This is a genomic window from Dendrosporobacter sp. 1207_IL3150, from assembly GCF_036763085.1.
Taxonomy (GTDB): Bacteria; Bacillota; Negativicutes; order DSM-1736; family Dendrosporobacteraceae; genus JBAIYU01.
Window position 1 is genome coordinate 57,672 of sequence record NZ_JBAIYU010000007.1, and the last position, 57,671, is coordinate 115,342.

The following is a 57,671-nucleotide window of genomic DNA, read 5'->3' on the forward strand; positions in this document are numbered from 1 at the left end:
AAGGGTGTAAGTGCGGCGGTAAATGCGGCCCTAATTGCAGCTGCAGACGTTAATCATATAGGCCTCTGAGAAAAAGCGGCTTGAGCTCAGCTTTCGCGAGGCAAAAGCCGCTTTTTCACTCCTTATCACTTAGGCAGTCAACTTCAATTAGTGTATGTATAAACGACGGCAACTGCCGTCGTTTGTTTTCTTCAAAAATCATCGCAATAGTTGAGCTTTTGTTATTATTCCTTCACCAAAACGTGCCTTAAGACTGTCTACCGCACTATATAAAGCACTATGCTTTGATTGCTCTTCAAATAACGAAATCTGTCCACCGGTTTCCAAATTACTAAGCGTGATTCCCAATAGTCGTATTCCATCCGCAGAAGTACATTCGCCTAGCAACTCGACCGCTGTTTTATAAATTATATCATCAAAATTCGTAGATTGAGCCAACGTTCGACTACGGGTCACAGTTTGAAAAGAGCGGTATCTAACCTTTAGGGTAATAGTCCGACCAGTATAACCTATACACCTTAAACGCCACCCAACTCTTTCAGCAAGACTATTGAGTTCTGCTTTAATCTTATCTTGCGAAAATAAGTCGGTCTCAAAGGTCATCTCTTTACCTACCGACTGGGGTGCTTTTGGAGGAACGACCGGCCTGTCATCACGCCCATGAGCTAAGGAATGAAGTTTATAGGCTAAATTGCCGCAATGTTTAATAAGCAGCCCAATATCCGCCTTCGCCACATCACCGATAGTATTTATTCCTATCTTATGCAGGGTTTGGGCGGTCGCAGCACCAACACCCCACAATCTGGTTATTGGCATTTTGTCAAGAACTTGGCGTTCTTTGCCATACTCAATAACCATAAGTCCGTCAGGCTTTTGAAAATCAGACGCAAGTTTTGCTAGAAATTTGTTTGGTGCCAATCCAACCGAAGCTGTTAATCTAATCTCATCTTTGATTCGCTGCTTTATTTGATATGCCAAATCTTTTAAATCAGGGTAGAGACGCTCCATACCACTAACCTCTAAAAAAGCCTCATCTAGCGAAAGCGGCTCTACTATAGGCGAAAAATCAGCCAAAACTTCCATTATTTCTTTCGATACCCGGCTGTAGCGATTGTGATCACAAGACAAAAAAACCCCCTGCGGGCATCGCCGCCGAGCCTCAGCCATTGACATAGCCGAACGAACCCCATATTTACGGGCCTCATACGACGCTGTTGAAACAACCCCGCGACCGCTTATACCGCCGACAATTACCGGTTTTCCCGCTAAATCCGCATTATCCCTTTGTTCTATTGCGGCATAAAACGCATCCATATCAACATGAATAACCCAGCGCTGCATTTTTATCACTCTTCTCTTAGAGTACTGTTACCAATAATCATAGAACTTGTGCTTAAAATTGTAAAGCGCTGCTAGAAGTTAAGGCTTCCCGCCCAATAGCGAAGTATGAATAACTACTGGATCGAGCGGTTTAAACCGCGTATCCTCCAGAGATTGAAGATCATCGCGCAATTTCGCAAGCTGTTCTTTTAATATACTTTTCGTATAGTTGTATTCTTCTAATCTCCCAACAGCATCATTCAACTCTTCAATCTTCTCTTCATATTCTTTGTGAAGTCGAACAATTTCTAATCCAGTCTTAACAACCATCTTCTTTGCTCCTCACTATGAAAATACATTCATAATAATTATGCCCCATTTTTTAAACTTTCATCGACTACTAGCGCTTATTCATTAAATTAGCATAGGATATATCATCCCAAGGAAAACAAAAAGGCTATTAGTCATATTGACCAATAGCCATTAATCTTTAAATATGGCGGAGTGGCAGGGATTTGAACCCTGGCGAGCCTCACGACCCCTAACGATTTAGCAAACCGTCCTCTTCAGCCACTTGAGTACCACTCCGTATTTATCGAACCTTTGTGCAGTTTCGCCATTAAGATTAATGGCGGAGGGGGTGGGATTCGAACCCACGGTCCCTTGCGGGATCACTGGTTTTCAAGACCAGCTCCATAAACCACTCGGACACCCCTCCGTGTCCGGCACATTTAGTATTATATCAAACCGAAAACAGTATTGTCAACATCATAACACAAGGTAAATAAAGCCAAACGTAAAAAGTTTTACTTTCTTTAACTATTTTATTATGAAAACTTTAATTACGCAAATTTATTTTGCAAATTTAATATGTTAATTATAATTTAAACTTTTATGGTATTGACTATTATAAAACCGGGGAGTATATTTTTAATGTAAACTGATTAAATGAATGGGGTAGGTGAGAAAAATGGACGTAGACATACCTAGTTTACGCTGTTTCGCAAAAATAATCGAATATAAGGGAATATTCCATTTTTCTGCTTTAAATGCCTCATTTAGCGGGAAGTATGGTTGTTCCTAGACAGGGGGATAGTCATGCTAAAAGTTTATAAAAGTGATTGCTTCACTGGCAATTTACGTGAACTTTCCATAAATGCTCTCGAAAAAGGAGCTTGGTTTAATCTTATTAATCCGACTAACGATGAAATAAATGCTGTAGCTGAGGCTGCAAACGTCCCTATGGATATTTTAAAGTCAGCGCTGGACGAAGAAGAACGTTCACGTACTGAAATCGAAGACAATTGTCTTTTAGTAATTACTAACGTTCCTATTATGAGAGACAAAGCAAGCTACGATACATTGCCATTAGGCATTATCTTAACTAAAGACTATGCAATAACAGTATGTCTGGAAAATAACGAAGTGTTATCTGAGTTTAATCTTTATAATTCAAAGCTTTTCAGTACATTTAAGAAAACTCGCTTCTTATTCCAGATACTTTATAAATCGGCAACTTTATATTTAAGATATTTGCGGCAAATCAGCCGATTAACGGACGAAATTGAAAAGCAATTACGCCGATCTATGAAAAATGAAGAGCTGTTTCAGTTGCTTGAACTTCAAAAAGGCTTAACTTATTTTAATGTATCACTACGTTCAAACGGAGTAGTTCTGGAAAAACTGCTGCGCCTTCGTTCAAATAACAACTTACAACATATTATAAAAATGTTTGAGGAAGATGAGGATCTTCTGGAAGATGTAATAATCGAAAACCAACAGGCCCGCGAAATGGTTGAAATGTATAGTCGTATTCTAACTGGCATGGTAGCTACATTCGCTTCCATTATCTCAAATAACTTGAACATGGTAATGAAGTTCTTAGCTTCAATGACAATTATTTTAGCAATCCCAACAATGATATCAAGCTTTTTTGGTATGAATGTTGATGTACCCTTCGGTTTGAACAACGGTTTTATTTATGTTTCTATTATCGCTTCAGTTTTTACAGGAATCAGCGCCTTTGCTTTATGGAAAAAAGGCTTGTTTTAAATACAAAAAGAACTGGATTTGATTTTATGCTCAATCCAGTTCTTTTTTTTACTTATTAGCCAAACTCTTATGTATACCTTGCAATAACCTCTAGGATGTTTCTATCATAATCAAAAACCGGGATGCGGTTTAACTCAAAAAGTGTAGATCTTCGGGAACATGTTCCTTGGTTGGTAGTAAACCCAGCTAAATACCCACTACCCTTTGCCTCTTTGATTGTCTCCAAACTGTAGCTCCCGCGCGGATAAGCAATGGTTTGAACCGAACTTCCTAGAATGCTCTCCAAAGTAGCGCGTGAAGAATTAAGTTCCTCACTTATCTCATCACTCGTCAGCTTTCCTAGCTGGCGATGACTCACTGTATGTGAACCAAAGGACATTCCGCCACTAGCCATTTCCCGGATATGTTCGGGACTCAGCCTGCCTTTATCCCAAAGCATGCTAGTAATAATAAAAAATGACGCCACCATTCCATATCGCTTAAGTATGGGATAAGCATATTCGTAGTTATCCAAATAACCATCATCAAAGGTGATAAGAATTGGCTTTTCGGGGAGATCAGTATTTTTATTCAAAAGAAAGCTTTGAAATTGTTCTAGGGTAATTGCTTTATATCCCTTTCCTCTTAAAAGCTGAAGATCATTGGCAAATCGTTCTGGAGAAACCGATAGGTGTCCTGAAGTATATCCTACTCGGTGATATAACAAAATGGGAATTTCTCGGTCAGCCGCACTACCTCCGGAAAGCCCCCATATTTGACTAATTCCAATCACGGTAACAGAACACGCACAAAGTTTGATAAATTGGCGTCTATTTATCATTCGTTTCACCCTTCCCCTAAGCCCATGCCATGACTGCATTACGTTATATATAATAACATGCTGTCTGATAGAATAATGTAGAAATAGTGCAATTATCTATGAAGAAAAGTATAACACCGCACCAAGCACTAAATTAGGACCCGTATATTGTGCTATAATAACGTCATAACTTGAACACCCAAGGGGTTCAGGGAATATTTAAGGATTGTAGGGATTAATATGAGTGTAATAGTCGCTTCCCAGCTAAAAGCTGGAGTTATATTTGGTGATAATGATACCCAGGAATATGTATATATGCCGGGTGGGGAAATAGGTGTCGATAACCCAATATGCGTGTTAGAAACAGCTGCAGACCGCCAGGATATTGAAATAGATCTGGCCGTTAGTATGGTTCTTCGTCTCCATCTTCGTCCAATTAGACACCCGCGTTTAGGAACTAAATCTTGCTAAGTTAAAACACGCCTTTATCATAGTTATAGAAAGCAAGTTGTACTCCTATTAGAAAAAAGTGAACGACTCCCATGCGGAGTCGTTCACTTTTTTATTCATCTAAAATACAAGCATAAACATACTTTGACCCATGAACACCTATAGTTAAATCCATTTCAATATCGGAAGTTCGGCTTGGTCCACTAATAAAGGTAGTTGTTGTGGGAAGATTTGTTCCGTATCGCTTCTTTAACAGCTTCATTACCGAATAAAAACCATCGACTAATTGAGCTGTAGTAAATATAGCGATTAATGTGATTGGCAGCACCGTTATCGTAGTCGGCTGATCCGCGGATGCCGGCAATACTAATGTTCCTGTTTCAGCCATAGCAATATCGCCCCAAACTATCCCAGCCTCCATAGCCTCAGCCTTATTAATCCATTCATCATAATTTTTAGCTAATGGCCATTTAGCTAAATTAGCTTGGGCAGTATCAAAAACATCTTCCAGTTGTAATTTATCTAATTCTGGATGAGCCCAGCGCATTGCTTGTTTAATATTTCTTTCCTTTATAATTTCATCCATTTTTCCCGCAAGCTCATCGCGATTTTTTAAACTAAATGCTTGTCCACCCAAAGTTGTCCATTCTTTGATAAACCTATCCCGCAAGACGCGGCGTTCCTCAACGGTTGTTTCATTCCTGGTGAAAAGCCCTTCCATAGGGTTTTCTACACGCTTAGCTTTTTTCCCCGGTGGTGTTTTTATATTACTGCGAATATTAGAAAAGAATGCTTGTCGATCACCGGTCAATGTCCCTAACCCCATCAGTTATTTCTCCTTTCCTTCCTTGCTTAGCTCTGGCCAAATCTCATGGAAAAATTCATCGGCAAGCGCTGGCATATCCCGATACTTCAACCAATCGGAAATAGGCGGCGGGCCAAAGGCGATTTTTCCAGCTTTCACTAATGGGAACTGGAATCGCCGTGCCATCCGAATGGAGAAGCGATACCGGCTCATACTTGCAAAAGCTGCACTCCAACCTTTGTAAGTTAGGTCTTCCATTAACTCGCCTTTTTTCTCTAGCTCTACTTTATCATTACGCAAGGCATAGAGCATGTCATGAAGTGGAATTTTAACCGGACAGGCTGTATGGCACGCCCCGCAAAGCGTTGTAGCATAGGCTAATTCGCCGTATTTGTCGAGACCTTGCAAGAGTGGAGATAGTACAGCTCCGATAGGACCTGGATACACCCAGCCATACGCATGTCCACCAATATTACGATATACTGGGCAGGCGTTTAAGCAGGAACCACAGCGGATGCAGTTAAGAACTTTTTCATATTTAGAGCCAAGCAGCTTGGAACGGCCATTATCAACAATAACCAAGTGAAATTCCTGAGGCCCGTCTAGCTCCATTTCTGCACGAATACCCGCCGAAAGAGTATTATAAACAGTAATCTTCTGACCGGTTGCGCTTCTCGCTAACAGCGAAAGCATAACCGCAAGTTCCTCTACACTTGGCAGAATACGTTCCATGCCCATTACTGTCACTAGCGTCGATGACAATGCTGAGACAATTCTAGCATTACCCTCATTCGTACATATTGTAATTGCACCAGAATCAGCAACCGCAAAGTTACAACCCGTAATTCCGAGATCAATATTCATAAAGGTTTTCCGTAAATATTTTCTGGCAAAGGCACAAAGTTCGGCAGTCTCAGCAGGGATTTTAGGCTCATCACCTCGGACTTCATTGAAGAGATCTGCTACCTGGAAGCGATTCTTATGCATTGCTGGCACAATTATATGAGAGGGCGTCTCATTAGCTAACTGTATTATCCATTCCCCTAAATCTGACTCGATAACTTTACATCCCATTTTTTCGAGCGCAGGATTGAGGTGTATTTCTTCTGTAACCATTGATTTAGATTTTACAATATTTTTGGCATTCTTTTTCTGGGCGAGGTTCTTTATATACTCAACAGCTTCATCGCCAGTACGAGCCAAGCACACATGCCCGCCTTTTTTCAAGACGTTATCAACTAATTGTTCAAGGTATTGATCTAAGTGCTGAACTACATGAAGACGGATAGCTTCGGCGCGATTGCGAAACTCCTGCCAGCGTTTTTCGCCAACTGCCTGAATAGCATCCGCCCGTTTCCCTCTCAGACGTCCTGTACCCAATTTTACAGCCTTAATCATTACCTTATCACTAAGTGCCTTATGATACCTTTTAGTAAAACTAGGTTCTATATGCATTCACTGTCACACTCCTTGATCCAGGATTTGTGCCAAATGCATTACTTTTATCGGCACACCCCGGCGAGTCAAACGCCCGCTTATATTCATAAGGCAAGTTAAATCACACCCAGCCAATACTTCTGCTCCGGTTTCGATAATATTATCAACCTTTTCATCGACTATTGCCCCCGAGATATCTGCCATCTTCATCGAAAAAGTACCACCAAATCCGCAGCAGTCATATGCATATGGAAGCTCCACAAAGTCAATTCCCTTTACATTCTTCAGAAGAAGCTTAGGCTGTTCTTCAATACCTAACAGCCGAGCCATATGACAGCTTGAATGGTATGTTACTTTTTTATTGAAGGTAGCACCAACATCAGTAACTCCAAGAACATCAACAATAAACTGCGAAAACTCATACGTCTTTTTGATAAACTCATTAGCACGCTTTTCCCAAACTGGATCACCCTTAAATAAGGTAGGGTAACCGTGATGTATCATTGAAGCACATGAACCGGACGGCATAACTACCCGTTCACTTCGTTCAAATACCTCAATAATTTTTTTAGCTACGACTGCTGCCTCTTTATGATATCCGCTTGAATACGCAGGCTGACCACAGCAAGTTTGCCCTTCAGGAAAATCGAGATCAACTCCGTGCCGCCGCAGCACTCTTACTACACTTTTGCCAACATCAGCATACATCATATCGGCAATACAGGTAATGAATAATGAAGCCTTCAAAATAACCCCCCCATAGTCTGAAATCTTTTGAAACCTTGATGTTCTAGCGAACACAAAACAATAATTGCAACTATTCTAATAAATAAAATCTCACTGTTATGTTTGGCATTAACATTAAATTTATTCATTTACAACTAATTTTTGCTGATTGTTTTAGCACGCTTGTCATTATGTTCCCACAACAAAAAAGACTGCCACTCTAATCCTCATTAGAATGGCAGCTTTTTGAGTTTAAACTTCGTTAAAGGCAGTTTATCGGATTTGCTATACTTTTATAACTTCACCTGTACTGAATACATATAAATATCTTTCTTTAACAGGCATTTTGTAAATAGCTTCAATCGCTTCTGCATAGAGACTTATTTGAATAGCATATTTATCAGCAAGCTCAGAGCCAGAATTTACTTTATCGGTTTTATAATCAACCAGAATAAGTCCATCTCCATCATCAAACAGTACATCAATAACACCCTGAATAAATATTCCTTCCTCAGCGCCCGATAAATCAGGATAGAACCGCTCGGCTGGCAGCAGTAAGCTAAACGGCAGCTCCCTCCGGACTCTAGAAGCGCCACACATACGCTGACCCAATTCTGACGTGAAGAATTGTTGTATCCCTTTGATATCTACAACAGCGGCTTGCTCTGACGTAAGAACTTCTCTTAGTATCATTGCCTGCACTTGCTTGACCAGACCATCACTTGCTAAATCACCCTTTAAGTCAATGTGCTGCATCACTGTGTGCATAATTGTACCATATTCCGCAGCAGTAAGCTTTCCAGCTGCTTGAATAAAGTGCGGCCTGGCAATAATTGAAGGGCGCTTAAAAAGTGGCTCACCATCAGAGCTGTCCATAATTTCAAACCTTCGCTTTATTTCGCTGACCGATAGCTTAGCAGGTTTACCAACGGCAAAAGAATGACTATATTGCCATTCTAAAACCTTGTCCAGCCACGTAGTGCCATCGCCTGCTTCAATAGGCTGCAATGATCTTATTTCTGCCAAGAAAGGTAGCGCCCCAGCACTTTCACTATTGTTAATCGTTAATTGACCGCGCTGATAGATTCTGACTTCCCATCGAGACGTATCTTGAGGCAAAAGTTCACTTAGAGGCTGGCATCCTTCACCATACTCGCGTAGTGCTTCACCATCTGCATGCCTTGCCACCGCCGGGCAAAGCCAGTCTAGGTAACTTTTAGCCCAAGCTATTAGCGAATCCGGCAGTACCATTTTGGTATGACTTACTGTTTGGCACCATGCTGCCGCTTTTTCTTTAAGTTTTTTTGCCGAGCCGATTAATATAAGTTTCTCCCTAGCCCTAGTCAATGCCACATACAGAATACGCAGTTCTTCAGCCTTAGTCTCCATATTCAGCTTATAGGCAATTCCATGACGAGCCAAAGTCGGATACCTAAACCGTTGCTCAGGGTTGGTGACATATGGTCCTACTCCTAATTTTTTATGCATTAAGATTAAGGACTTACTGTCAGACAAATTAATATTTTTCCCTAAATCAGCCACAAATACTACAGGGAACTCCAAACCCTTACTTTTATGAATACTCATGACCCTCACAACATCTTCACTCTCGCCGAGAGCTCTTGCTACGGCCAAGTCGGTACCCTTATCTTTCATGCGCTCAATAAAACGCAAGAAACGGAATAAACCGCGAAAGTTAGTTGCCTCATATTGGCGGGCACGATCATATAATGCTCTCAAATTGGCTTGTCGTAGAATACCGCCTGACATACCGCCGACGTAATCATAGTAGCCCGTGTCGCGATATATCTGCCAAATAAGGTCAGGTACTCCCTTGCGGCGGGAAAAACTGCGCCACTGCCTAAGCTGAGCAACAAAATCAGCAATCTTTCTCCGAAAATCAGATTGCTCCGTCTCACTATACTCACAGTTTGCCGTGACAGCGGTCCATAGATCTCCGTTCGGCTCAATAACTCTTAGGTTTGCGAGTTCTTCAGCCGATAGTCCAACAATAGGTGAACGCAGTACCCCGGCTAAATGAATATCCTGGCGAGGATTATCAATTATACTTAGCACCGATAGCATAACCTGTACTTCAATTTCCCGGAAATAACCTGAGTCAATTTCAGCATATGCTGGGATATTAGCCTGGCGAAGCACCTCAAGGAGTATACTAGCTTTATTTTTTACAGACCGCATTAATATTACAATATCGCGCCACGCTAGATTACGATAGCCTTTTTGGGACTTATCAAAAATGACGTACCCGCCGCTCATTAACTCATTAATTTTTTCAGCAATCAGCCTGGCTTCAAGCTCGAAACCGCTGCACTCGTCATTGTCGTCAGGCACTTCTTGTTCATTCTCATCACTATCACATTCAATATCAGCCGTGTCCTCGCTGTCACTTTCGATTAAACATAGTTCAACAGCTTCATTGAAAGTTTTTGAATGGGTAGCCGGATAGTCTGGCCCAGGGTTTAGCCTTTCTGCTTCACCATATTCCATTTCTGCTGCTCGTAAGGTCATCAGTTGACTAAACAGATAATTCACCGATGCTAATACACTCGCACGACTACGGAAATTTCTTGCCAAATCGACTCTTACATGCCCTTCAGTACGCATTGGATACTCACGATATTTAGCTAAAAACAGCTCAGGCTCAGCTAACCGAAAGCGATATATGCTTTGTTTAACATCACCTACTAAAAACAAATTTGGCTGTTCGCTATTGGCAACTAAAGAAAGCATAGTTTCCTGCACACCATTTGTATCCTGATATTCGTCGACCATAATCTCGGCATACTTGCGTTGTAGCGCCTTAGCTGTATCTGAAGGTTCAAGACTACCACTTTTGCCCTTATCAGCAAGCAAAATTTGCAGACAAAAATGTTCTAGATCATTGAAGTCAACTAACCCTTTCGCTAGTTTAGCTTTGGTAAAGGCTTCAGAAAAATCGTTTATAATATTGCCCAGGGTTGCAATTAATGGTGCCGTTACCCTCAGGTCTTCAAGCAATTCAGTTTCTGGCCGATCAAAAAATAATTTCATAGAATCGCTGATTTTATCTTTAACTGTTTTTCTGCCCTTTTGAAAGATCTTTTTAACAGACTCATCCAAACCTTTTACGCTCGGCAGTTTAGCAAATTTAGCTTCTCCTAATGCTTCACCCAGCCGCCTCCAAGAGCTTGCCGCCGAAATTATATCTTCAACTATTACGCGATCTGAGCCAAGGACCTCAATGTATTCTGAAGGATTACCCGGTAATGCAGCCAGTCTTATTAAACTGTCAATCAATTGTATGGATTGTTCCAACTCTATGGTGATTTTCTCACGAATCAAACCTGACCAAGGAGTTTGGTCAATATTTAATGTATCAGGCAGGCTAAAAGCATTCTGCAAATCATTAAGCCATTTTTCAGGCCAAGGATGACTGCGGGAAAAATTATATAAGCCTAGTACGAGAGAATATAACGCTTGGTCATCATGGTCTTCACCATAATGCTCAATAAACTTAAGAAACGCCTCATCTCCGCTGGCATATTTCTCTTCGAACATGCCTTCCAATACATCATTTTTTATTAAATTAGCTTCGGCCTCATTGGCAATGCGGAAATTGGGGTCCAAATCAAGCAGATGAAAATTATGCCTGATGATATTCTGACAAAAAGCATGGATAGTGCATATAGAGGCACTATTCAAGAGGACTAATTGCCTTTCTAAATGCTTGGACTTAGGACGTTCCTTTAAGGCGCTAGATAACGCAGCCGCAATTCGTTCCCTCATCTCAGCTGCCGCCGCATTTGTAAAGGTTACTACGAGCAGCCTATCTACATCTACTGGCTGACTCTCATCCATAAGACGGCGAATAATACGCTCAACCAGCACAGAGGTCTTACCAGAACCAGCCGCAGCTGCCACTAAAATATTTTTTCCCCGCGTCTCGATAGCTTGAAGCTGTTCGCTAGACCAACTCATCCTTATCCTCCTTCCAAGCAAGCTCTTTAAGGATGGCATCATCTGTTACTGTCGTCAGCTTACGGTAATCATTATCCTCCAGCAGTCTATCGAACTGACATACCGGCAGGAATCGGCAGTAACCGCAAGCCTCCCATTTATTGAGTTCACATGGGCTGATGCTTATATCTCCAGCAAGTATATTCTGAGCTGTTTCGGTTAAAAGCATTTGGACATGTTTAAGCAAAAGCTCAAATTCTTCAGTACTCTTAACATACGACAGACAATTGCTATAAAAGGTATTATCTTTTTTAAGAGAAATTTTTAAGAATTCTGATCTACCTTCCATTTGTGAGTCAAGCAGTCTAATAACTTCTTGATCCGCCAGTACCCATCCCGGCATTTTCAGCTGACTATTGATTGCCTTTGATACTTCATCCATGCTTAACGGTACTGATGATGATATAACCGGATTTTTTAAAAAGTAATAGAGTACTCCGGCTGATAAACACTCGTTTGAACCAACTAAATGCTGCGCCGAATTTTTTGCTACAAGTAAATAAGTAAGAAGCTGCAATTTAAGTCCGTAATAAATATCAATGAGTTTAAGCCAAGCTCCACCTGATTTATAATCCAGCACTAAGATATAGCTTTTCCCGTTATGTTCAGCACAATCTATACGGTCAATTTGGCCTGCAAGTTCTAAAGTATAACCCTCATCTAATTCATAAACAAGCGGCGGTAAAGCATTTGTCCCTCTGCCAAAGCCCATTTCCAGTGCTAAAGGCTTGAATTTTGATGCTCGGTCAAATTCTACAAGTCTACGCACCGAACGTTCTACCGTTCGTTTCAGCCTGCCTAATAGATGCTTATGCTGCTCTGAGCTAAGCAGTATTTCGTTTTGGAGCTGTGGTGCTAAATCATCTACAACTTGATGACATAACTGGCTATACTCGGCTTCGCTGACATCGCCCCAAGCCCGTCCCGCCTTATTCATTGTTTCACCGAAATTCTTAAGCGCAGCATGCAAGAACTGGCCTAAATCAGGCGCTTGCAGCCTAAATATGGCACGTTCTTTTAGACTAAGACCGTACTGAGCAAAGTGCTTGAACGGACATGCTCTAAAACTTTCAAATCTAGTAACACTGCCCCTAAGACGCTTATTCCGGGTATAAAGCTGCCCCGCTAGGTCTTGAGGCAGCCTTGCAGGGTTATTGCCATGAAAGAGCCCTGCTGTAATTCGCCTGAGCTGCTTATTATATCTTTCATGTTGACGGGCCCAATTGTAGACATCCAACCAAAGTGAGCTTATTGGTGCGCCGTTTTTGTAACAGCGCAAGTTAGCGGCAAGTCCTGATAAAGCCCGCCGTGGATGCGCTAAATACTGACTTTCACTGCCTTGAGGCATTTCCAGCGGAAGACTTCTTACAGCCTTTATATTGGCTATCTCTCTAACTCGTTTTATAACTATCGACGGGCTAAGTCCCTTGCCCTCATCGTCGGCTAGCGGATAGCTGAGCCACAAACGCCTGCTACTTCTTGTCAGCGCTGTATATACTAAAAATCTCTCAGCGAAATTGTCAGCAGCCGCACCAGGAGCCAGTTCCACTCCAATACTTGCCATAAGTGAACGCTCTTCGTCTGATAACAGACCTTCGTTACGCCCCCTTTTTGGCAGCACCCCATCATTGACACCTAACAAAAATACGGCTTTAACGTTGGCAATACTATTTTGTTCAAGCGAAGTCACAGTCACATGGTCTAGTCCTGGCGGTATCAAGCTTAACTTTAGCCCTTCAAGTCCATCTGCAACAATATCAGCAAATTCGCCTAACGACAATTGCTGATTACCGCACGTTTCAACTATTTGCTCCAAGAGCTGAACAATACTTTCCCATATTTGACGGTGCTCGCTGGCTTGCTCTAAATCCCCAGCTTTTTCTGCTTTAAAAGCCCATGCCTCAAGCTTTTGTGCAACTTCTAGCGACTCCAGCAGGTTATATAGAGCAATAGTCTGCTCCTCTACATTTTGGGCTGCTTTGATTTCCCGGCTAAACTTAAGTAAAGGTTCGGCAGCCTTTATTCTAATGTCATTAATTTCATCTAAAATGTTCTGTTGCTCTTCATCAACTTCGACACTTTCACCTAAGGACAGCCGCCTTACAAAAGTCCACGGTTTATCTTGGGTCCATTTCGAGCCACGAATGCCAAACTCTAGCACATAGTTTTCTAAAACATCAAGCTGCCCACGCTTTACTGGGAAAAAATCAGTTTTAAAGCAGCGAAACAGCGGATCGTAACTCCATTTTTCAACGCTTTCCAACGCTGACCTAATCAACTCTGAGAGGGGGTGATGCAGCGGCTGACGTTTTCTGTCACTAAAAAATGGTATGTCATAATCAGTAAGAACAGTTTCTAGAAGATCACTATAATTAGCAGCATCTCTAAGCAAAATAGCTGTGTCCCGCCAGCGGTACCCTTCTTCACGACACAGCCGTATTATTTCCGATGCAACCCCTTCTGCTTCAAGACGCCGGTTTGCGGCCTCAACTACAGCTAAGCAATCGCTGTCTTCCTTATATACCTTGGGCGGATATGTAAAGAAATGCTGTTCAAAATGGTCGAGCAATGCAGCTTCCGAAAAACGCATTGATTTTTCTAGTTCAATTTCTTCAATATTAATTTTAAGCTTTTGCGCTAAATCCCTTAATTTGCGCCTTGTATTCCATTGTCGGTGAAATAATGAGGTCTCGTGTGTATGCTCTTCACTATCAGCGTCAGCTAGACACAGGGTTATAGTGACACTTTTAGCTGTCGTCAAGAGCTTCTCCAAAACAGCTGCTTCCTGCGGGTTAAACCAAGTAAACCCATCTATCCAGACCTCTGCCCCGCTTAGCATAGCCGACTGCGGGATCTTATCGGTCATGAGTGACAAGCAATCTTCAGGATCAGTATATTTTCCTGCTAAAAGCGAACTAAAACCGCCATAAAGCAGAGCTAAATCCTGCAGTTTATCTCTCAGCGGCGCAGCTTCCATAATTTCAGCCGTCTGCTGAAGCATTTGTGGCGTAACTGCATAATTTTTAAATTCTTGAATTATTCCTGCTAACGTTTCAGTAAAGTTGCGCTGATTGGCTGCTCTCCCTAACGTCTTTAATTGTTGACGGTTTTCCCGAAGCAGTTGACCTAAAATCATTTTTTTGCCCAGTTCGTTAATTTGAGGGCGGACAGCACCGCCTGTTTCGAGCAGTACACGATGAGCTAGCCGCCGAAACCCAAATACATACGCTCTCGTAAAACCGCCCAGTCCAGGAGTTTCAGTCAAATCTCGCTCAGCTTTAAAGGTAGCATGCTCAGGCAAAATAAACACCAGCGGTGAACCTTCTGGCGACTGGCGCAGACGTGCTCTTATCTCGTCAAGGCAGTGCCAAGTTTTTCCCGATCCAGCACGGCCTAATATTAAGCGTAAAGTCAAAATTCCACCTCCTAACCAACCTTAAAACAAGCTGTACTCCCCTGCTGGGTTGTCGAAACTTCTAGACGGGCATCAATTCTCTCCTTCAGTTCAGGAACGTGCGAAATAATACCCACTAGACGACCGCCTTTTTGCAGATCGATCAAGGCCTTTATTGCAAAGTCTAAGGCCTCAGGATCTAAAGTACCAAAGCCCTCATCTACCAATATTGTATCTAAATGAATACCACCCGCATATGATTGCACTACATCAGCCAGTCCTAGTGCTAACGACAAGGACGCCAGAAAAGTTTCGCCGCCAGAAAGTGTGCCCACACCGCGGGCTGCTCCTGTGTAGTTATCGAAAACCTCCAGGTCAAGCCCTCCAGCAGCATTTTTCCTCGCCCTGTCCATAGTGCGCTGCAAATAATATCGCCCACGACTCATTGTTTTCAAGCGAGCATTGGCTGCATCTGCAACATCATCAAGCAATGCCCCTAGTACAAAGCGCTGAAAAGTCAGTTTATATTCATTTGCCCCGTTAGCCACCTCGGCCAGGCGTCCTATAACTGAAAATTGCTGAGATACCCTCTCTAACTTTTGATTTGCGGCTGTAAGCTTATTAAACCACTGCTCTTGACGGGCAATTAACCCAGCCCAAGTTGTCTGCACTGCCAATACTGCATTATGCTTTTCTTGAGCTTGTGCCACTTGTTGTTCTAGTGCGTTAATATCAGGAGGAGTCAGGCCCTCTGCCGCAATTTTGGCACGCTCAAGACGCTCTTGTGCAGCAACCCTGCTATTATCAAAAACCTTTATCCGCTCTTCCAGTTTAATTAAATAGTCTGGCGATTTTTTGGCACTATCGTATTCTATTTTATCTTTGAAACCCGCTTCTATCAGTCTCACCTGGAAATTCTCTTGAGCAGACTGCAGACGGACCTGGGCAGCTGTTAGACTATTTTGCCCGCTTACTAGGCTGGCTTGAGCTTTAGCAAGTTCATTTGCACCTTGCTGCACAGCACGCTGGGCTTTTTCAAGGTTTTGTTTGAGGCGTAAACTAAGCTCAGTAGCATTCCGTAAGGCTTCTGCCAGCACCGCGGGCTGATGAAATTCTTGTGGAACAGCTGACTGCCTTTCATTAAGTACTGCCTCAGCTGTTTTTAATTCAGCATCAGCCTTAAGCCAATCTTTTTCTAGCTGTTCAAGCTTTGCGGCCAAACTCTTTTCACTCTCATTAAGCTGTGACAGCTGTTTATTAAGATCTGCAGCCTTTTGCGATGCGACTACAGCTTCAGCATATCGAGCTTTAATAACCTCTAGCTTGGCTGTAAGACTTTCAATTGCTGCTGTAGCTTGTTCGGCTAATTCCTGTTCCAAATCTTTAACCCGATTCGCTAGAGTTCTACACTCTGTTTGCTGCTGACTGAAGTATGATCGTGCCTTTTCGCGCTCCTTGTCCAGCTTATCTACAACGTGCTGCTGGCCGCTAAGCTCCTTTTCGCTTGGTACCAGTTCAGTGACATTTGCCAGCCGCGGGTGTTCACAAGAGCCGCATACTGGACAAGCCGATCCTGAAGTCAAACTGGCAGCCATAACCGCCGCCTGTCCCCTATTCCATATTTCTTGCAGCTTGCTGAACCTATCCTTTGCCTCCTGATAGCTTTTCTCCAGCTCACTTATAGTTTTTTCGCTGTCAGCAAGCTTCTTTGCTGCTATTATAAACTGCTGTTGCACTGCCTCAAGCCCTTGTCGTTTTGTAATTATACGACTCAGCTCATCAGCTTCAGCTTTATACTCACCTAATTTTGCTGCTTGCTCAAGTAATAAATGATAATCCTGCGTCTTTTGCTGCAGCGAATTTCTTAAGTCAGAAAACTCCTGGCTTACCACCGCTTTCAAGTCAGTCGCATTTTTTGCCACGTGCTGTGCTGCTGACAAAGCTTTCTGGGCTTGTACTATAGCCGACATTTTCTCACTCAGCTCGCTAAGTCTATGAACTTCCCGCACTGCCTGTTCCCGTTGGCTTTCACAGCTAAGCTCTTGGGCTAGTTTCTTCTCCGCTTCTGAGAGCTGGATGCTAGCATGCTCCATTAACTTGGATTGTTCATTGACCGCTATCTTTAAAGCACTAATATCAGCGACTTGTTGTTTTAGATTACTTTCCGCCTCTATTAGAGTTAGAGCACGCTGAGCCTTGGCTAACTCTGCCCGTTTTTCTTCAACAAGTTCTGATTTTTCATTTAGCTGATCAAGTTCTTTCTGGGAGCTGTCTCGTTCGTTTAGCTTGGCTTGAGTCATTAAGCCCTTACTAACTGCCTGCTGAGCTTTTTTAAGAAGTTCACTTAAGACTGTTAGTTCCTCTTTCACCTCTCGCAACTTGACCCTATTAGCACTAAGCTTTTCTTCTAACTCTAGAGTGGAAGTTACCTCAGCTTCAGCTTGAATCCAAGATTTTTCTCTATTTAATTCCTCAAAGTTTTTCTTTAAGTCCTGAGCCTTTGTCTTAAGTGTTTCCTCTATGTTTCGATAAAGATCTGTCTTGAAAAGCGTCTGCATTATCTCCTGACGCTCAGCGGAGTTTGCAGTTAAGAGTTTGCGGAAATCTCCCTGCGGCAGCAAAACTACCTGGCGAAATTGACTGCTTTTAAACCCAAGTATGGTTTCTACTTTTCGCGTAACTTCACTCCAGCCCACAGTTACCAGCTTTGGTTCATCTTGGCCTTCGATTGTCCAGAGCATTGCCTCAGCAGCTTTTATAGTTGTACCTTCGCCACGCTTTTTGGGTCTCTCCTGTTCAGGGCTGCGCTCTACCCGATAAACCGCTGCACCAACAGAAAATTTAAACTCAACCTCTGTAGCCGTTGCAATTTCAGCGTGATCACTGCGAACACTTTTGCTATCCCGACTTCCGCTGGTATCGCCGTATAGAGCAAAGCATATAGCATCTAGAATAGTCGTTTTACCTGAGCCAGTTGGACCATGGATAAGAAAAAAAGATCGATTTTTTAATTCATTAAAATCGAGTTTCTGAACTCCGCCATAAGGACCAAAGGCACTCATGCTAAGATATAGCGGTCTCATACCTTAACCTCCCTTTGCGCACGATACAGTTCGTCAACGACTGTGATAAAGTGTTCCTCCTGCTCCTTGCTTAACTCCTGACCAGTCATTTGACCGAAGAAGGCAGCAAAAAGCTCCTTTTCGGTAAGCCGCCGATGATCGGCGCTGGGGCCTTGAAGATTTCCGCCTGCATTTAGGTTAGGACGTTCGATGTGGAGTATATTGGGGTATATTGCTTCGAGCTGGCCTCTGGCATCCAAAACCGGCTCAGTGTCCCGCAGGGTAACCATTATATAGTCGTCCATGCTTGCTCCGGACTGCGGCCCTTGTAAAAGGTCTTTAAAATACCCATCTAGACATCGTACATCCCGCTTAGGTGAAAGGCTGATCATATCAATATTAACCTCACCCAATTCATTTAGTTCAACAACATTAATACCTTTGCGCTGATTAGACTCTGCAAAAGAGTATTTCAATAGTGATCCGGAATAACGAATATTCGCACCGCCTGCTTGCTGAGAATTATGTAGGTGCCCCAGCGCCGTGTAATTAAAAGGTTTAAAAATTGACGAGTTAACCATACAGCTGCCCCCAACCGACAATGGACGCTCAGATTCGCTTTCACTTCCTCCAGCAATAAAGGCATGAGCAATTGCGACCTTACGAGTATCCCCAGATATTTTTGCTAGTGTATGGCTTACCATTGCCTGCAGTGCTTGATCATGATCGCTAGCCTCAATTCGCATACGATCTCTGACAAGAGCTGGCTCGGCATATGTTAAAGGTACAAAATGTACTGGACCAGATTTATCATGTAAAACAACAGCATCTAGCTGCTGAAGTGAACCTATAACGTGGAGACCTTGCTTAGCCAACAGTTTGTTGCCAAATCCTAACCGTTCAGGACTGTCGTGATTTCCGGCAATCATAATAATTGGTGTCTTGTAATCCAATAATATCTTTGATAATACATCGTCGAGCAGTTCAACGGCTTCAGTTGGCGGAACTGCTCGATCATATATATCTCCTGCTATCACTACAGCATCGGGTTTTGCTTCCTTTACCAATTCAACGAATTGTTCTAAAACGTGACTCTGGTCGTGAGTTAAGTGAGTACCATGAAATATCCGCCCTAAATGCCAGTCTGATGTATGAATAAAGCGCATCGAAATCCTCCCCTGCACACGCATTGCTATTGACTAGTTTCGGTATAGCTCTGTAAAAATCCTACAACTAATATAGCGGGTAAAAATTCCAGCTTTTAAAAATGACTTTAGCTATAAATTAACCTGCTCTATATAATTTTTTGCCATATATTCTCTTAGTCATTTTGCTGTGAACGGGAAAAACTAAATCAAGCAGGAGGTGATTAAGCATGGCGAAAAAGGATACTAAAAACCAAAATAAACAACAAACTCAAGAACCTAAAAACAACAAGCCTGTTATGCCTTGCAAAAACTCACTACCTACTTAATTAAAAATCGAATACTAACTTAAAAGAAATACCCCATATCCGTAATTGGAATGGGGTATTTCTTTTAAATTTAATTTCACATCTATTATTTATCATTAACATAAAACCTGTGATTTTCTCAGTATATAACGCTTTTTGCTATTCCGACTAAACAGTCGGAATAGATAGGACTTTAGTCCTGCAGAAATTTGTCAGATTTTGATGTATAGTAGTATCGAAATTAAACACATTTATTGGGAAAGGAAGATCTTATTGTTTGCTAAACTAAAAATCGGTACAAAGATCAGTCTCGGGTTTGCAATCATTCTTTTAATGTTAATAATACTAGGTGGAAATTCATTTTTCTCACTTAAATCTTCACAGGAAAAACTAGAAACTATCAGCAAAGCTAATGACCGGCTTGTACTCGCACTAAAAATTGATTCAGAGTATGTAGCTGCTGTCAGTAGTTTAAGGGCATATATTGCCTATGGGGATGAAAAGTATGTTACGCAAGCCCAAGAAAGCCTGGATACTGCATTAATTCTTGAAGATAAACTCTTGGAACTAGCAAGGGCGGAAAAAAAGCCAGAAGTTCAAAGCTTAATCGATCAAACAAACCAGTATAAAACAATGGCTTTTAACAAGCTTATCCCTTTAGTAGGAAGTTATCATAAAGCATTAAAAGCTGGTGATATGTCTCAAGCGGCTTTATTAAAAGATCAATTTGGCGCCGTGTTAAAAACTATGGTTCCTTTTGCTACCCAAATCAATGCTATAACAACTAAATTTGCTGGCTATAATGAAGAAATCTTCAGTGACAATATTAAACTGGCTAATAAGGATTCCCAGCAGGTAATTTATACTTCAATGATTATCAGCATCGTCGCCTTACTTATCGGTATAGGTATCAGCTTCTATCTTACTAAGATTATTCGTACTCCTATCATTGAAATGCTGGGCGGAGCGCAGAGGTATGCCAACGGCGATTTGAGCAAGCCGATAAATGTAGACTCTGCCGACGAACTAGGCGAGTTAGCACAGTCTTTTAATAAAATGCGCGATAGTTTTGTTGCTATGATTCAAAACATCGCAACCTCAGCCGAACAAGTTGCCGCTGCATCTGAACAACTTACTGCAAGCGCAGAACAATCAGCCCAAGCTTCCAATCAGGTAGCAATGACAATCACCGAAGTTGCCCAAGGCAGTGAACAACAGATGATTTCGGTAGAAGAAGGTACTCGAGCTGTTAAACAAATGTCAAATAATATCCAGCAGGTTGCCGCTAATACCGGCACCGTAACCTCTATCGCTGGTAAAACGGCTTCCTCTGCCCAACAAGGCGGCAAAGTTATTACTTCTGCCATCAGTCAGATGAAAAACATTGAGGAGACTGTAACAAGCTCTGCTCAAGTTGTTAGCAAATTAGGTGAAAGATCCAAAGAAATAGGCCAGATAGTCAGCACCATTGCTGGCATTGCCGGACAGACTAATCTATTGGCCCTTAATGCTGCTATTGAAGCCGCACGGGCTGGCGAACAAGGACGCGGTTTCGCCGTAGTTGCCGAAGAGGTCCGCAAACTTGCTGAGCAATCTGAGGCAGCCGCAGATCAAATTGCATCTTTAATCAGTGAGATCCAAGGTGAAACGGATCGTGCCGTAACAGCAATGAATAACGGTACCCGTGAAGTTAAAACAGGAGCTGAGGTTGTATATACAGCTGGTAAGGCCTTCAATGATATTGAAACTTTAATTAATGATGTACTGAGCCAAGTAACCCATATATCCAAATCCATTCAAGAAGTAGCAACAGGCAGTTCAACAATTGTTGCATCAGTTCAGACAATCGATGAAATCAGCCGAACAACCGCTAGTCAAACTCAGACTGTAGCAGCGGCAACTGAAGAACAGTCTGCCTCAATGGAAGAGATAGCATCATCTAGTCAGACACTTGCCAAAATGGCTGAAGATTTACAAGTTGCAGTTCAAAAATTCAAAATGTAGTATAACCGGAACTGCCAAGCTATAGCTTGGCAGTTCTTTATTTATCAGTTATAAATCGATACACTGGTAGAGCCAATCCTATTAGGATAATAATATACACACCATAGGCACCTATTTTATTTCCGTTTTGTTTAAGCCATTTACTAAAGGTTAGGGCATGCACTCCAGCGACTAGACTTAATCCAGCAATTATATAATCCATTGTTTTTTACTCCTGTTGCATTTCATTCGGGCTTGTTCTCATCATAAAGCCAGTCCGGCGAACTTTACTATTAACAACTACTTGGATTTCGGCATTCTGGTACATATCATGCCAATCAAGTTTCTTAAGATCATTATAATAACGCAGTTTAGGTCTAATGTAATAACCAAGACCAGCTGCATCACTGCCTAAACTCTGGGTGACCTTTAACATATCTTCAACATCAGCTTTCACTACTGTTGTCAGCTGCTGCTCAAGAAGTTCTCGATACTCCTTTGATTCATAGTTGATACCAGAGCCGATTGCTGTTATTTCAGCTTCTACCATAATATCAATTTTAAATACAGCTCTTCCGTTAACAATATTAGCTTCAATCTTCGGGTTACGACCTTGTTCTACTTCTAGATTTACAGCCATTTTAGGTTCTAACGGATCGGCAACAACAAAGAACCCGCGGCCGAACTTTCCCTGTACGAAAGTTAGTCCTCTTGTTTGTTTGTTATTTAGATAACCCGCCAGTTTATCATTGTTAAAGACGGCTACACCTATAAAGTCTGCAGGATTGGCCGTCCTTTCAGTGCTGCCTGCCAAATATTCGCCTGTCTTGTCTATAGCACCTTTTTCTGTCGACTTTTTCTCTTTGGCTTGACTTTTTGTAATACCCACTAACGTTAAATATGGATCGGCACAACAACTTTTTAAGCTTGTGAAATAGTCATGAATTGTCGATGACAAAAAATTACTGCTTTGATCCGAAGCATTCATCATTGTTTCTATATAACGCGATGGCGAAACCTCAAGCTGTGGCTTGTTTGATTCGATGAATTCCTTTGCTGTACCTTCTCTTACAGTCATCAAAAACATACTTCCTCGATATTCACGAAACCGCGGTAAGGCAGGCAGGGTCTTGGCAATACCTTCCCGAGCAATCTTTTCGCCTACTATAAAGGCTTTAACATGGGATAAGGTTAAGTATCTTGATACAGAGCTGTTCGCTAAATCTCTGGCTTCTGCAAAAGAGTCAGCTTTTACCGAAATAAGAGCTGTCGCTTCCTTAATATCTTTAGGGGCGCCTTCTCCGCCAAAACTCCGCGGTATTGCTATTTGAAAAGTAAATTCGAGCTTGTCTTCCTTATCACGGTCGACGCCAACGAGCAGAACATATGCTAACTCGTCGGACTCTCTTGCTCCATTACAGCCTGTTAGTGTTATGCAGAGCATAATCATTAAAACAACGATCGCTATTCGAGGCATATCTTTCCCCCTTAAGCTTCTGACTACGTACTTAGCTCACAGCCGTAAGCTTCGCTTTTTTTCTTTTCTTTATTAACGCTGCGATAAATAATAATGGCGGAACTGTGTAAATTCCGGCGCTATGGTATGTTTGCACTAACATAAAATCCATCTTAATTACTGTCGTAATATCACCTGGCAGCATGGCAAGCTGAATTAAAATCAGTATTGTAATCGGTATCAGCGGTGTCATTGTCGGTAAATTAAGCAGCCTTACGATTAGATATATCGCTATATATACACTAATAGCGATACTAAGTACCCCTACAATAACCCACAGCAAAATAAATAGCGACTCAATACGCTGTAGATACCGGCTGAGGTAGATAACTCTGGCCGCTTCTAAAAAAGGCAGCGTCCTTTCTTGGGCGATAGCTACTCCAAACGCCATTATATAAGTAAAAATAAATACCGATTTAATAATAAGACCGCTGCCCAAGCCTAATATTACACAAGAATTACGTGTCCGATAATTTTGAAAGGACAGCGCAAAAATGCCTATCACCAAAGCGCCGACGTTCAGACCACCAGTAAAAATGCCTGCTTTTATAGCAGCGCCAATACCATTTCCCTGCCATGGTGCTAAATTGTATATATTGTATAGAGGGTACATTAGAACAAATATCAAAACCATACCCACTAGCATGAAAGGGAATAGCAGATATGAACTGCGTGCCAAAGACTCTATTCCTAGATACACAAGTATTCCAGCAACTAAGCCATATATTACTATCACTACGCTAAATTCTGTCATAGGCAGTGCAGCCAGCAGTGTATTTTCCGCAAATTGGCGTATCAGCACAGCGGCATTACTAAAAAAGATACCAATATAAAATAGTGCTATAAGCCAAGAGGTTTTTTTTCCTAATAGCTTTTTAGATATAGCAATTATATCCCCAGGTGTACTTTTACTTACATAGTTCAGCATCAAAAGTGGAACTATGGCTGCAATCCCACCAATAAGAGGTATAAGCCACGCTAAGCCAGCTCCCTCTTCAATGAGCTGCCCTGGCGTTGAAAGAAAAATTTTGGGTAATGTTATAACAAAAATTAGCCCAAACCCTTCAGCCGCTCCCATCCGCCCAGTATAATAACTCAATCCGAATCACCCTTTCCGCCCGACTTCTTTATTGTCCATTTGCGGCTTATATGCGGCTGCCGCCTGTTATCTCCAGTGTTTAAGGCATCCGGCCTTAGTTCTTGTCTATAGACCGGTCCCCTTATAATCACATCTAGACCTGCCATTATCTTAGGCACAACAGGTACCATATATGGCATTCCAAAAGACTTCATACTAGTCAGTATAGCCGTTACAATTAGGAGACACAAAGCGACACCTACTAAGCCAGTTGAAGCAGCTACAATCAGAAAAGCAAATCTTAGCAAACGCCCAGCGGCCGCCAGACGGTAGTCCGGAATGGTGAACGATGCGAGTCCTGTAATAGCAATAACAACTACCGTTATCGGGCTGACCAAATTGGCAGATACTGCGGCTTGTCCTAAAATGATTGCACCCACAATCCCAATAGTTGAGCCTAGTAATCCAGGTATTCTAAGTCCAGCTTCACGTATCAGCTCAAACGCAAACTCCATTAACACAAGCTCACCTATCGAAGGGAACGGTACCCTTTCTCTCGCTCCTGCTATTGCTAAGACCATTTCTGTCGGTAGAGCTTCAGGATGAAAGTAAATAATCGAAAGATATACTGCCGGCAATAGTATCGAAATAAGTGTTCCAATAAGACGTAACAATCTGACGAAACTGCCAATAGGCATCTTTAAACTAAAATCTTCTGCTGAATGGAAAAAAGTAAAAAAGCTGACAGGAACTATATGAGCAAAAGGTGTTCCACTAAGAAGTATGGCAACTCTTCCTTCTGCCAAGCTGGCTACCGTCCTATCAGGTCTTTCAGTTGACAGCATTTGCGGCAGTGCAATACTAGGGTGATCTTCTATAAATTGCTCTAATACACCTAAGTCAGAGACATAATCAGTAGAAATTCCTTTTATTCTCCGCCTAATTTCAGCCACTAGGTGCGGATTCGCAATTGATTTTAGGTACATGATCGCACACTTCGTTGGAATTCGATCACCTACCTCGAATATCTCGGTAATTAAATCACTTGTCGGCATCATCGTTCTAATCAGCCCGGTATTTGTCCGTAAGCCCTCACTATATGCTACTTGTGAACCTCTAACCGATTGCTCAATTGTTGGTTTACTTACACTTCTTTGCTCGGCGCCCTTAGTCTCGACAAGAACGGCTTGATTAACGCCTTCAACAAATAAAGCCGTATCGCCACTATTTATCCCAGCCGCAACTTTATCAAAGGTAGGTGATTCCTGAGCCTGATTACTCGGCAAATATAGCCTGATAAGGTGCTTCAGCAGGTTTTCACCCTTTAGTTCTACTTTTTCTTTTTCTAGTATCATTAATGGCTCTAAAATAGCCGAATTAATAATTTCCTTACCAATCATTCCATCCATAAAGACCAGCATAGCTCTAACCGGCACAATACCGGGTATTATAAAGTGCCGGATTACTATGTCTTTATTAATATCAACCGAATATAACTCCTTGATGATTAGTTCATTTTCTTCTATGCTATGGCTTACTTCGCGTTTGGTTAAGTCAGATTTGTCATTATCATAAGCTAGCAGTATCGGCTCTGCCTCAGTCTGTTGGCTTTCTAAGTTTTTAAGTTTAGTTACAAGCTCTTTTAATTCATCCTGCTGACCTTTGCTCAACACCTTTTTAGCTTCATCCATTACTTTAGCAATTCTTTTGCCCTGGCGTATGAGTACCTCAAGCTCTTTTTGAGCTTTGCTCAAACCGTCTGGCGGCAGGCTAGGCGGGACATCACCTTCTGCCCCCTCTTTATATTCGTCTATCACAAATCTATCTGAATTACGTGACGGCTTATATACTAATATATCTTTTAAGTATCGGTATACTTTAAACAGCGAATTATCCTGCACCGCTTACACCCCCCAGCAAACAATCACCAATAGCTTTTCCTGATGCAGACTAAATTACTCTTTTTTCCTTTATAATGGCCTTTATAGCAAACACAAAAAAATTGCCCCAGCTGTATGCTGGGGCAATTAAGGAGGGCATTAATCCATCATTTCTCTGAACATGTACTTGGCGGCCTGATAAATCGCGATACCTGCTACAACTGCGGTCGCAACTGTTTTTACGCCTCTCATATTGAGATGATCCATATCCATATCCATACCCATGACAGAATAGTGTTTTTTTCTACGCCACATATAAACACCTCCTCAATAATAATGTAACCAATTATTGAGGATTAAACCAAGCTAATTTTTGCTAAAGAACATTCTAATATATTAATTTTGCCAATGTCCTGCCACAAGGGCAAAGAGTTCTATCTATGGCAGTAAAATGACCGGTGCGATAACGAATAATTGGCATAGCCTCTTTACCTAATGTTGTAAGCACCAGTTCCCCAGTTTCGCCCTCCGGTTTAATTTCACCTGTCAGCGGGTCAATTATTTCGGGATAAAAATAATCCTCATGAATATGAAGACTATGCTCAGCAGAGCATCTGCCAGCAATACCTGGACCAATTAATTCATTTACTGAATATATTTCTATCACTTTTGCATTGAAACTCTCTGTCAGTTTTTCGCTAACATTATTTCTTTCTAAATTGGTAATTATAGCATAAATAGTAGATATCGGCAGGTTCTGCGGCTTAATTCCAAGTTCAGCTGCCTTGTTAGCTAATTCCAATAAGTAGCCAGCATCGCCGGCAATAGCTGTAGCACCAAATGTTTCAATTGCTTTTAGCTGCTCCGATGGCTCAATTACAGATGCAGGTACAACAGTTGCTCCAATTAGCTCGGCTGCATAATGCAGACCTAGACCTTCGCTGCTAAGGCCATAGTTTGCTGCAATAAGGAGTACGCTGGTTGGATTGAGCCCGCCGGCAACAAGTGTCCGGGCAAGCATTTCAAGCCACTTGCTTATGTCACCGCTAGTATAAGCAACAGCTACTGGCTGTAAGTTGCCAATTGTATGAACTCTTACTACTGAACTAACAGGAAAAGTCAATAGACCATACGGGTAGTTATCGGCCAAGTCGGCACGAGTTGTGAACGGCAGTTTTGCTAAATCCGAAAGATTAGAAATATCCTCCGGTTTTAATCTAAGCTCGTCCATCTTACATTGATAAAAAAAGCTTTTCTCGTATATCCATTTAATAACTTTTTTAAGTTTCTCAGTCTGAAGGCTTTTCATGGCCTCGCCGTTCATAGTTTCGATCTGTGGATTGCAAATCATATGATAACCTCTTCTCAACAGGAATTATTCCGCCTAATTTGTTGCTGAAAGTATAACAAATCGTTTTACTTATTGTCAATTATATACCCTAAGATCTGTTAATAATTTTCCGTTTTTCAGGATAGGCTAACTATGGAGGTGTATTTATGGAAGGAATTGTTTGTAACAGCTGTCATTCATATCTGACTACAGACTTGAGTAACTGCCCCGGCTGCGGTACTGATGTTGTTTTAGAGGGCAGTACTAAGAATGTAATCGATCAACTGCAGCCTAATTGCCTAATCCACCGTTATGACGGTTCAGACATGCTTGAACCAGCCGTTCTTATAAAAGAAGGCAAAACAAATGTTAAGGTAGCAACCAAACTCAAAGATTACGCAAAGCCGGTCGTTGTCCCCAAGCAGAAAGTATATTCTTTTAATCAAAATATCCTTAGTTCCATTCAGTCACTAAGAAATGAAAGAACTGCTACGATTAGGCGGTATGACCAACTTATTCAAACCCATTGGCAAAATTTAAAGCCATATAACCATCCATAATACTTATTGCTTTGCTTCATAGCATTTAAGCAGCTCGCTCACAGTTACAATGCTATAGCCCTCGGCGTGTAAACGATCAATAATAGTACCAATGGCCTTAGTAGTAGCGATTGGATACTGACCATCATGCATCAAGATAATACTTCCGGGTTTGACATTTTTCATTACAATACTCACCAATTGATCAGCACTTATGCCTTGCCAATCACGCGTATCAATTGACCATAGGATGGTAGTATAGCCTAGTCGTCTAGCCTCCGCCACAAGCACATCATTATAACCGCCTCCAGGTGGTCTAAATAGAGTTGGCTTTGGCGCAACTGCTGTTATAAGCTTTTCGGTCGCCAGGATTTCTTCTGCAAATTCGGTCGGGGTGAATTTATTCAGAAATTTATGACTAAAGGCATGATTTGCTATTTCATGTCCGTCTGACGCTGCTTGTGCTAGAATAGAAGCATTTCTTTCTATATTCTTTCCAAGCACGAATAATGTTACTTTCACCTGCTTTTGCCGCAAGGTGTCAAGCAGCTCGGGTGTTGCCCTTTCGTGTGGCCCATCATCAATAGTAAGTGCTACTACCTTTTGGGTTGTTGGCACTTTTTTTATAACTTTAAGTCCTTCTTCAAGGTTATTTTGGTTTATACCGATAACAGTGATCGTAAATAAAACTGCAACACACCAAAAGACCCAGGGAAAAGACTTCATCTTTATACCTCCCACCTCCTAAAGAAAATAACTTATTTGATTCTACGCTAAGAAACTTGCAGTTATACCTTATGCTGCAGCAAAGATAAAGCATCATTCTTTATTAACCGCAATATAATTTCTATGTACTAATTTGCAAGTTTTTGCCTGGAGGAGATAAGATGCGGTTTTATTTGAAAGTAATAGCGTTTTTTTGCATATTTGCCTTATTACTGCCGGTGGCGGCTGTCCATGCAGCACAACCTGATATTAAAGCCGGAGCCGCCATACTAATTGACGCCAAAACTGGTCAAGTTCTATATGACAAAAATGCGCATAAACGCCTTGCTCCTGCCAGTACTACCAAAATTTTAACGGCGATTATTGCTATTGAAAGCGGCCGCTTAGATGAAGAGGTCAAGGTAAGTGCTCGAGCAGCTGGTACGGCCGGTTCTTCTATGCACTTACAAGCTGGTCAAACAATCTTACTTAGAGAGCTTGTTACCGGGCTTATGCTGCGCTCAGGTAATGATGCGGCCGTTGCCATTGCAGAATTTTTGGCTGGTTCGGTGGATGAGTTTGTTGCTATTATGAATAATAAGGCTCAGGCATTAGGAGCATATGACAGCCATTTCCGCAATCCGCATGGACTTACCGCTGTCGGCCATCATTCCAGCGCTTTTGACTTAGCATGGCTTGCCCGCTATGCCTTGCTAAATCCTACATTTGCTGAAATTGTAAGCACTCGGCAAACTAGTATCGACTGGTTTGATACTCGAGGCCGAGAACATGATCAGGATTTAAAGAATACCAATAAACTATTATGGATGTTAGAAGAGGCTGATGGAGTAAAAACTGGAACAACCAACGAAGCGGGCCCATGCCTGGTTTCAAGTGCTACGCGCGAGAATCAAAAACTTATTGCAGTTGTGCTTCATGATCATTCTCGGTGGTTTGACTCTATGCAGCTTTTAAGATGGGGCTTTAATAACTATCGACTCTACGAACATTCTAAACAAGGGGATGTACTTGCCGCGCTCGCCGTAGAGCGGGGTTTAAAGTCGGAAATTGATGCTGTCGTGGCCGATGAAGCCGCACTAGTCGTAGAAACTGCAAATTATAAAGATGTAAGTGTTGAAATAGACCTTCCGGAAACAATAAAAGCCCCTGTTTATCAGGGGCAAAAAGTCGGGGAAATTATTTTTTTCATAAAAGATAAAGCAGTCAAAACTGTTGATATTGTTGCTGGTCAGGATGTTGAAGAGCGTACACCTGCTCGTATCTTCCTTAATCATCTTCTTAACTGGTTCCGTCAATTGTCTTCATGGGGTGTAATTTAAAAGGGCTTGCGATAAAAGAAAGGTACGTAACTTTGGAAACCAATATCGCGGAAATTGAGAATAGCTTCAGTCCCGCCAACAAATAATACCCCGCCTGGTTTAAGGGCGGCAAAGAAACGGCGATAAAGATTATCTTTAGCTTCCTCGGTAAAATATATAACTACATTGCGGCATAATATCAGATCAAAACCTGTCTCAAATTTATCCATTAACAAATTATGGCGTTTAAATTCGACGCGTGATTTTATATCTTCACTTATCACATAATTAGTTTGAACTTGCTTAAAATATTTTTGTTCGCGATTTTGCGGGATATTTTTAAATTCATTAGCAGTATAAACCCCTTGCTTGGCTTTAGCAAGTATTTCGATATCAAGATCGGATGCCAAAATGCGATGTTTAACACTCGGTGTAAGCTCGTTTAAAATAATGGCCAAGGAATATGGCTCTGCCCCAATAGAGCAGCCAGCACTCCAAATGTTTAGTTTCGGACTTTTCGCCAGTAGCTCAGGCAATACCTTTTTCTCAAGTTCAACAAATTTCTCCGGAGTACGGAAAAATTCCGTGACATTAATGGTAAGATAATCTACAAAATCTTTATAGAGCTGCGGACTGCGGTCAATCAGCTCAAAAAAACCTGCATAGTTTTTCACACCATGCCTAGTCATTAGATTAGTTATACGTCGCTGCATTTGAGTAGGCTTATAATCATTAAGATTTATACCAGATTTTGCGTTAAATTTCTGTTTGAATATTTCCCAATCTTTTTCGTCACTCACTATGTAACCCCCATATTTTTAGCCGTTTGTACCCAGATCATCCAATAAAAAACCATTGGTACAAAATCAAATTATATCAGATATATCTTTGGTCCGATAATTGTCTATATTCGACAATGTAAGGAGATTTCCTACTAGCCTATAACGCCTAAAATGTGCTCGTTTTGCAAATAGTTAATACCTTTCAAGGCAAACTAAAACGCTCACGAAGAATCGTGAGCGTTTTAGTTGCTTTTTTAAAGTACTGCTTCGAGCGCAGTGTAAGGAATTTCTAATGCTTCGGCTACTGCTTGATACGTAAGTTTTCCGTCTATGACATTAACGCCTTTTGCTAGCCCAGGGTTGTCAATGCAAGCCTGGCGATAACCTTTATTAGCAATTTGCAGTGCATAATCGAGTGTTACATTTGTTAGTGCCAACGTAGAAGTACGAGCAACTGCTCCTGGCATATTGGCCACCGCATAGTGCACTACGCCGAATTTAGTGTAAGTTGGTTCACTATGAGTTGTAACACGATCAATTGTCTCTACCGATCCGCCTTGGTCAATTGCTACATCTACTATAACAGATCCCGCATCCATCGACTTAACCATTTCCTCAGTCACCAATTTTGGAGCTTTTGCGCCAGGCAGTAATACTGCTCCAACTAGTAAGTCTGCTTTAGCAACCCATTCAGCAATGTTATAACTATTAGACATGACTGTCGTTACCCGACCGCCGAAAATATCATCCAAATATGCCAAACGCTCTGCTGACTTGTCTAAGATTACGACACGAGCGCCGAGCCCTAATGCCATTTTAGCAGCATTTGTACCAACAATTCCGCCCCCAATTATAACTACTTGTGCAGAGGCTACTCCTGGAACGCCGCCTAATAGTATCCCTTTTCCACCATTTGGTTTTTCCAAGAACTGCGCACCGATTTGAGCAGCCATACGTCCTGCTACTTCACTCATCGGCGAAAGCAGCGGTAAGGTATTATTGTGGCCAACTATGGTCTCATAAGCTATACCAACTACTTTTTTAGCAAGTAATGCTTTTGTTAATTCTGGCTCGGGTGCAAGGTGCAAATAGGTGAAAAGAATTTGCCCCTCATGAAACAGATCATATTCAACTGCGAGCGGCTCTTTAACCTTAATAATCATATCGGATTTATCAAAAAGGACTTTTTTGTCAGTGATAATTTGAGCACCCGCTTTTTCATAGCTCTCATTTGAAAAACCACTGCCTATTCCCGCATTGAACTCAACTAACACAGTATGACCAGCTTTGCGGAGGGCCTCAGTACCCGCTGGAGTTAAACCTACCCGATTTTCGTTGTTTTTAATTTCTTTGACAACACCAATTATCATTTTTTCTCCTCCTTAAATTTAAACAGAAAAAGGTAATAATGTAATGAATTATTAACCTCGTTGTCAAAATCCACTAATTATTACCTTCAATCTCTCTAATACACTTTATTTTTTTCATGTTAAAATATTACGGCAAAATTCATCTCTTTCCTGCATAAAAAAAGAATGTATACATGTATACATTCTTTTTTTATAAGGCTAATTTCTTGTCTGTCCTATTTTTTATCGGCAATATCCTCAAAAGCCTTTACTTATATACCCTCGGCACTCTTTCACTTATCATACAGACAACTTCATAATTGATTGTCCCAAGTTGTCTGGCTATTTCATCAGCCGGCAGGTCTGCCCCTCCGAATAATAACACTTCGTCGCCTTCTTCAACTGACGGAATATCTGTGACATCAATCATAAATTGATCCATACAGATACGCCCTATCACTTTTGCTTGTTTACCTTTGACCAAAACGCTAGCAGAGCCTGATAGTAAACGTGTCCAGCCGTCAGCATACCCAACTGGTATAGTAGCAATTCTGCTGGGTCGCGTAGTTACGTAGGTGCAGCCATAACTTACACTAACTCCAGCAGGGACTTCTTTTACATAACTTACTAAAGCTTTAAATTTCATCGCTGGCCGTAGATCTATTGTTTTCACAACTTCGTCTGAAGGCCATAAACCATATAATACTATTCCAGCTCTCACCATATTAAAATGTGTTTCAGGTATTTCTAATATTGCAGCACTATTAGCCATGTGTTTAAGTGGTATATTTATGCCGCGGTTTGCTATTTCTTCGAGTGTCTGATTAAAGCGCACCGCTTGTTGATTAGCATATGTTTTATCCTGACTGTCCGATGACGAAAAGTGAGAGAACACACCTGCAATAACAATTCCAGGAAGCTTAGCAACCGCTTCAGTAAAATCTGCGGCTGCCTTGGGCTGTACTCCAACCCTGGTCATACCAGTATCAACCTTTATGTGCACTTTAGCGGTGGATTTTACTTTTACTGCTTCTCTTGAGAGCGCTACTGCCGCATCTAACGTAGAGATTGTCTGCTCAATATTACCAGCTACTACTTGGTGGGCTTGATGCGACGGTGTATGGCCTAGAATGAGAATTGATTCGGTAAAGCCTGCTGACCGTAATTTCTGCGCCTCACTTAATAAGGCCACTGCTAGGCAGTCAGCACCAGCATTTAATACAGTCTTAGTTACCGCAATAGCACCATGCCCATAGGCATCAGCTTTTACTACAGCACATAGTCTTGTATCCGATTTTAACAGTTTTTTTATCTGTTGTGTATTATGCTTTATAGCCTGTAAATCAATTTCAACCCATGCCTGACGTTCTATCATCTTTTTACCCCCGCACATCATAATAAGAAAACGCGCTTGCGCAGAACCTTAGCAAATGGCACAAGTCGTGGTTTCATTAATCCTAGTTTTAAGAAAGTTTTACTTTCTGTTGTATAAAAAAACTAGGCTGGAATATATCCAGTCCCAGTCGGTTAGTATATTTGCAGTTTAGGTAACTAGACATTAATCTCCAGTTTTCTGTTTCTTTCATACTTAACAATTAGCGTATCAAGATATTCACTCAACTCCGTCACTTCTGGATCGATAAAATGCCCCCGCTTACTATCGACCAACCGATGAAGTTTAGCGCGTACTTGCTCAATCTCCTGCTGTAATAGCCTTAAATCAGACACTAAATTAACACCTCGCCTGTTTTTTGACTTGCGCGCGAAGCCAATCGTACCAATGATCAAGCCCCTCACCAGTACGACATGAAGCGGCAACCAATTTTGCCGTAAAGTTTATTTTCCGAATATCCTCAACAGCCGCATTGTAGTTAAAATCAGTAAACGGAAGTAAGTCGAGCTTATTGAGAATAATAGCATCAGCTTCTCTAAAGATTAGAGGATATTTAAGTGGCTTATCTTCACCTTCAGTAATACTAAGCACAGTAGCACGTCCATGCTCACCCACATTAAATTCAGCAGGACAGACCAGATTACCAACGTTTTCAATAATAAGTAAATCAATTGCCGCTAAATCTAACTGGTCAAGTGCAATATTGATCATGTTAGCATCCAGATGACAGCCACCAACAGTATTTATTTGAATTACTGGAACTCCATGTTTTTCTATTCTATTAGCATCTTTGTCGGTATAAAGATCGCCTTCAATAACGGCTATTTTAAGCTCACTTTTTAATGCGGAAATGGTGTGCTCAAGTAAGGTTGTTTTTCCACACCCAGGAGATCCCATAAGGTTGAGTGCAAAAATCCCATGACATGTAAGTCTTTCCTTTACCTTTTTAGCAATTGAATCATTAACCTCAAGAATATTAGCCATAACCTTTATTTCCATTATTCCACCTCAAGTGCATCAACCAGGAGTTCCCGTCCTGAAATGATCTCGATATTAAAAGATTGACAATCAGGACATTGAAATTGGTTTTGTCTTATATTAAATTGCTGCGTGCAACATACACATTTACCCGTAACTGGTACAATTATAACTTCAAGATTAGCATTCTGGGCTATTGTGCCGACCGCCAAAGCACTGAAACCAAACTCAAGCGACTGAGGGACAACCTGCGTCATCTCACCCACTAACAGCCTAACAAGTCCTACTCTTGAGGCACCATGCTGAGCAGCAGTATTTAGTACAATATCCAAAATCCCTTGAGCAATTGCCATCTCATGCATGTCTTTTTTGCACCTCTAATTAAATAATTGATTAAAATGAATAGCTTTATCCCAGATAACAAGGCAATTTATCTTATTTTATTTCTATCAAGCTCTAATATTCCCTGCAAAAATGGTAAAATATTGTATTAAAAGCACAAATTCATTGCCACTATTTACATAATAGTATTCAGCATAACACTAATTCATCCGGTACATAATATGATTACAACGATAACAAGGAGGTGACAAACAAATGGCTAGAAGCAACCGACCTGTTAATCCTGCAGCTGAAAATGCCCTTGACCGCATGAAGTTTGAAATCGCTTCCGAATTGGGCATTGCTGAAACTGTTCGTCAAAATGGATGGGCTACTATGACTTCCGCTGACTGCGGTCGCGTAGGTGGACAAATGGTTCGCCGTATGATCGAACAATATGAATCCAGCATCAGCAACAACCAACAATAATCGTAATACGCAGGGGCGGCTAAGCCGCCCTTTTATTATTTTCAATTTTCAGCGCTTTTTTCTTAGTGCTATCTCAATTTCTTTTGTATTGCGTGTATTAATTATATCTGCTGAACTTAAACCGCCTTTGCGAGCAACAGCTAGCCCGGCTTCCATATAGCTAAGCTCATTTACAGCATGAGCATCAGGGTTAATGGCAAATAAAACACCCTTTTGCTGTGCATAACTATGCCAGCGCCAATCTAAGTCCAACCTTCGCGGATTTGAGTTTATTTCAATTGTCGTTCCCGTCTGGGCTGCAGCGTTAATTATCTCTGGCAGATTTACCTTATACCCTGGACGTTTAAGTAATATTCTTCCTGTAGCATGTCCCAGAACACTTACAAATCGGTTAGACATAGCCTTAATTATTCTTTTAGTCATAGTTTGTTCATCCTGTTTAAATCCTGAATGAACCGAGGCAATAACAAAATCGAACTGTGATAGAATATCATCACTGTAGTCAAGTGAACCGTCCAGTCTAATATCACTTTCGATACCAGCTAGAATTCTGAAATTCGGATTTTTATTGTTTAGCTTGTCAATCTCACATCGCTGCTCAAGCACCTGCTGTGTTTTTAGTCCGCCAGCGTAATGGGCTGACTGGCTATGGTCGCTTATACCAAGATAATTCCAGCCAATTTCTTGAGCTTTGGCAGCAAGTTCAGCAATAGTCGCTTGTCCGTCTGACGAACTGGTATGGATATGGATTCCGCCTTTTATATCGGCTGCCGTAACTAGTGTTGGTAGCAAATTATTTGCGGCTCGCTCTAACTCGCCACGGCCTTCACGGAGTTCAGGTTCCAGATAAGCAAGTCCTAAATAAGACAGTAATTGCTTTTCACTGACAATCTGCTGTTTTCCGCTATCAGTATACAAGCCTTTCTCCGAAAATGTAAATCCTTTTTCCTTGGCCAATGCCCTTATTTGTTCAATATGTTTTTGGCTTCCGCTGTAAAAATATAGTGCAGCCGAAAAATCCTCTGGCGTAGCAATATAAATATTAAGGTTAATATTTATATTGAGCGCTACACTGCAGCTATGGCTGTTGCAGTGCAGCCGCTTAGTAACTCCTGGCATTGTCTGAGCAAAAGCCAATACGTCCTCAGCTTCCCGACTTGCAATTACAACCTCAATTTCGGAAACTGTCTCCATATGTCTTCGTATTGATCCAGCAACCTCAACTTGCTCTGCTTTTTCATGCTGCCGCAAATACTCAGCAATCTTTTGGGCTAATGGCCAAGCCTCTTTTAGCAATAACATTTGCTTAGGCTTATTCAATTTAGTTACCTCACTGCTACAAATTATTGCATTAGCATACCCTAGCGCGGTTCAAAATATACAGTAATTTCACTTCCAGGTTCAGCGATTGAATTCGCTGCTATACTTTGTCTGACTGCTATACCTGTACCTACGGGGACCATACTTAGCCCTGACTTACTTATCTCATCACCTGCTTGCCTTATACTTTTACCTGTCAAATTAGGTACTAGTATTTTACCCTGCGGGACTTTAACAGCTACCGGTGATGCCTCTGACTGTGTTTGCTTAACAGGCTTTGGTTGAGGAATTACATTGCCTCCTTGAGGTAGAACATTGATATATCTAAGCACTTGACCTAATATTTCGCTTGCGACCGGTGCAGCAATTTGTCCACCATAATAAATTCCATCCGGATCATCTATTACGACTAGAATTGCAAGCTGTGGATCCTCCGCTGGCGCAAAACCGGCGAACGAAGCAATGTAATGCCCCGCTTGATAACCACTTCCATCTTCGCGGAGTTTTTCAGCTGTGCCAGTTTTACCCGCAACTCTATAACCTTTTACACCAGCTTTTTCTCCACCACCACCTGATACTACTTGTTCTAACATAGTTGTGAGTGTGCGTGCAGTTTCCGGACTGATGACTTGCCTAATAGTAGTTACAGAAGTAGCACTATGAACTGAACCATCAGCATTTTGTATTTCCTTAATTATTTGCGGTTTTACCAATACCCCATCATTTGCAATTGCAGCAATTGCCGAAACCAGTTGCATTGGAGTCACGGCAATACTTTGCCCAATCGACATGGTAGCTAAATCTGATTCGCGCATATTATCGGGATTAAATAAAATGCCGTCTTCTTCTCCTGGAAGACCTATTTCAGTAGAATGGCCAAAGCCAAACAGGCGCGCATAGTTGCTTAGCCTATTAGCACCAAGCCTCAACCCTACTTCAACAAACCCTGTATTTATTGAGTTTTTTATAACGTCTAAGAAAGTTATATTGCCATAACTCTCATCACTCCAGTTTTTAATTCGACGGCCAGAAACCATAATATAACCGTTATCCGTAAACTTCTCACCAGGAGTAACAAGCCCTTCCTGAATTGCTGCTGCAGCTATAATAGATTTGAAGGTAGAACCTGGCTCATAGACATAAGATACAGCCCTGTTTTTCCATTCGGCTGGACTGTAACGGTAAAACTCATTAGGATTAAAAGTAGGTCGACTGGTCATAGCTAACACTTCGCCATTACGAGGATTCATGACAATAACAACTGCGCCTTTAGCTCTGGTAGTAGCCATAGCCTTATCAAGTGTCTTTTCTACTATAAATTGAATAGTACTGTCAATTGTGAGATAGATATTCTTACCTTGTTTAGGCGGAGCAAAGGTAAAGATAGAGTTAAAAATCGGCAAGCCGCGATTATCGGTAAGAATTGCATGTTCAGATAGCTGGCCTTTTATAAGCTTGTCCAACTTTAATTCAATTCCATCCAGACCTACATCATCTGTCCCCACAAATCCGAGAATTTGAGCCGCTAAGCTGTCGTTGGGGTAATATCTTTTACTTTCTTCTACAAAGCTAAAGCCTTTTATATCATTAGCTTTTAGTAATGTGTCGATCTTTGCGGCAATTTCAGGTTCAAGCATTCGCTGAATCCAGACAAATCTTCCGCCATAACTTAACAGTTCCTTAATTTCTTCAGGCTTCATTTTAAGTGCAGGTCCTAATAAATTAGCGACTGTATCATAATCCTTATTAAGTTGAGCAGGATCAGCGTACAACGATTTAGTCATTGTACTAATTGCCAGTTCCCTTCCTTGACGGTCGTAAATTGTTCCCCGCGGCGATTGCAACGCCTTATTCTCTTTTAGCTGATTCTGAACCTTTGTTGCTAGACGCTTGCCATCAACAAATTGTACCCAAGCGATTCGTCCGGCTAAGACTAATATAATCAGCAGTAACAATGTTATAAATATTGCAATTCGACGTTGTATTCCTAGTCCTGGTGCAACTGGCATATACTCAACCTCTTTCGATTAGTGCTATTATCTTATTCGTTAAATATGCATAATTTCCCTCTACAAAGCTACAAGCGAAATCGGTCAACAGTCGACTGTTTTTAGTCCAGTTAGATAAATAAAAAATGTCGTTTGCTAAAAAGCAAACGACATTTTTACAATTAATCGTCATATAACGTTAGGTCATTGGCTCGAATTGTAGAAATAATTTTATCTGCATAATGCGGGTCGGTAGCATAAATTGGGCTGAGGGTTTCTACAAACTGTATTAAATTATCTTTAACGTCAAGACATGGACTATAAACTGGCTCCTCCGTAATTAAAAAGCACCAATCTTTAACAGCTTCTTCAAGCGAATCATAATCCTGGAACTTGGCAACTATAGTATGGTATTCCCCGTCATAGTATTCCTGGGTCGAAACCTCTATGTACTTCCCAACCCCATTCCACTTGCGGCCGAACAGATTATATTTGCCGATTATCGCTTCGCCCCAACCGCTCTCTAGGGCTCCTTGGGCAATACATACACTAGAAAATAACCCAAATTCCTTACATACCCGTTTAGCAACAGGAGAAAGCCAATCAAGAAAATCTTCTGGTGTCATTAGCTGCTGCCTCCTTTTGATATTAACACTCTCAAGTAAAACGACCTCTCTACTTGATTATATTTACACTTAGAAAAATTAGACCCTAGCTAAAAACAAGTACAGCTTTTGAGATAACCCTTATCTAACTTTTATAATGCCTATGTCCTGTAATATTACCTTGATAATTTGGATGTAATGCGAAAAATAACTGATAAATTATTAGCCAAATGCCAAAATAAGATTGAAAAAAGCAAATAAACGTATTAAGATAAAAACATTATTGCTATAAACTTAATCCGTCATTTTACGCGTTGTCAAAATTATAATAGAGTGGTGTTATTATGGATGATATAGATATTAAAATTTTAAAGTCATTACAGATAAATGCCAGAGTTACAATATCTGATTTGAGTAATGAAATAGGCATGTCTATGCCAGCGATAAGCGAAAGATTGAAAAAGCTGGAGGCCTCGGGTGTTATAGAGCAGTATTGTGCTATTTTAAATCCCCAGCTGCTAAACAAACAACTCATGGCGCTTATGTTCATCAGCTTAGAAAATCCTCGGTTTAGTGATTCGTTTGCTGAATTTGTTAAATATGAAACTGAAATACAAGAGTGCTTTTATATAGCAGGCGATTTTGATTACTCCCTCAAAATAATCACCGAGAATACGCTTTCGCTCGAAAGGCTGTTAAATAGAATAAAAACACAGTCTGGTGTGCAAAAAACAAAAACAACGGTTGTATTATCTGTTATAACCTCCCGCCCATCAGTTACCCCAGATTAACAGAAAAACAAGGTGTCAGAAGACTAGTAAAGTCTTTCCTGGCACCTTGTTTTATTATAGCCTGATAGTTCGGGCAGATTTGACTGCATTTTTATTGAACGAATTACTGTAAAGAAAACACGGCTTGCGCCGAGCCTTAGCGACAGCGGAAGTCGATGTTGCCCTTATGCATGTAAGAAAGTTTATACTTTCTTATCGTACACGAAAAACAATTCCAGCACACAAAGGGCATAGCTAACCTTTTAATAATTTCTCCACCAGAATAAATTACATTTTTCCAAACAGACAATCTTTTGCATGTCGAGTCTGCCGTCTTCAGTTTGGATGCAAAGTCCTGAACGCCACTAAAATCGTCAATCCTCAACTGACATCGACCAAGCTCATTTGCAGTATGAGCATCAGCTCCTACGCTTTTTAGTTTGCCGTATTCTTCCGCAAAACGGAAGGCCTCGATATTTGAGCAGTGATTAATGTTTCTGCCATTAAAAGCTTCAATAATATCGATATCAGACAGATTCTCCAATAAAGCCTTATGCTTTAGCACTCCGCTCCGTTTTTTATCGAAAGGATGAGGCACACAAACAAGCCCTCCTTGCGCTTTAATCTTGCGAATCGTCTCCTTGGCGCTGAGTCCAGGCTCTATTTCTTCTGCTAGAAAGTAACCAATAATTTCACCCTCGGCAGTACTAATTTCTTCGCCAATAATGACCTTAATCCAAGGATAGGCCGCCCGGAAAGCTACCGCTCCGCGAATTGTATTGTGATCAGTCACTGCAATACAATCAATCTTCTTCTGTTTGCAGGCAGCAGCAAGCTGCTGCAGTGACATTAAGGAATCCTTAGAGAAACAAGTATGCACATGCATTTCTACAGTTATCCGCTTGTTCATATCCGCCCCTCCTTTAGACAAGATTGTAGGGCTTTCTCATCTAAATGTCTATAGTTAATATATTCTAGGTCTAATACTATATTGACCAGAGTTCACGCCTGCTTGTACTTACGGCGACAGCACCATTATTAATAATTTCATCTATTTCCTCTCTCGTTCCCAGCAGTCCCCCGGCAATAACCGGCAAACGGGTATCTCTTATAATTTCTCGTATTATATCACCAGACACAAAGGCTGGCATTATCTCAACAGCGTCAGGCTTGAATTTACGAAGCGTTTGTATTCCAGTTCGTAAGCCTTCTGAATCTGTTAGAAAAATTCTCTGAATTACGATCATACCCATTTCATTAGCAAGTCTCGCAAGCTGTGATTTTGTTGTTATTATTCCTGTAACCCCTAATCTTGCCAGATAACTAATACCCAGCTTATCCTTTGCGACGCCGTCGATCAGATCTACGTGCAATAAAATTCGTTTCTTATATTGCCTGGCTTGAGTAAGAAGTGCTGGAAGTTCATTGATATCACCAAAAAGCAATATAATACTCGGTGCAGTAGTGCTGGTAACAGCATAGGTGAAGTCTTCTAAGGTTCTTGCCGCCGGAATAACTTTCCCATTAATTAGAATCTTAACTACATTTGGAAAGCTCATTTTATCGCCTCATTTATATTCTAATCTAATTATATTTATGGATTAGCTTAATAGAAAAGCCCGTATTACCCCCGCGACCGGACGCAATACGGACCTCTCTATATCTCAGTCCCAAAATTTATCTATGCTGCCATAACAGCACTCTTCACTTGCCGATCGCTTTTAATAATGAAAAATCGGTTTGATTCCAAACTTTCGCGCTATCATATTTACATAATCCCAGTTGGCCAATTCGATTATAATACTCTCATTTGTTTTAGCATCTCTGAAACTTATTAAGCCCGAAAAGTTTAAATGCTGAATAAAGCTCTCAGGAATGAGGTTTGAATTAAGCTCATGCATTAAAATACAGCTTCCATCTTCACGAAACATAATAACATCCCCTTTGTTCCTTATTTTTTGATCATTCAGTTAATTTAAGTCATAAACCAGCCTTAACTTAACTAGCCAACGGATGATTACAAACTTTTTAATTAACCGTAACTTATGTTGGAGTATAGCCGGGTTTAACCCGGCTAATCACTATCTGGCATTAGCTTTGCCGTTATATACTACGCCGCGCGTGGCATCAACTGTCACTTCCAGACCATGGCTCAGGCGGCTCACTGCCCCGTCCGCTCCAACTAGAACTGGGATACCATAGCTGACACCCACAATAGCAGCCGGAGAAGTTATTCCCCCCTCCTCTACAATAAGCGCAGCAGCCTTAACTGCATATTCCATATCTTCATTAGTAAGGCTCTTAGTTACAATAATGTCACCGGGTTCAAATATTTTGGCCAGACTTTCCCCTTTATGCTGTTTGCAAACCCTTCCTGAAGCTGCACTTTGCCCTATACCTATACCACGTACTAGCACATCTCCAACCACATGAACTTTGATCATATTCGTCGTACCAGTCAAACCTAGCGGTACACCAGCAGTTACGACAACTAGATCACCATTTCTAACAATTCCTGCTCCCATTGAAGTCTCAACTGTTCCTGCAATCATTTCGTCAGTGTTTGACCAGCGCGCTCCGAGTACCGGAAAGACGCCCCAAAGTAATAACATGCGGCGAAGTGCTTTTTCATCAGGGGTTACAGCTAAAATTGTTGCCTTGGGACGATACTTAGAAACCATCCTAGCGGTATATCCACCCTCGCTGGAAGTAATAATAGCTGCCGCCCCAAGTTCATGCCCTATTTGAACGGTCGCATGGCTAATTGCATCAGTAGTAGTGCATTGTTCGATAATCCCTTTATTTAGCAGTAATTCACTATACTTTAGGGAGGATTCAGTTCTTAGAGCAATTTTAGCCATTGTTTCAACTGCTTGCACCGGATAATCGCCTGAAGCAGTTTCACCACTCAGCATAATAGCATCTGTTCCATCAAGTATTGCGTTCGCAACATCACTCGCCTCTGCTCTTGTGGGACGAGGATTGTTAATCATCGACTCTAACATTTGGGTTGCCGTTATAACTGGCTTACCGGCTTTATTACATTTTTCAATCATCATCTTTTGAATGATTGGTACCTCTTCCACCGGAATTTCTACACCCAAGTCACCTCTGGCCACCATTATGCCGTCTGAAACTTTGATGATTTCATCAATATTTTTAACACCTTCAACATTCTCAATTTTAGAGATAATATCCATGGTGTAACTAGCATCTTCAAGCAACTTTCGAATAGCAAGCACGTCTGCGGCTCTTTGGATAAACGATGCTGCAATGAAATCCATCTTTTGCTCTACACCAAAAAGTATATCAGCAATGTCTTGCTCAGATAACGGCGGCAGATTTACTGAAACCCCTGGTGCTGCAACCCTTTTACGGTCGCCGATTATCCCACTGTTTAGAATAGTTGTAACAATATCCTGATCCTCTATCTTCTCAACCTTAAGACTTACTAACCCATCTGACAGCAGTATAATATTGCCCGGACTGATCTCCTGATATAACTGTTTGTGATTAACTGAGGCTATTTCTTCTGTCCCAACGACATCACGTGCAGTCAAGATGAACTGCTTACCTTCGATTAGCTGTACCTTGCCTTTCGCAAAATTCCCAAGCCGCATCTCAGGGCCTTTAGTGTCTAACATCAAAGCGACTGGCTTATTAACCTTTCGTGAGGCTGCTCTGACAGCAGTAATTCTTTTTGCATGCTCTTCGTGCAATCCATGGGAAAAATTGCAGCGCGCAACATTCATCCCAGCTATTAACATTTGTTCCAAAGTAGAATGACTCTCTGTACTCGGTCCCATAGTGCAAACGATTTTCGTCTTTTTCATCTATTAAACACCCTCTTATATTGTTATATATTTGCTGTAAGGGACTAACACAGTCCCATGTGAACATTTTGCGTCCCTGTTAGATAATAAAAAAAGCATTACTACTTTGTTTTAAAAACCTTAAAGTACCGCTTCTGTCAGTTTGCTTACTAATTACCCGCCTTAGCGTACGCCGCCTTTAGAACTGTGACAGGATGAGCAGTCCTAACATTTCCGCCATGCGCTATTTGCAGTCGGCAAGTTCCACAATCCGATATTACCGTGTCAACCTTTGACTCCTTAATTTTTTTAAATAATCTCTCACCAATCTTCTGAGATATAGCGTATTTATCCGCCTTGAAACCGTAGTTTCCGGAAATGCCACAACAGCCAGCATCAACATTTTCAACCTTCAGACCTGGCACCAATCCCAAAATATCGAGCGCTGGCAGACCAAAACCTTGGGCACGCAAATGACAAGGAGCATGGTATAAATATATGCTAGCAGTACTGCCAAAATTCGTATTTAAGCTATTATTATCATGTAGATTTTGTAAAAATTCCATTACATCATATATATTCCTTGCATTTTCGGCTGTCCCCGGCAAGTGGAACAGTTCTTGATATTCTTGTTTTAACATTAACCCACAGCTTGTACAACAAGTAATCACTGGGTAACCTTTTTCAATCCACTTTTTTATATTAGCGCAATTCTTCACAGCATTATCGTGAGCTTCGTCTAAAAAGCCGCCTACTACTAACGGTGAACCACAGCAGACAAAAGCTTCATCAACGACTACTTCATAGCCGTTCTTTTGCATTACTTCAACAAAATCCAGGCCAACCTGCGGGTCATTGTAGTTTATAAAGCATCCTGGAAAAAATACAACTTTATCCGGATAGCTCACTTGTTTTATTGTTTTAAATTGTTTTAGGAAGGTCTGAGATGCGTATGGCGGCAGAGGTGCCTTTCCCTCTATTCCAACCATATCCAGTAAACCAAGTTTTTTGCTGAATGTCATACCGATATTAGCTAATTTTGCTCCTGGGAAAACATTGCTCAGCTTAGCCATTTTCTCGCCATGTGATAGTATTTGGTCGCGTATGCTTCGCCTGGTATTTTTATGCTGCTTCGCTCTAGCCAGCATATTAAGAGTTGAGATAGGAACGCCAGAGGGGCACGAAATATCACAGTTTTTGCAATTGGAACAATACTCTAGTGATGTGTCTCTATCTTGTTGGGAAAGCCTCATTCTTTCAAGCGCAGGACCAGTAGCTTTAGGCCCGCGAAACTTGCGAGTTGCTTCGGTAACCGGGCAGCTTACTACACAGGTCGTACAAGCGGTACAAAGATCTGGGTTTATCAAATGTTTACTCATAGTTTCCTCCCCTTATAAAGACATTGCTGCACAATAGGCCGAGGCCAAAGCTACGCCATTACCTGACTTTTCAAAACAGTAATCATATCCACTTAAATTCCGTCCTGCAACCGCAACATTCTTTAACACTACTTCGCCTTCTTTATTAAGCGGCTGCATGCTGCTATTCACATTTATTCCTATTTGGGCAAAGGGCTGTTTTTGATTAGAGAAAAGCACCTCGTTTGACCATTTTTCTTGCTGGTCGGGTGCTTCAACAGGCAAATTAAAGATAGGCTCAACAACCCTTCCTGGCTCAGCTATCAGTCCACCGCCATAAAAGCCGCCTGTCGCCAAAATATAGGACTCAGCACTATAAGTCCTGACACGATCCAGTCCCTTAGTCTCAACAGCGATGCATTTGCCGTTTTCTATAATGGCTCTATTTATAGCCGCTTTTTCAATAATTGTAACGCCAATTTTTTTAGCATAACTTATAAGCATTTTTTGCAGACGGAGTCCTGTAATTGATGGCGGCATTCCTGCAGCCTCTACAAAACTGCACTTTAGCTCTTTTTCTAGACTTTCAAGAACTGTATAATCAGGCATTGTTCCAAGCACAGGTGGAAGTATAATTGTAATTCCTGGTTTAACTGCTCTTTTAAGCTGCTTAATAAATTCTTTACGCCCCTCTTCATTATCAAGCCAACGAGCCACATCCAAATTTGTTACATCACGCCCCTCAGAAAAAGGGAGCTTGACTATAGCTGTGCTAATTTTATTTGGCAGATTTAGAATTTTATCTAGATTTTTAGCGACTAGCTGAGGATAAAAATCTTTCAAATAGTCAAAACCAACCACCATTATATCCTGAGCTTCAGCAATACTAGAGGGATCCATTGTGGCTGGAACTAGACACGTAGGCTTAAGTGTACCGGTTGCAGTAGGAATCCATTGCATCTTATTTAATGTTCCAACATACGGATAGCCTTGCTCCTCTGCAATTTGCTTAAAGAAGGCAATCGCTTCAGCAATCGCTAGACTGCCGACCTTCTTATATGGATGCGCACCATCCACTAAGTCCAGGCCTGCATCAGGCGCAGCAAGTGGATTGCCATTATCTCCATAGCCCAAAACATCTATTATGCCGCCACCGATAGTAAGGGTACCCGCTCCGTAAGACATTAAGAGTACTTCTTTTCCATTCTTTGCAGCGGTAATGGCAGATATTAACCCAGCAAAACCGCTGCCAATAACAATTACATCAGTTTTCTTCATCATTTATCGCTCCATTTATATTTAAAGTGCCCTCATAAATACCACGGGTCAATTCCATTTCACGAATCACATTACCCCATAGCGCCGGACGAATTCCCGCCCAACGGGCTTGTAAAAATTCACGGAATAAGCCGTTAGTATCTTTACCCCAAGACAATCCATTAGCATCTACTGCACCAACGCTGCGATAAGTGCAGAACGCCCCCTGACACGTTCCCATTCCCATGCGTGTTTTTCTTCGCACGTCACTTAACATATAACTTGTAGTATCGTCAGCTGCTTCTTCAACCTCAGCTAATGTAACGTTCTCACATTCACAGAGCAGTTGGCGCTTTTCTGGATTGTCCTTTATTCGTTGTATTACTTTTTCTAATTTTTCCGACCCGAGACGGGATACTGCTAAATCTGCCCCATATGCTGGGAAGTACAATCGCGCTTTAGCCTTTATTTCTGGTGAAGGATCTTCAACAATTGGCTCAATTGCTGTGCGGCACTCTGTCTTAAACCCTAACTGTGAGCAGACTAAATTTGTAATTTTTTCTGCCATAAGCCTGTAGGTTGTAAACTTACCACCAACAATAGTTGCGAAGCCTTTAAGACCTTCCTTAGCATGATCAAGAATAACAAAGTTTCGAGATGCACCGCGCCCCGTAGCATTTGGATCAGCACTATACAGCGGACGAGTTCCGGTAAAGGCCCTAAGAATTCGATAGCTTCTCAAGTTTCCAAATAGACATTCACCAATATCAATAAGTTTTACTATTTCATCCGCAGTTGGGACTGTATCGTCAGGACGCGATGCTTCCGCCGAAGTAGTGCCCAGGATTGTAATTGAGCCATGGGGAACGAATATATCTCCATCAGATGCCGGACGCAATCTATTAACAATCCTGCTGGTAATTCGATGATTGAAGGCTACTAACGTGCCACGATCAGGAAATACATTTACCTTTATTCCTGCTAAAGCTGCTACTTCGCCTACCCAAGACCCAGCAGCGCTTACAACAAAATCACAGCCAATGATATAGCTTTCAGCAGTTAATATGTTCCTCACTTTAACCCCGACCACTTGTCCATTAACCTGCTCAATTCCAATTAGTTCGGTATAAGTCAGTACTCTTCCGCCATATTTGCGGGCCGATGCAACGTTCTGCCAGAGCATCCGAAAACCATCAATAGCTGCATCTGGCACTCGGTATACCGATTTTATATTAGGACTAAGATTGGGTTCTAAATTAAGTGCTTCTTTAACCGATATTGGAATAGCTGAAATTCCCACTTTTCCACATGCTTCAACCCACTTAGCCTCAAAGGCTTCATCGTCTTTTGGTGTTCGCACAAACAACCCTTCAGTAACCTCAACACAATGTTTGCCTATTTTGCGCAGTATCATATTTTCCTCAATGCATTCTTTGCCTGCCTCAGGGTCTTTGACTGCGTATCGTCCGCCACTGTGCAATAAACCATGATAACGAGAGCTTGCACCATAACCAAGATCGCGCTGCTCCAGCAATAGTGCGTCAACCCCCCTCATACTTAAGTCACGTAAAATGCCGACACCCGTAGCTCCACCGCCGACTATCACAACCGTTGCTTTTTGCATTTTAATTCTCCTTTATTTGCAAAGAATCACTTAACTTGCTTGGCCTTAAATAGCACACAATCAACAGTGACAAAACTGCTCTTAGCTTAGTAAGTCCAATAGGCTATTTGCTATATAAGCCTCAGACGGCATAGTCATTCATGCGTTAAAGGCCCCCGCGCGCATGAATGACTTACTTAGATTAAAAATTAGCTTTTATTCTTCCCATTCTAAAGTCCGCTTTACTGCTTCCTCCTTTGATTCGTATCGCAATTTTGCTGTTGATTATGCGCCCCCGTTTTCACTCAAGCTATATATGGAATAATTAATTTTTTTAGAAAAGAAAAGCCCGAAACCAATGCTACCTTCAAGTAGCAAAAGCTTCGGACTTCTCATTATCTCCGTCCAGTTATTAAATTCAAGTAACATAGTACCATCAAAATAACACAATAGCACTACTTCAAATATTGGAATTATTCCTCGGGGCCTCATTTTGCCCCGGCGGAACATATTACGTCCCGTTATTGCAATAAAAAAGAACACTACTATTCTTCTGCATATTTCTTCAGTCTCCTGCTGGAATTTTCAATTTTTTTATAATTCAATGTATTTAAATAATATCATAAAAAAAGACAAACCAAGTTAATCCTTAGTTTGTCTTTTTTTATGCGGGCGACACGTCTCTAGCAGATTGGGATAAGCTTTATTATTAATGTAAGGGGATTACACCAATCATCATACCAAAAAAGAGAGAGATTTTGTTGGCATCATGCGATTGCTCTTTTACTAGCCGCACACCGCATCGCCCCGCAAAACGAAACGTAATCTCTTTCAACATACCTAAGCTAATATTATTTGGACTCATTTCGTCCACGTGGAACATATTGCGTCCCTATTGTTTTAATTATTTATCATTCTCTGAATTAATTGAAAGTCCTTCTTTTATAATTATTTTATTTAGTATTAATACAATTTAAATTGACTATACAATTAAATAGAGTGATCTCAGATAGGAAAAACAATGAGACCAAAACGGCAATCCATTCGGATCACTGCTTGGTCTCGCATTTATAAACTCATCAGGCCATTATCTTGCGTTTGCTTTACCCTGGTAAACGACGCCCCGCATAGCATCTACTGTTACGAGCATGCCATGTTCGAGCCTATTTACCGCACCTTCGGCACCAACTAATACCGGCAATCCATAGCTAACTCCAACAATTGCAGCTGGTGAAGTCAGTCCGCCCTCTTCGACAATGAGCGCGGCCGCCTTAGTTGCATATACCATATCCTCATTAGCAAGGCTCCTAGTTACTAGAATATCGCCTGGCTGAAATCTGATTTTAAGATCCTCACTAGAATTTGCTTTGCATACTTTACCTGTAGCTGCGCTCTGACCGATACCTACACCACGCACTAAGACCTCTCCAACAACATGTACCTTTATCATATTTGTCGTACCTGACAGACCTAGCGGTACCCCGGCAGTTACGACAACAAGATCACCATTTTTTACAATGCCTGCCCCCATTGAAGATTCAACAGCTCCGGCAATCATCTCATCAGTATTGGACCAACGCGCTCCTAAAACAGGGAATACTCCCCATAGCAGCAGCATCCGGCGCAGCGCTTTCTCATCAGGGGTAACTGCTACAATCGTGGCCTTAGGGCGGTATTTAGATACCATCCTCGCCGTATAGCCGCCCTCAGTTGAGGTAATAATCGCCGCTGCCCCAAGCTCGAAACCTACTTGAACTGTCGCATGACTAATAGCGTCAGTTGTAGTACATTGCTCTATGATGCCTTTATTTAAAAGCAGCTCACTGAATTTCAAAGAGGATTCAGTTCTCATAGCAATCTTAGCCATGGTCTCAACGGCTTGCACCGGGTAATCCCCTGAAGCAGTTTCACCACTCAGCATGATAGCGTCAGTGCCATCTAGGATAGCATTGGCCACATCGCTTGCCTCTGCTCTAGTCGGGCGAGGGTTAGACACCATTGATTCGAGCATCTGAGTTGCTGTAATAACAGGTTTACCAGCCTTATTACATTTTTCGATCATCATCTTCTGGAGAATCGGCACCTCTTCAACCGGTATTTCTACACCCAAATCGCCTCTGGCCACCATAATACCATCAGACACTTTGATTATCTCATCTATATTGTTAACACCTTCGGCGTTCTCAATTTTAGATATAATATCCATGGTAGCGCCAGCATCTTCAAGCACTTTTCTAATTGCTAAAACATCCGCTGCTCTCTGAATAAAAGAGGCTGCAATAAAATCCATCTTCTGCTGGACTCCAAATAGAATATCCGCAACGTCCTGCTCAGATAACGGCGGAAGATTTACTGAAACGCCTGGTGCCGCGACCCTTTTATGGTTTCCAATTACACCAGTATTTAAGATTGTAGTTACAATATCCTGCTGCTCAATCTTTTTAACCTTTAAACTTACCAGACCATCGGATAGCAGTATAATATTGCCAGGCATAACTTCCTGATATAGCAACTTGTGATTAACTGAAGCCATCTCTTCAGTTCCAATAACATCACGAGCAGTTAATATAAACGTATTTCCTTCACATAACTGTACTTTGCCCTTTTCAAATTTGCCAAGGCGCATTTCTGGCCCCTTTGTATCAAGCATTAAAGCAACAGGCTTATTAACCTTAGCCGACACTTCGCGAACGGTGGCAATACGTCTTCCATGTTCTTCATGAGAACCATGGGAAAAATTACACCTTGCAACATTCATGCCTGCCAATAACATTTGCTCTAAAACAGACGGACTTTCAGTACTGGGTCCCATAGTACATACAATTTTCGTCTTCTTAATCATAATGACACCTCTTTAAAGTCTATATTTTACCGTTGAACACAAACGTGCCTATAAAGAAAACACGACTTGCGTCGAGCCTTAGCGACGATGGAAGTCGATGTTGCCCTTATGCAGTAAGAAAGTTTATACTTTCTTATCGTATAAAAAAAGCCCGAAACCCAGCTAGGCTAAAAAACCTAACACAAGCTCCGGACCTCTCATAATCTCCGTCCTGATATACAGTTACTTATATACTATCATCCGCATAATTCATTTGCAATGTTTTTCTCGGGACAACTAAAATGGCCTTAAACAGCTAAGTCTGCTTAAGGCCATTTTACAATTAATTTTATTTTCCTTCTTTTCTCATTTCGTGCCCGCACCATACATGCTTAGACTTGCACATCCATTCCTGGACTTCATTTAAAGCTTCACCAAAACGTTGGAAATGCACCACTTCGCGTTCCCATAAGAAACGAAGTGTATCTTTGACACAAGGGTCGTCTGTGCAGGCAATAAGGTGCTCGTAAGTTGTACGTGCTTTTTGCTCAGCTGCCATGTTTTCTACTAAGTCGGTAATCGGATCGCCCAGGCAAGCAATATATTTAGCTGACCAAGGAACTCCATTGGCATCAGTCCAGAAAAGGCCATGGTCATGCTGAACAAATTGTCCTTCCCAACCCGCTTCTTTAAAGTCTTCACAGGTTGCGCCATCAGTCAATTTGTACACAAGTGCTGCTATCATTTCCATATGAGCTAATTCTTCTGTACCTATGTCAGTGAGCAACGCTTTAGCGTTGTCGGTAGGCATAGAGTAGCGTTGATTAAGATACCGAAGGGATGCTGATAATTCACCATCCGGTCCACCATATTGAGTAATAACCATCTTAGCAAACTTAACATCTGGGCAGGAAACTCTGACTGGATGTTCAAGCTTCTTTTCATAAATCCACATATTTTATTCTCCTCCTACAGTTCCCAAGGCCAAGGACCCATTGCCCATTGCCACGGTTCTTTAGAATAGCCGCCCATTCCGAAGTTCATTAGCGGACCGTATTCAGACTCATATTCTTTTTTCAATTTTCTAATTGCTTCAACTGCACAGTTATAATCATTAAGCGCATCTGTATCACATGGATGTGTATCCAAATATAGGTTTAGTTCTATTGCTACAAATTCCATCTCTTGAAGTCGCTTAAGCATCATGAATTGTTTTTCACAGTTCACCTTAAATTCACCTCCACTCATTTAATTCGGGATTGGATAAGCTCCCCACAGCTCAGGGAATAATGTTCCCTTCATTAGTGCTTCTTGTGGACAAAAAGCTTTATTATAACATTGATTAGGGACATAGGCATGAGCCAGCATTATACATTTCGGCATACTTAGAACAGCCATGCCATGTTGCATCACAGCGCCTTCCTCGTAGTCGTCGTCCATCATCATGTCCATATCGTCGTCGTCCATTTCGTCATACCATTTTGGCATAGGTTTTTTTTTCATATTCAAAAATAACCCTCCTCTCATTTGACCTAATATATCTTATGTGAATAACTTGACCCTTGTTACTTGCTATGTCAAAAAGCTCTAACTTTGCAATACTCATTGTTCATTTGTCTTCACTACTAAGTAGCTTAGCTTTACAATATTCCTACTGCATCACAAAAACTGTCTATTACTAATGTACTATCACATTAAAAATGCGGCCTTGAAACCAGAATATTCTGATGCTAAAATTAAGATAAATAATAAGCGCAGAAGGGGGAAATCAGCAATGTCTGATATCAAAGCAGTATTTTACTCAAACCTTTTTGCTATCTGTACGTTAACCCTATTCTCAATGTTCCTTTAAAGTTCGCCCTAAGAGGACACAAAAAGCAACAGTCCGATTCGTAATGAATCGGACTGTTGCTTTTTGCTTATTAGTATGCTGGCATAATTAAAAATGCTAATATATAGAGCGCTACACCTATACCACGGTATAGGCATGTCAGAGTCCAAGCGAAGCGTATCAAGGTTACGTCAATCCCAGTATATTTGCTAATACCAGAACACACCCCAAAAACCATACTATGCGAGGAATCAATCGCCAACTGCTTAGTTAACATTAAGTTGTCAGTTGTTCCGCTGTCAAAAAACTGCCATACAGTCAGTCCGCTTAAAACATACGCACCCATCCGGACAAGCCAAAACATAATCCCCGCCCCCCCTTACAGCTGTTATTACTATTATTGCCGTAATAAGGAGGGTTTAAACACTTGTTGGAATATCCGATAAAGGCAATGTTAGCTTAAACTTCAGGTTTAACTAACCGCAGTCTTCTTCTAGCCAGATTTGGAGATTTAGCTCGTTCTGGCTGTTCCGATGTTCGTGACGTTCCTTGGACAGCTTTCCGCCCAACATTAATTAATAGACCTATGCTTGCCATATTGATGATTAGAGACGTCCCGCCGAAACTGATAAAAGGTAACGGTACGCCGATTACTGGTAACAGCCCGGAAACCATCGCAATATTAGCTAAGCCCTGGCCGACTACCAGCATAGTTATCCCCATTGCCAGCATCTTACCAAAACCGTCAGGTGCAGTACGAGCAATTTGTCCGCCATAGCAAGCCAAAGCCCCTAGCAGTAATAGCACAACAGCTGCTCCCGCGAACCCCATTTCCTGGCACAGTACCGCGAAGGCAAAATCAGTGTGAGCTTCAGGTAAATAGTAAAACTTACTGGCGCCCATCCCTAAACCAGTACCAAAAAAACCTCCCGAACCAATTGCTAAAAGTGATTGTACTGTTTGGTATCCGGTTGAGTCTTGGAAGGCCCAAGGATTAATCCATGCAGATATGCGCTCAGCACGATATGCTGCCGCATATGTAAGATAGACAGCCCCTAACATACTAATAACGCTTAAGAAATATAGCTGCATTCTCGGCAATCCAGCAACAATATATAGCACCATACATGATGCAACTATAATTGTTGCAGTCCCCATATCCGGCTGCTTTAGAACTAAAACGCCTGATATTAATGTTAACAATACAGGCATGGACATTAACGTCGCCTTACGATTTCGGTCAATCTTAGGACCTAAGTAACTTGCCGACAAGACTATCGCCATTATTTTAGCTAATTCCGACGGCTGGAATTGAAAGCCGATATTTAGCCATCGCCTAGCTCCATTTGCCTCAATACCAACAAATTTTACTGCTATTAGCAGCCCGATAGTAACAGCAGCAAGCGGAAGCAGTAATCCTCTTATTTTGCGGTAGTCTATTCTAATTGCAATTAACATTGCGACAAATCCAAGGGCGAACGACATTAAATGCCGCTTAAGAAAAAAATAGCTATCGTTTAAAAGCTGCCCTGCCAAAATGAAGCTTGCGCTAAATATATTAACCGTTCCAATAATCGCCAACAGCAGTACTATAAAAAACACTGCTTCATTATTATTGACCCATAGTTTAGATTTTTGCATTTACATCCTCCATGCATGTATCCTAATACCTAAATTATACCAGAAAAAACTTACTAATCCCAATAAGCAATTTAGCCTATATGTGAATATATTATATGAGGCTATTATTCTGAGATATAATGCAAGCGAGAAGAGGTGTTGACATGGATTGGGCAAAATACAAAATGCTAGCGGTTGATGCTGCCGCCCACACCCTGCTGCTCATTGACGGCGAGAACGGGGAAATATTATCCGAAATGTCTTACCCTGATACCTGTGTCCCAACGGCTTTAGTCTTAGCTCCAGAAGCTAACAAGGCCTTTCTTCCGGCAGCCGGAACTAATGGCAGCGGTTCTCTCTTTATCGCGAATTTAACTAATTTCACATTATATCGGCTGCCAATGGAGATACCTCACCCTAGTCAATTTGCTATTACACCATGCGGGACAAAAGCATATCTGGTAGATCCTGGCGGTACATTGTATCAAGTAAATACTACAGAAATGACTCTAACAATGCTAGGCCAGCCCGAAAATGCTGCCTGCGTCGGTATCCTGGCAGATGATAAATTTATTTATACTGCATGGGAACATAAAAATGGCGGAAGTATCGCTACCTTCGATTGCAACGGTCAGTTGATTAGTGAGTATTCTATGCCAGGAATTCCAACTAACATAACAATCAATAAAGAGCGTATTCTTATTCCTTTTACGGCTACCTCTTTTACCGGAGAGGGTCTTGCTGTATTTGACAAGTCCCTTGGCGATGACTTAACGCCTACCGTTATTACTATTCAGTGTCCTATGCGTACAACCGGCTTGAAAGCTTATCCGTGCAGCGTGACCGTTGCACCAGATGACTGCACAGCTTACGTTATAAATGAAGACAGCGGTTCAATCACTATTATAGATCTGAGCACTTCGAGTATAACAGGCCATATCGCCCTGGGTCGATCAATATCAAATTTATACATATTGCCTGACAGTCGTTTTGCTATTGCAACAAGTAACATGTTTGCAGATCTTACCCTTATAGATCTAGTAAACGAAAGAGTACTATCTGTAGCAGCATCTAACCAAGAAATCTTAAATTATCTAGCCATTTTATAAAGAAAACACGGCTTGTACCAAGCCCTTAGGCGAAGGTAGAAGCCGATACTTAACCACTTATCCTGTTTGTTAGGGTAAAGAAAGCACGGCTTGTACTGAGCCCTTTGGGCGAAAGTAGAAGCCGATGCTGCACTTATCCTGTTTTTAATAAAGCCAACGCTTTATGTTAGGATAAAGAAAACACGGCTTGTACCAAGCCCTTAGGCGAAGGTAGAAGCCAATGCTTAACCACTTATCCTGTTTTCTTATTGTTGTTACAAAGATCGTATTTCGGTTTTTACCCGAATAGCAAGGCCGCAGCACTCGCTGCGGCCTTTTCGTATTAAAAGGGAGCTATAATGTATTCGCTAAAAGCTTAGACCCCCAGCTTAACGGAGGGGCATTGCGCACTTTAAGCTATTCCCTTGGTTTTCCTAAAGAACGCGGGAAACTTCCGCCCCATTTATATTTAGGCTTCTTAGAATCAGATTTCTTGGTATTTTCATTAGGTAACTCCTGTTTGTCAGGAACAGTCTTGTAGCTGCTAGCTTTTGCCATAACTTTTATTTCATCTTCAGCATTTTCTTTGGTTTCCGGTACTTTAACTTCTGAATAGCCTTTTGCCATTTTTATAATTTTAGTAGCTTCGGCTTCCTCTTCGGCCTCAATTGCTTCTTGATCATCGTCAAATGAGAGCTCTGGACAGCAAACTTCGGCCTTTTCACAGGGCTCATCACATACTACATCGTCGCAAGGTCCACATTCGTTATCTAAGACCGGCTCTGCAAAAGCAACGCCCTCTTCCATAGGTACAATGTATTTTGGTTTTTTAAGTCCAACCCCACCTAATATTGGCGGACATACCTCTTCATCTTCATTAAGAAAATTGTCCGCTGAACAGCATTCCGAGTCGATAAATTCATCGTCGACACAAGGAATATCTTCGATAAAATCGAAATCCGTATGTTTCATTATTCTTCGTTCCATCATGGCTAATAACATTAGAAAATGCTCAGCCTCTCTTCTGATATGGTCTGCCATTGTTTCTGGCATTATCCCCAAAAGACGGCATTCGGCAATTAGATCTTCGGCTGCTTTCTTAAAGTCACGCAGACGCTGAACGTCCATGCGAACATCTAATAAAAAGCGTCTAAAAGCCATTACTTCGCATTCATTATTATGAATCATGCTGGCAAAGTCACGTCCTTGAAGAACAAGATCATCGAATTCGCATGAAAACTCATCCGCCATTCTAATTAGGCTTCGTTCGGATGGATCTAACAGGTGACTCATAAACTTTGCATGGTCTGCCATTATACGCAGCCAGAAAACTGTCTCTTGCGTTTGAGAGGATTCCTTAAGAGCAACCCTTCCGTTACGCATTTTTTCTAGCAGCCGTAAGAAATATTCCGCTTCCCTAGACAGATGGTCTAAAAAGAGCGGGAAATTAGTTCCACCTAATCGACAAGCAAGTTTTGCCTGCAGCAATTCACGCTTATAAAGATAAAAATCTTTAACTGCATCATAGGCTTCATTAACTATTTCACTTGATTGCTTAATAGTTTTGATGCGTTCAGCTTGCTGTTGCAAAGCACCAAACTCTTGGTAGAAAGCTTGGGCCTCATCAATTAGAGCAGTATCTCCGCAGGGCAAACCTGCTTTAATAAACATAGCATGTTCCTGCATAATATGCAGCCAGAATTTCAATTCTTCGACATTTAGTGGCTCTAACGGCTGGGGAACCGTATAAGTCATCGGTTGACGCGGCATAACAACCACTCTCCCATCTCACAATGCGTTTCGCTATTACATTGTATGCCGCATATTCCGTTTTTGTTATGAAAAAAGCACTTCACAGCGATTTATTTTTACGCCAATCGAACTAAATTTAGCCTCATACTCAGTCATTATATTGTCGGACATGTTATCGCTATGTAAGTCATATGTGACATTATTAGTTTTCAAACCGCTTTCGCTAAATTGCTCCAAAGAAAAATCAAATAATGCTCTATTATCTGTTTTGAAAAACAACTCACCGTTTTTCTTGAGCAGTTTTCGATATTTTTCTAAAAAGCCTTGGTGAGTTAGCCGCCTTTTGGCATGACGGGCTTTAGGCCATGGATCGCAAAAATTTATATAAAATCTACTTACTTCGCCTTCAGCAAAAATATCTAGGATATTGTTGATATCGAATACTAGCAAACGAACATTTTTAAGTTCTCGCTCCCGCACTTTCTTAGCTGCATAGTACAGTACATCCTGTTGCGCTTCAATACCTATAAAATTTATATTAGGATGAGCTGCCGCCAAATCAGTTATAAATCGGCCTTTACCTGTGCCAAGTTCTACGTATAACGGAGCCTCACGTCCAAAAATTTCAGTCCATTTGCCAGCGGAATCACTGCCTGCATTAATTATTAC

The 57,671-nt window shown here is 41.4% G+C and carries 51 protein-coding genes and 2 tRNA genes (2 of these 53 cut by a window edge); 9 read left to right on the top strand and 44 right to left on the bottom strand.

Annotation, left to right across the window (positions count from 1 at the left end):
* A protein-coding gene (locus tag V6C17_RS01540) for a hypothetical protein (RefSeq protein WP_333520786.1) crosses the window boundary here: on the top strand, positions 1–53 show its 3' end. Its footprint begins 100 nt before the window's first position; the window shows 53 of its 153 coding nt (coding positions 101–153); the start codon falls outside the window, past its left edge; it ends in the stop codon at positions 51–53.
* Between the two features lie 145 nt (positions 54–198).
* Here V6C17_RS01540 and V6C17_RS01545 read toward each other — a convergent pair whose 3' ends face one another.
* The 4 genes from V6C17_RS01545 to V6C17_RS01560 form a co-directional block, all read right to left on the bottom strand.
* Entirely contained in the window at positions 199–1,341 is a 1,143-nt protein-coding gene (locus V6C17_RS01545) for a DNA polymerase IV (protein ID WP_333520787.1), read from the bottom strand.
* Between the two features lie 78 nt (positions 1,342–1,419).
* Positions 1,420–1,650 carry a hypothetical protein gene (locus V6C17_RS01550; protein ID WP_333520788.1) on the bottom strand — a complete coding sequence of 77 codons (231 nt, stop codon included), beginning with the start codon at positions 1,648–1,650 and terminating at the stop codon, positions 1,420–1,422.
* A gap of 167 nt (positions 1,651–1,817) precedes the next feature.
* Positions 1,818–1,908, bottom strand: a tRNA-Ser gene (locus V6C17_RS01555).
* 41 nt (positions 1,909–1,949) lie between these two features.
* Positions 1,950–2,038: transfer RNA gene (locus V6C17_RS01560), tRNA-Ser, on the bottom strand.
* 380 nt (positions 2,039–2,418) lie between these two features.
* Between V6C17_RS01560 and V6C17_RS01565 the strand changes: the two genes are divergently transcribed.
* Positions 2,419–3,372 (top strand): magnesium transporter CorA family protein, encoded by a 954-nt coding sequence (locus tag V6C17_RS01565; protein WP_333520789.1) that lies wholly within the window; start codon positions 2,419–2,421, stop codon positions 3,370–3,372.
* 67 nt (positions 3,373–3,439) lie between these two features.
* Here the strand turns inward: V6C17_RS01565 and V6C17_RS01570 are convergent, their stop codons facing one another.
* Entirely contained in the window at positions 3,440–4,192 is a 753-nt protein-coding gene (locus V6C17_RS01570) for a polysaccharide deacetylase family protein (RefSeq protein WP_333520790.1), read from the bottom strand.
* 219 nt (positions 4,193–4,411) lie between these two features.
* On the opposite strand from V6C17_RS01570, the gene V6C17_RS01575 reads away from it, so the two are divergent.
* Positions 4,412–4,642 carry a hypothetical protein gene (locus V6C17_RS01575; protein ID WP_333520791.1) on the top strand — a complete coding sequence of 77 codons (231 nt, stop codon included), beginning with the start codon at positions 4,412–4,414 and terminating at the stop codon, positions 4,640–4,642.
* A gap of 91 nt (positions 4,643–4,733) precedes the next feature.
* On the opposite strand, the gene V6C17_RS01580 is transcribed toward V6C17_RS01575, so the two are convergent.
* The 7 genes from V6C17_RS01580 to V6C17_RS01610 all read right to left on the bottom strand — a co-directional run bounded on the left by V6C17_RS01580 (position 4,734) and on the right by V6C17_RS01610 (position 19,228).
* A complete protein-coding gene (locus tag V6C17_RS01580) occupies positions 4,734–5,447 on the bottom strand; it encodes a LutC/YkgG family protein (protein WP_333520792.1) in 714 nt (237 codons plus the stop codon).
* 3 nt (positions 5,448–5,450) lie between these two features.
* Positions 5,451–6,881: a LutB/LldF family L-lactate oxidation iron-sulfur protein gene (locus V6C17_RS01585; RefSeq protein ID WP_333520793.1), complete on the bottom strand. Its 1,431-nt coding sequence runs from the start codon at positions 6,879–6,881 to the stop codon at positions 5,451–5,453.
* 6 nt (positions 6,882–6,887) lie between these two features.
* Positions 6,888–7,610 (bottom strand): (Fe-S)-binding protein, encoded by a 723-nt coding sequence (locus V6C17_RS01590; RefSeq protein WP_333520794.1) that lies wholly within the window; start codon positions 7,608–7,610, stop codon positions 6,888–6,890.
* Positions 7,611–7,874: 264 nt separating this feature from the next.
* Positions 7,875–11,567 (bottom strand): helicase-exonuclease AddAB subunit AddA, encoded by a 3,693-nt coding sequence (addA, locus tag V6C17_RS01595; protein ID WP_333520795.1) that lies wholly within the window; start codon positions 11,565–11,567, stop codon positions 7,875–7,877.
* Entirely contained in the window at positions 11,554–15,021 is a 3,468-nt protein-coding gene (gene addB, locus V6C17_RS01600) for a helicase-exonuclease AddAB subunit AddB (protein ID WP_333520796.1), read from the bottom strand. Before addB ends, addA begins: the two co-directional genes overlap by 14 nt.
* Positions 15,022–15,032: 11 nt before the next feature.
* On the bottom strand, positions 15,033–18,083 hold the full coding sequence (locus tag V6C17_RS01605; protein WP_333520797.1) for an SMC family ATPase: 3,051 nt from the start codon (positions 18,081–18,083) through the stop codon (positions 15,033–15,035).
* Complete coding sequence (locus tag V6C17_RS01610) at positions 18,080–19,228, bottom strand: exonuclease SbcCD subunit D (RefSeq protein ID WP_333520798.1); 1,149 nt, start codon at positions 19,226–19,228, stop codon at positions 18,080–18,082. The genes V6C17_RS01605 and V6C17_RS01610 overlap by 4 nt, the downstream gene beginning before the upstream one ends.
* A 560-nt stretch (positions 19,229–19,788) precedes the next feature.
* Here V6C17_RS01610 and V6C17_RS01615 point away from each other — a divergent pair.
* The gene (locus tag V6C17_RS01615) at positions 19,789–21,519 is read left to right on the top strand and encodes a methyl-accepting chemotaxis protein (protein WP_333520799.1); all 1,731 of its coding nucleotides are present in this window, start codon (positions 19,789–19,791) and stop codon (positions 21,517–21,519) included.
* 37 nt (positions 21,520–21,556) lie between these two features.
* Here V6C17_RS01615 and V6C17_RS01620 read toward each other — a convergent pair whose 3' ends face one another.
* The 6 genes from V6C17_RS01620 to V6C17_RS01645 form a co-directional block, all read right to left on the bottom strand.
* Entirely contained in the window at positions 21,557–21,721 is a 165-nt protein-coding gene (locus V6C17_RS01620) for a hypothetical protein (RefSeq protein WP_333520800.1), read from the bottom strand.
* A 6-nt stretch (positions 21,722–21,727) separates the two neighbouring features.
* Positions 21,728–22,975: a Ger(x)C family spore germination protein gene (locus tag V6C17_RS01625; protein WP_333520801.1), complete on the bottom strand. Its 1,248-nt coding sequence runs from the start codon at positions 22,973–22,975 to the stop codon at positions 21,728–21,730.
* 31 nt (positions 22,976–23,006) lie between these two features.
* On the bottom strand, positions 23,007–24,113 hold the full coding sequence (locus tag V6C17_RS01630; protein WP_333520802.1) for a GerAB/ArcD/ProY family transporter: 1,107 nt from the start codon (positions 24,111–24,113) through the stop codon (positions 23,007–23,009).
* Positions 24,110–25,993 carry a spore germination protein gene (locus V6C17_RS01635; RefSeq protein ID WP_333520803.1) on the bottom strand — a complete coding sequence of 628 codons (1,884 nt, stop codon included), beginning with the start codon at positions 25,991–25,993 and terminating at the stop codon, positions 24,110–24,112. Before V6C17_RS01635 ends, V6C17_RS01630 begins: the two co-directional genes overlap by 4 nt.
* A 138-nt stretch (positions 25,994–26,131) precedes the next feature.
* Positions 26,132–26,287, bottom strand: coding sequence for a hypothetical protein (locus V6C17_RS01640; RefSeq protein WP_333520804.1), 156 nt, complete (start codon positions 26,285–26,287; stop codon positions 26,132–26,134).
* 73 nt (positions 26,288–26,360) lie between these two features.
* Complete coding sequence (locus V6C17_RS01645) at positions 26,361–27,323, bottom strand: phenylacetate--CoA ligase family protein (RefSeq protein ID WP_333520805.1); 963 nt, start codon at positions 27,321–27,323, stop codon at positions 26,361–26,363.
* Positions 27,324–27,469: 146 nt separating this feature from the next.
* On the opposite strand from V6C17_RS01645, the gene V6C17_RS01650 reads away from it, so the two are divergent.
* Positions 27,470–27,862 carry a hypothetical protein gene (locus V6C17_RS01650; protein WP_333520806.1) on the top strand — a complete coding sequence of 131 codons (393 nt, stop codon included), beginning with the start codon at positions 27,470–27,472 and terminating at the stop codon, positions 27,860–27,862.
* Positions 27,863–27,865: 3 nt separating this feature from the next.
* On the opposite strand, the gene V6C17_RS01655 is transcribed toward V6C17_RS01650, so the two are convergent.
* On the bottom strand, positions 27,866–28,567 hold the full coding sequence (locus V6C17_RS01655; protein ID WP_333520807.1) for a polysaccharide deacetylase family protein: 702 nt from the start codon (positions 28,565–28,567) through the stop codon (positions 27,866–27,868).
* A 161-nt stretch (positions 28,568–28,728) separates the two neighbouring features.
* Here V6C17_RS01655 and V6C17_RS01660 point away from each other — a divergent pair, with 161 nt between their 5' ends.
* Positions 28,729–29,886, top strand: coding sequence for a D-alanyl-D-alanine carboxypeptidase family protein (locus V6C17_RS01660; protein WP_333520808.1), 1,158 nt, complete (start codon positions 28,729–28,731; stop codon positions 29,884–29,886).
* On the opposite strand, the gene V6C17_RS01665 is transcribed toward V6C17_RS01660, so the two are convergent.
* The 6 genes from V6C17_RS01665 to hypA all read right to left on the bottom strand — a co-directional run bounded on the left by V6C17_RS01665 (position 29,883) and on the right by hypA (position 34,729).
* The gene (locus V6C17_RS01665) at positions 29,883–30,665 is read right to left on the bottom strand and encodes a CheR family methyltransferase (protein ID WP_333520809.1); all 783 of its coding nucleotides are present in this window, start codon (positions 30,663–30,665) and stop codon (positions 29,883–29,885) included. The two genes, V6C17_RS01660 and V6C17_RS01665, sit on opposite strands and share 4 nt — an antisense overlap.
* 236 nt (positions 30,666–30,901) lie before the next feature.
* Positions 30,902–32,017, bottom strand: coding sequence for an alanine dehydrogenase (gene ald / locus V6C17_RS01670; RefSeq protein ID WP_333520810.1), 1,116 nt, complete (start codon positions 32,015–32,017; stop codon positions 30,902–30,904).
* A 247-nt stretch (positions 32,018–32,264) separates the two neighbouring features.
* Positions 32,265–33,371 (bottom strand): alanine racemase, encoded by a 1,107-nt coding sequence (gene alr, locus V6C17_RS01675; protein WP_333520811.1) that lies wholly within the window; start codon positions 33,369–33,371, stop codon positions 32,265–32,267.
* 176 nt (positions 33,372–33,547) lie between these two features.
* Positions 33,548–33,724, bottom strand: coding sequence for an aspartyl-phosphate phosphatase Spo0E family protein (locus V6C17_RS01680; protein WP_333520812.1), 177 nt, complete (start codon positions 33,722–33,724; stop codon positions 33,548–33,550).
* A 4-nt stretch (positions 33,725–33,728) separates the two neighbouring features.
* Positions 33,729–34,388 (bottom strand): hydrogenase nickel incorporation protein HypB, encoded by a 660-nt coding sequence (gene hypB / locus V6C17_RS01685; RefSeq protein WP_333520813.1) that lies wholly within the window; start codon positions 34,386–34,388, stop codon positions 33,729–33,731.
* Entirely contained in the window at positions 34,388–34,729 is a 342-nt protein-coding gene (gene hypA, locus V6C17_RS01690; RefSeq protein ID WP_333520814.1) for a hydrogenase maturation nickel metallochaperone HypA, read from the bottom strand. Before hypA ends, hypB begins: the two co-directional genes overlap by 1 nt.
* Before the next feature lie 235 nt (positions 34,730–34,964).
* Between hypA and V6C17_RS01695 the strand changes: the two genes are divergently transcribed.
* A complete protein-coding gene (locus V6C17_RS01695) occupies positions 34,965–35,177 on the top strand; it encodes an alpha/beta-type small acid-soluble spore protein (protein WP_333520815.1) in 213 nt (70 codons plus the stop codon).
* A gap of 48 nt (positions 35,178–35,225) precedes the next feature.
* Here the strand turns inward: V6C17_RS01695 and V6C17_RS01700 are convergent, their stop codons facing one another.
* The 3 genes from V6C17_RS01700 to V6C17_RS01710 all read right to left on the bottom strand — a co-directional run bounded on the left by V6C17_RS01700 (position 35,226) and on the right by V6C17_RS01710 (position 39,111).
* Positions 35,226–36,497, bottom strand: coding sequence for a DNA polymerase/3'-5' exonuclease PolX (locus V6C17_RS01700; RefSeq protein ID WP_333520816.1), 1,272 nt, complete (start codon positions 36,495–36,497; stop codon positions 35,226–35,228).
* A gap of 41 nt (positions 36,498–36,538) precedes the next feature.
* A complete protein-coding gene (locus V6C17_RS01705; protein WP_333520817.1) occupies positions 36,539–38,506 on the bottom strand; it encodes a penicillin-binding protein in 1,968 nt (655 codons plus the stop codon).
* Positions 38,507–38,667: 161 nt separating this feature from the next.
* Complete coding sequence (locus V6C17_RS01710) at positions 38,668–39,111, bottom strand: glycoside hydrolase family 73 protein (protein ID WP_333520818.1); 444 nt, start codon at positions 39,109–39,111, stop codon at positions 38,668–38,670.
* Between the two features lie 323 nt (positions 39,112–39,434).
* Here V6C17_RS01710 and V6C17_RS01715 point away from each other — a divergent pair, with 323 nt between their 5' ends.
* Positions 39,435–39,881 (top strand): Lrp/AsnC family transcriptional regulator, encoded by a 447-nt coding sequence (locus V6C17_RS01715; RefSeq protein WP_333520819.1) that lies wholly within the window; start codon positions 39,435–39,437, stop codon positions 39,879–39,881.
* 136 nt (positions 39,882–40,017) lie between these two features.
* On the opposite strand, the gene V6C17_RS01720 is transcribed toward V6C17_RS01715, so the two are convergent.
* The 14 genes from V6C17_RS01720 to V6C17_RS01785 all read right to left on the bottom strand — a co-directional run bounded on the left by V6C17_RS01720 (position 40,018) and on the right by V6C17_RS01785 (position 54,183).
* Positions 40,018–40,770, bottom strand: coding sequence for a PHP domain-containing protein (locus V6C17_RS01720; protein WP_333520820.1), 753 nt, complete (start codon positions 40,768–40,770; stop codon positions 40,018–40,020).
* Positions 40,771–40,846: 76 nt separating this feature from the next.
* Positions 40,847–41,419 carry a glycerol-3-phosphate responsive antiterminator gene (locus tag V6C17_RS01725; RefSeq protein ID WP_333520821.1) on the bottom strand — a complete coding sequence of 191 codons (573 nt, stop codon included), beginning with the start codon at positions 41,417–41,419 and terminating at the stop codon, positions 40,847–40,849.
* Positions 41,420–41,581: 162 nt separating this feature from the next.
* Positions 41,582–41,791 (bottom strand): hypothetical protein, encoded by a 210-nt coding sequence (locus V6C17_RS01730; RefSeq protein WP_333520822.1) that lies wholly within the window; start codon positions 41,789–41,791, stop codon positions 41,582–41,584.
* A 150-nt stretch (positions 41,792–41,941) separates the two neighbouring features.
* Positions 41,942–43,693 carry a pyruvate kinase gene (pyk, locus tag V6C17_RS01735; protein WP_333520823.1) on the bottom strand — a complete coding sequence of 584 codons (1,752 nt, stop codon included), beginning with the start codon at positions 43,691–43,693 and terminating at the stop codon, positions 41,942–41,944.
* A gap of 149 nt (positions 43,694–43,842) precedes the next feature.
* Positions 43,843–45,051 (bottom strand): anaerobic glycerol-3-phosphate dehydrogenase subunit C, encoded by a 1,209-nt coding sequence (locus V6C17_RS01740; protein WP_333520824.1) that lies wholly within the window; start codon positions 45,049–45,051, stop codon positions 43,843–43,845.
* Positions 45,052–45,063: 12 nt separating this feature from the next.
* Entirely contained in the window at positions 45,064–46,311 is a 1,248-nt protein-coding gene (gene glpB, locus V6C17_RS01745; RefSeq protein WP_333520825.1) for an anaerobic glycerol-3-phosphate dehydrogenase subunit GlpB, read from the bottom strand.
* The gene (glpA, locus tag V6C17_RS01750; protein ID WP_333520826.1) at positions 46,295–47,911 is read right to left on the bottom strand and encodes an anaerobic glycerol-3-phosphate dehydrogenase subunit GlpA; all 1,617 of its coding nucleotides are present in this window, start codon (positions 47,909–47,911) and stop codon (positions 46,295–46,297) included. The genes glpB and glpA overlap by 17 nt, the downstream gene beginning before the upstream one ends.
* 688 nt (positions 47,912–48,599) lie before the next feature.
* On the bottom strand, positions 48,600–48,755 hold the full coding sequence (locus V6C17_RS01755) for a hypothetical protein (RefSeq protein ID WP_333520827.1): 156 nt from the start codon (positions 48,753–48,755) through the stop codon (positions 48,600–48,602).
* 222 nt (positions 48,756–48,977) lie between these two features.
* Positions 48,978–50,732, bottom strand: a complete 1,755-nt coding sequence (pyk, locus tag V6C17_RS01760) for a pyruvate kinase (protein WP_333520828.1) — start codon at positions 50,730–50,732, stop codon at positions 48,978–48,980.
* 328 nt (positions 50,733–51,060) lie between these two features.
* Positions 51,061–51,666: a manganese catalase family protein gene (locus V6C17_RS01765; RefSeq protein ID WP_333520829.1), complete on the bottom strand. Its 606-nt coding sequence runs from the start codon at positions 51,664–51,666 to the stop codon at positions 51,061–51,063.
* Positions 51,667–51,680: 14 nt separating this feature from the next.
* Positions 51,681–51,938 carry a spore coat protein CotJB gene (locus tag V6C17_RS01770; protein WP_333520830.1) on the bottom strand — a complete coding sequence of 86 codons (258 nt, stop codon included), beginning with the start codon at positions 51,936–51,938 and terminating at the stop codon, positions 51,681–51,683.
* A 21-nt stretch (positions 51,939–51,959) separates the two neighbouring features.
* Positions 51,960–52,214, bottom strand: coding sequence for a spore coat associated protein CotJA (locus tag V6C17_RS01775; RefSeq protein ID WP_333520831.1), 255 nt, complete (start codon positions 52,212–52,214; stop codon positions 51,960–51,962).
* Between the two features lie 419 nt (positions 52,215–52,633).
* A complete protein-coding gene (locus tag V6C17_RS01780) occupies positions 52,634–52,906 on the bottom strand; it encodes a PspC domain-containing protein (RefSeq protein WP_333520832.1) in 273 nt (90 codons plus the stop codon).
* A gap of 95 nt (positions 52,907–53,001) precedes the next feature.
* Positions 53,002–54,183 carry an FtsW/RodA/SpoVE family cell cycle protein gene (locus V6C17_RS01785; protein WP_333520833.1) on the bottom strand — a complete coding sequence of 394 codons (1,182 nt, stop codon included), beginning with the start codon at positions 54,181–54,183 and terminating at the stop codon, positions 53,002–53,004.
* A gap of 143 nt (positions 54,184–54,326) precedes the next feature.
* On the opposite strand from V6C17_RS01785, the gene V6C17_RS01790 reads away from it, so the two are divergent.
* The gene (locus V6C17_RS01790) at positions 54,327–55,271 is read left to right on the top strand and encodes a YncE family protein (RefSeq protein WP_333520834.1); all 945 of its coding nucleotides are present in this window, start codon (positions 54,327–54,329) and stop codon (positions 55,269–55,271) included.
* A gap of 396 nt (positions 55,272–55,667) precedes the next feature.
* On the opposite strand, the gene V6C17_RS01795 is transcribed toward V6C17_RS01790, so the two are convergent.
* Positions 55,668–57,020, bottom strand: coding sequence for a DUF2935 domain-containing protein (locus V6C17_RS01795; protein ID WP_333520835.1), 1,353 nt, complete (start codon positions 57,018–57,020; stop codon positions 55,668–55,670).
* A gap of 66 nt (positions 57,021–57,086) precedes the next feature.
* Positions 57,087–57,671: the 3' portion of a tRNA (guanosine(46)-N7)-methyltransferase TrmB gene (trmB, locus tag V6C17_RS01800; protein ID WP_333520836.1), read on the bottom strand. 57 nt of this gene lie beyond the right edge of the window; the window shows 585 of its 642 coding nt (coding positions 58–642); the start codon falls outside the window, past its right edge; it ends in the stop codon at positions 57,087–57,089.

What these genes read in the sequence shown, in the direction of transcription:
- V6C17_RS01545 (WP_333520787.1), bottom strand. Translation starts at nt 1,341, where the DNA reads ATGCAGCGCTGGGTTATTCATGTTGATATGGATGCGTTTTATGCCGCA.
- V6C17_RS01550 (WP_333520788.1), bottom strand. Translation starts at nt 1,650, where the DNA reads ATGGTTGTTAAGACTGGATTAGAAATTGTTCGACTTCACAAAGAATAT.
- V6C17_RS01565 (WP_333520789.1), top strand. Translation starts at nt 2,419, where the DNA reads ATGCTAAAAGTTTATAAAAGTGATTGCTTCACTGGCAATTTACGTGAA.
- V6C17_RS01570 (WP_333520790.1), bottom strand. Translation starts at nt 4,192, where the DNA reads ATGATAAATAGACGCCAATTTATCAAACTTTGTGCGTGTTCTGTTACC.
- V6C17_RS01575 (WP_333520791.1), top strand. Translation starts at nt 4,412, where the DNA reads ATGAGTGTAATAGTCGCTTCCCAGCTAAAAGCTGGAGTTATATTTGGT.
- V6C17_RS01580 (WP_333520792.1), bottom strand. Translation starts at nt 5,447, where the DNA reads ATGGGGTTAGGGACATTGACCGGTGATCGACAAGCATTCTTTTCTAAT.
- V6C17_RS01585 (WP_333520793.1), bottom strand. Translation starts at nt 6,881, where the DNA reads ATGCATATAGAACCTAGTTTTACTAAAAGGTATCATAAGGCACTTAGT.
- addA (WP_333520795.1), bottom strand. Translation starts at nt 11,567, where the DNA reads ATGAGTTGGTCTAGCGAACAGCTTCAAGCTATCGAGACGCGGGGAAAA.
- V6C17_RS01605 (WP_333520797.1), bottom strand. Translation starts at nt 18,083, where the DNA reads ATGAGACCGCTATATCTTAGCATGAGTGCCTTTGGTCCTTATGGCGGA.
- V6C17_RS01610 (WP_333520798.1), bottom strand. Translation starts at nt 19,228, where the DNA reads ATGCGCTTTATTCATACATCAGACTGGCATTTAGGGCGGATATTTCAT.
- V6C17_RS01620 (WP_333520800.1), bottom strand. Translation starts at nt 21,721, where the DNA reads ATGGATTATATAATTGCTGGATTAAGTCTAGTCGCTGGAGTGCATGCC.
- V6C17_RS01625 (WP_333520801.1), bottom strand. Translation starts at nt 22,975, where the DNA reads ATGCCTCGAATAGCGATCGTTGTTTTAATGATTATGCTCTGCATAACA.
- V6C17_RS01640 (WP_333520804.1), bottom strand. Translation starts at nt 26,287, where the DNA reads ATGTGGCGTAGAAAAAAACACTATTCTGTCATGGGTATGGATATGGAT.
- V6C17_RS01645 (WP_333520805.1), bottom strand. Translation starts at nt 27,323, where the DNA reads ATGATTTGCAATCCACAGATCGAAACTATGAACGGCGAGGCCATGAAA.
- V6C17_RS01650 (WP_333520806.1), top strand. Translation starts at nt 27,470, where the DNA reads ATGGAAGGAATTGTTTGTAACAGCTGTCATTCATATCTGACTACAGAC.
- V6C17_RS01655 (WP_333520807.1), bottom strand. Translation starts at nt 28,567, where the DNA reads ATGAAGTCTTTTCCCTGGGTCTTTTGGTGTGTTGCAGTTTTATTTACG.
- V6C17_RS01660 (WP_333520808.1), top strand. Translation starts at nt 28,729, where the DNA reads ATGCGGTTTTATTTGAAAGTAATAGCGTTTTTTTGCATATTTGCCTTA.
- ald (WP_333520810.1), bottom strand. Translation starts at nt 32,017, where the DNA reads ATGATAATTGGTGTTGTCAAAGAAATTAAAAACAACGAAAATCGGGTA.
- alr (WP_333520811.1), bottom strand. Translation starts at nt 33,371, where the DNA reads ATGATAGAACGTCAGGCATGGGTTGAAATTGATTTACAGGCTATAAAG.
- hypB (WP_333520813.1), bottom strand. Translation starts at nt 34,388, where the DNA reads ATGGAAATAAAGGTTATGGCTAATATTCTTGAGGTTAATGATTCAATT.
- hypA (WP_333520814.1), bottom strand. Translation starts at nt 34,729, where the DNA reads ATGCATGAGATGGCAATTGCTCAAGGGATTTTGGATATTGTACTAAAT.
- V6C17_RS01695 (WP_333520815.1), top strand. Translation starts at nt 34,965, where the DNA reads ATGGCTAGAAGCAACCGACCTGTTAATCCTGCAGCTGAAAATGCCCTT.
- V6C17_RS01705 (WP_333520817.1), bottom strand. Translation starts at nt 38,506, where the DNA reads ATGCCAGTTGCACCAGGACTAGGAATACAACGTCGAATTGCAATATTT.
- V6C17_RS01710 (WP_333520818.1), bottom strand. Translation starts at nt 39,111, where the DNA reads ATGACACCAGAAGATTTTCTTGATTGGCTTTCTCCTGTTGCTAAACGG.
- V6C17_RS01715 (WP_333520819.1), top strand. Translation starts at nt 39,435, where the DNA reads ATGGATGATATAGATATTAAAATTTTAAAGTCATTACAGATAAATGCC.
- V6C17_RS01720 (WP_333520820.1), bottom strand. Translation starts at nt 40,770, where the DNA reads ATGAACAAGCGGATAACTGTAGAAATGCATGTGCATACTTGTTTCTCT.
- V6C17_RS01725 (WP_333520821.1), bottom strand. Translation starts at nt 41,419, where the DNA reads ATGAGCTTTCCAAATGTAGTTAAGATTCTAATTAATGGGAAAGTTATT.
- V6C17_RS01730 (WP_333520822.1), bottom strand. Translation starts at nt 41,791, where the DNA reads ATGTTTCGTGAAGATGGAAGCTGTATTTTAATGCATGAGCTTAATTCA.
- pyk (WP_333520823.1), bottom strand. Translation starts at nt 43,693, where the DNA reads ATGAAAAAGACGAAAATCGTTTGCACTATGGGACCGAGTACAGAGAGT.
- V6C17_RS01740 (WP_333520824.1), bottom strand. Translation starts at nt 45,051, where the DNA reads ATGAGTAAACATTTGATAAACCCAGATCTTTGTACCGCTTGTACGACC.
- glpB (WP_333520825.1), bottom strand. Translation starts at nt 46,311, where the DNA reads ATGATGAAGAAAACTGATGTAATTGTTATTGGCAGCGGTTTTGCTGGG.
- glpA (WP_333520826.1), bottom strand. Translation starts at nt 47,911, where the DNA reads ATGCAAAAAGCAACGGTTGTGATAGTCGGCGGTGGAGCTACGGGTGTC.
- V6C17_RS01755 (WP_333520827.1), bottom strand. Translation starts at nt 48,755, where the DNA reads ATGAGTCCAAATAATATTAGCTTAGGTATGTTGAAAGAGATTACGTTT.
- pyk (WP_333520828.1), bottom strand. Translation starts at nt 50,732, where the DNA reads ATGATTAAGAAGACGAAAATTGTATGTACTATGGGACCCAGTACTGAA.
- V6C17_RS01765 (WP_333520829.1), bottom strand. Translation starts at nt 51,666, where the DNA reads ATGTGGATTTATGAAAAGAAGCTTGAACATCCAGTCAGAGTTTCCTGC.
- V6C17_RS01775 (WP_333520831.1), bottom strand. Translation starts at nt 52,214, where the DNA reads ATGAAAAAAAAACCTATGCCAAAATGGTATGACGAAATGGACGACGAC.
- V6C17_RS01780 (WP_333520832.1), bottom strand. Translation starts at nt 52,906, where the DNA reads ATGTTTTGGCTTGTCCGGATGGGTGCGTATGTTTTAAGCGGACTGACT.
- V6C17_RS01785 (WP_333520833.1), bottom strand. Translation starts at nt 54,183, where the DNA reads ATGCAAAAATCTAAACTATGGGTCAATAATAATGAAGCAGTGTTTTTT.
- V6C17_RS01790 (WP_333520834.1), top strand. Translation starts at nt 54,327, where the DNA reads ATGGATTGGGCAAAATACAAAATGCTAGCGGTTGATGCTGCCGCCCAC.
- V6C17_RS01795 (WP_333520835.1), bottom strand. Translation starts at nt 57,020, where the DNA reads ATGCCGCGTCAACCGATGACTTATACGGTTCCCCAGCCGTTAGAGCCA.